Origin of the sequence: Bacillus sp. es.036, from assembly GCF_002563635.1 — a bacterium.
Lineage (GTDB): Bacteria > Bacillota > Bacilli > Bacillales > Guptibacillaceae > Guptibacillus.
The window spans coordinates 631,417-689,087 of sequence record NZ_PDIZ01000001.1; the positions used below are offsets into that span (position 1 = coordinate 631,417).

Here is a 57,671-nt window from a genome sequence, read left to right on the forward strand (position 1 = left end):
CTTCTATTTTTATGTGCGAAAACGCACATGTTTCTTATCATAACAAATATGTCACACTTTTGCAGGTTTATTACAAAATCAGGACAGTGTATGATGAGAGGTGAGGAGGGATGGCGAATGATCACGATCGCTACAACGCTTATTATCATTTTTCTTGTCATTATTTTAATTGGTACATTGATGGTTGCTGGAAAGAGTGATCCGGGGTATGGGAAGAAGGCGAAAAATACGACCGTCACCATTTCAGCCATTTATCTTTTTGTAACCGTTTTAGCGGTAGCTGGAATTGCCGTTTACGTTTATTTTATTTAAATGGTCATCCACAAAATAGGACTGAACCGGTTTTAGGTTCAGTCCTATTTTGAAGCTACAAAGATCATCTCAGCTGCAAGATAGCCAAAGCGTAACCCGAAGAATAATAATACAACACTAGCGGTTACACTAATGGCACGTAGTGTACGAGGTTTTAATAACGATTTTCCGAAATGCACGGTCATACAAAGGTTAATATTCCAGAGTCCAATTCCAATAAACACGAGAGCAGATAGAAAGAAAGCTTGCCATTTATCAGGTTGCTGAAGAGAAACACTAAGAACAGAGCCATAAATGCCTAGCCAGAATAAAAGATTCATTGGATTAAAGGCAGCAATCATAAAACCAGTAGCATAAGCTTGTATGAGTCCAGAACCCTCTTTGTCCTGTTCTTCATCAAGACTTATTCGTGATAAGAACCCTTGTATCCCAGAAACCGTTAAAATAATCGCACCAAGAAGCATAAGTGAGATTTGGACAGCAGTTAACTTAACAAATGTCGCGATACCGAAATACATTAAGTACATAAGAATTAGATCAGCACTCATCCCACCTGCTCCAACAAGAAGTGACGACCAAAATCCTTTGTGAATCCCTCTTTTCATGATTTCAATATTGATCGGTCCAAGTGGCGCAGCAATGGATAAGCCTAGGACGATATGAGTTAGTGCAATCTCTAGCATGGCGGGCATTCTCCTTTATTTATAGCTGGGGAATATGTTACATAACGTGATTTTTAATACTCATTCTTACTTACCTTAATACATGTCCTAATGGTGTATTTTAGAAGTACAATTTTGAATTTGTTCGAAAATATGCTATTATGCTTTTTTGGGTCGTTCAATATTTTGAAGAAGATGTGGAAAATTGTATAATGAAGGTTACTACTACCATTGGAATTGATGTGATGTGGATATGAAGCATTTTTCTATGTTTACAAAAAGTGAAATAAAAGAACGTTTTCCAGTCAGCTTCTATCAAAGGGGGCTAACGTATTTTCAGAATGGGCGCGTTTCTGAGCTTACATATGATCAAGAAGATCAATCCTACCGAGCTTATGTAAACGGCAGTTCAGAATATGGCGTGTTAATTGAGCTACTTGGTGATAATTGGTTTGGATCTTGTGAATGTCAGGCATTTCAAACCTATGGAACATGCAAGCACCTTGCTGCTGTTCTTATCGCTATTAGTGAAGAAGGTCCGCCAGAGAAAGAAAGCGAGAAACCATCGCAGGTAACTCAATCACCACGAAGTTATAACGAAACGAATCAGCTTATCCAAGTGCTAAGTGATTATCAACCGGAACCAGGTCGCTCAAACACGAGAGCAGATGAGCTTAAGGTTGAATTCACCTTGAAAGCAAGCTCATACCCAACTTTACGTAAATCTCAAGGTGATTCCCCCTGGACGTTAGAGCTTAAAGTAGGGGTAAATCGGTTATATGTTGTCAAAGATATTCGCTCATTTCTTGATGCAGTCCTTGAAGATCAGTCCTACTGGTTTACGAAAAAGTTCAGCTATGAACCTGATGAACACACGTTTCATGAATCAGATGAGCCGCTTATGCAAATTCTGCTTTCAATTAGACGGAATGAAAAGGTTTATTTGGATTTGCCTGATAATTGGGGACGTTTCACTGAAAACCGAGAATTAATCCTACCTCCAATAACAGCAAATGAATTTCTTGCAGAATATTTAAAACAAGGTCGTTTCTTACGTTTTGAGTATAATCGTACTCTTATCGAAGAAACTGCGCTTGTGGATCGTAGTCTTCCATTTTCGTTTGAAATTGAGGAGAAGGATAATGATTATGTGATTCAGTTAAATGGTTTTCAAAGCGCAGCATACTTCCCAACTTATGGCTGGCTATTTCATGATGAAAAGCTTTTCAAGCTAACTAAAAAGCAGCAGTCTTTATTACGGGACCTCTCAGCTTTTCGAAACGCCGCTAAAAAAAGTGAACTTTCTATTTCACCCGCACAAATTGAGCCATTTCTATCTCAAGTCGTTCCTGGATTAAGAAAACTTGGTGACGTGATCATTTCTGAGCAAATCAACGATAAAATCATTAATCCGGATTTACAAGCCCGAGTGTACGTGAATGCAGAAGGTGAGCGTTTGCTCGTTACGGTAGAATACGAATACGGTGATGACGTGATCAATCCATTTAAGGATAATTCTCGGATTGTCAATGATCAGGGAGGCATTGTTCTTAGAGATAGTGAGAAAGAACAAACGATTATGTCGTTGATTGAACAAGCTTCATTGAAATTTAACGGAAAAGAACTTTATGTTGAAGATGAAGCGTTAATTTTTGATTTTCTTTATTGGACAATCCCTGAACTAAATGACCTTGCGGATGTTTTTCTGACAGAATCTGCACGAGCCTGGTTATTAGATGAATCATCAGCTCCTGTGACTTCTGTTGACATGGACAACAGTGGCAATTGGCTCGACGTTAGTTTTGACATGAAAGGGCTCGACGACGAAGAAATTTCGAATATCCTAAAAGCGGTCATTGAAAAAGACCGTTATTATCGCCTTTCGAATGGTACCTTTGTTTCAATGGAAAATGAAGATTTTCAACATGTTAGTCAATTATTCGACGACCTAAATATTAAACAAAATGATATTGAGCGAGGAGAGCTTCACCTTCCGCTTTATCGTGGCCTGCAGCTTGATGAAAGAATGAGTGGAGGGAAACACGCCTCTCGTTATAGCAAAGCTTTTCGTGACCTGATCTCGCGACTCAAACATCCTGAAGATCTCCAATTTCATCTACCATCTGGCCTAGAAGCCGATCTCCGTTCTTACCAGATGACGGGTTTTCAATGGTTGAAGGCGCTGGCGCATTATCATCTTGGAGGCATTCTTGCAGATGACATGGGGCTCGGAAAGACGTTGCAGAGCATTGCCTATTTGCTTTCTGAGAAAGAAGATAATCCTGACGCAACTGCTCTTGTTGTTGCGCCTGCTTCACTCATTTATAACTGGAAAAAAGAATTTGAGAAGTTTGCGCCAGAACTTATGATTGAAGTCAACACGGGTACTCCCGCAGAGCGGAAGGAGCTTCTTAGCAAGGGCCTTCAACCAGACGTATGGATTACTTCTTATCCGACGCTCAGACAGGACATTGATCATTATGAAACGATTCAATTTGATTCCGTCATTCTTGATGAAGCGCAGGCGATTAAAAACCCGGCGACCAAAACGTCGCAGGCTGTAAGGATGCTTCAGGCAAAGAAGCGTTTTGCACTAAGCGGTACACCAATTGAAAATTCACTCGATGAACTGTGGGCATTATTCCACTCGATTATGCCAGGCTTCTTTCCTGACCAAGCGACGTTTCGAAATTTGCCTCATGAGCGGATTTCCACAATGGTCAAGCCGTTTATTCTAAGAAGAGTGAAGAAAGATGTTCTTAAAGAGCTTCCTGACAAAATTGAAACCGTTCAAGTATCGGAGTTAACAAAACAGCAGAAAGAGCTGTATATCGGGTACTTGCACCGCATTCAACAGGAAACGAAAGAAAGTCTCGCAGGCGATGGTTTTCAAAAGAATCGCATGAAAATTCTTGCTGGACTTACGCGTCTGCGTCAACTGTGCTGTCATCCGTCTCTTTTTGTAGAAAACTATGAAGGGCAATCAGGAAAACTTGAGCAGCTTTTAGAGATCGTCACAACATCTATTGAGAATCAAAAGCGACTTCTTATTTTTTCCCAGTTTTCTAGTATGTTGAAAATCATTCATCAAAAGCTAGCCGATCTTGGTTATTCGGTTTTCTATTTAGATGGACAAACGCCTTCGAAAGATCGTGTTGAAATGACGGAACGGTTCAATGGGGGAGAAAATCAAATCTTTTTAATCTCATTGAAAGCTGGCGGCACTGGTTTGAACTTAACAGGCGCAGATACAGTTATCTTATATGATCTCTGGTGGAATCCTGCGGTTGAAGAGCAGGCAGCAGGTCGAGCTCACCGAATTGGCCAGAAAAAAGTGGTGCAAGTGATGAGGTTAATTACACAAGGCACCATAGAAGAAAAAATTTATGAGCTTCAACAGAAGAAAAAAGAGCTCATTGAAAAGGTTATTCAACCTGGCGAAACGATGATTTCCAGTTTATCTGAAGATGAAATTAAAGATATTTTAAGTATCTAATCGATCGGCATTCGACATGCCGTATAGTGTACAAGAAACTAACAAACACTAGCTAATGGAGGATATGAGAATGGATGTATGTGAACTATGTGGAAGAAGTGGCGTGACGTGTACAATCCATCACTTGACCCCTAAGGAAGAGGGGGGAGCACATAAACCGACCGCATCTCTTTGTGTCCCATGTCACAAGCAAATCCATGCTTTATATACAAACCAGGAATTAGCGATTAGACTCGATTCGATTGTAAAGCTGAAGCAAGACGAACAAATTCGTCGTTATTTGAAGTGGATCCGAAAACAACCTGCATCAAAGAGTGTGAAAATGAAAAAGTCAAATCATCGAAAGCAAAAAAAATAAATTTTCGGATTTTATTTTTTCAAAAACCCTTATGATATGCAGGTTTTGCCACCTAAATGCAACGCGCGGTTCTTTAGTACTAGAAATTACGCGTTTCGACATTTTTTATAGTGGTATAAGTAGGTAGAGGTAAAATTGTACTAATTTATACGATGAGATTACAGAAATTATTCTAAGTTGAGGTGAAGTGTATGAGGGAAAAAGTATCCTCCGTGTTTTGGAGCACGCTGGTAATTAGTTTAATTATGGTAGCCTGGGGGGCAATTTCTCCAGATACGTTAGCATCCATGTCATCAAGTGCACAGTCCTTTATTTCAAACAAGTTAGGGTGGTACTACCTTATTCTTGTGACGCTGTTGGTGATTTTTTGTGTGTTTATTATTTTCACTCCGTATGGCAAAATTAAATTAGGAAAGCCTGATGAAAAACCAGAATTTACACGTTTAAGCTGGTTTGCCATGCTGTTTAGTGCAGGAATGGGTATTGGGCTTGTATTCTGGGGAACGGCAGAACCGATGTCCCACTATGCAGTCAATGCACCGACTGCAGAAACAGGAACACCCGCTGCAATTAAAGAAGCCCTACAATATTCTTACTTCCACTGGGGAGTTCATGCGTGGGCAATTTATGCAATCGTAGCCCTTGTTCTTGCTTACTTTAAATTTAGACATGACCGCCCTGGTTTGATTAGCGCAACGCTTTACCCTATTTTTGGTGAGCGTGTAAATGGATTGTTAGGTAAGGTGATCGATGTACTTGCCGTTTTTGCAACGATCGTAGGTGTTGCAACGACGCTAGGATTTGGAGCTGTTCAAATCAACGGAGGACTGTCTTACTTAACCGATATACCAAATAGCTTTAGTTCACAACTCATTATTATCGGTGTTGTTACCGTGCTGTTCATGATTTCAGCCTGGACAGGAATTGGGAAAGGGATTAAGTACTTAAGTAATGCAAACCTTGGACTTGCAGGCATCCTTTTCCTTGCTGTGTTTATCCTTGGTCCAACGATTTACATTCTAAATATGTTCACTGATACCATCGGTGCTTACATTACAAACTTTATGGCGATGAGTTTCCGCATCGCGCCATTGAATCCAGAAAATAGAGAGTGGATTAACAACTGGACCATTTTCTACTGGGCATGGTGGATTTCATGGTCACCATTCGTTGGTATTTTCATTGCCCGAGTTTCACGCGGAAGAACAATTCGAGAGTTTCTTGTAGGTGTTCTTCTTGTTCCTTCTATCGTTGGTTTCCTATGGTTCTCAACGTTTGGTATTTCAGGAATTAATATTCAGCAGCAAGGAATTGCTGATATTGCCTCACTTGCAACAGAAGAATCGCTGTTTGGAACTCTACAGAATTACCCACTAGGTACAGTGTTATCGATTGTAGCCATAACCTTAATTGGAACATTCTTTATTACATCTGCGGACTCTGCTACGTTCGTTCTTGGAATGCAAACAACATATGGTTCATTAAATCCAGGTTCACACGTTAAATTAACATGGGGAGTTATCCAATCTTCCATGGCAGCTGTTCTGCTTTACACAGGTGGACTACAAGCGTTACAGAATGTACTAATTCTCGCAGCATTACCGTTCTCGGTCATAATGATTCTTATGACGGTTTCATTCTACAAAGCGCTTAAGAAAGAGAAATACTTGGTCGCAAAAGATCCGAAACCGAAAAAAGAAAAGCGAAAAGAGAAAAAAGCAGGCACTGACAATGTAGACAATTCCGCACCTGCAACAAAATAGCTTCGAAAAGACGATGAGATAACCTCATCGTCTTTTTGTATGGATTCGTTAAATCTTTACAATTGTGTAAAGGCAGGATAAAATAATTGAGATTATTTAATATTGTTGAAGTGGGGATGAACAATGAAGGCTATTGTGAAAATGGCTAGTGAGCAAGTTTTGAATCGTAAAGAATACATTGCAACACAAATTACGAGTGAACAAAATAAAAACTATCCCACCGAGCTCAAAGATAAAACAGATGAGCTTTTTCCATTGCGCGTGGAATTGGTGACGATTTATGCAAGGTCACTCGCACTTCGAGAAGAGGAAGCAGAAAAACGTATTGAAGCGTGGGGTGTTGAAACAGGAAGAATGTGTGCACGCTTAGAAACCACTCTTGATTCGATGCTAGGCGAAGTACCACACTATCGAAAATACATAGGCGAGGTTTTAAAAGAAGTAGCCATTGAACAACAAATAGGAATTGAAGAATTGTATGAGCTCATTTCTAAGCTTGATCATGCTATGAATTTAGTCGTTTATTATTTTAGTGTTCCGTTTGTTGAATACCAGACAAATTTGCTTGAACAGTCAAGAAACGAAATTCTTGAGTTATCAGCACCAGTTGTTCCAATCATGCAAGGCGTAGCGGTATTGCCTTTGATTGGAACAATTGATACGTATAGAGCGAAATTGATTATGGAAGAATCACTTAATCAAAGCGTCCGTCTTCGTTTGAATTACTTTGTTTTAGATCTTTCAGGTGTTCCAATTGTTGATACATTTGTCATTCAGCAGCTTTTTCAAATTATTGAAGCGCTTCGACTCGTCGGAGTGGAAGCAAGAATTAGTGGCATAAAACCAGAAATTGCATTATCAGTCGTTAAACTAGATATTAGTTTCAAAATGGTGAACACCTATTCGACGCTAGAGCAAGCACTTGCCGATTTAGTTATCCAATGCTAATTTTGAAAAAACAATCAAACCTTTCAAAATTGTAAACAAATCAGTTTTCTGATTAACTTTAGGTAACAAATATCAGGACCTGGGGTTTAGAAATGCGCATATATGTGAATGGTTAACTATTGGATAAATGAAAGCTGGTGATTCTATGCTTACGGAATTATTTAATAAGTCCAGACATACTGTCGTTCTTACAGGTGCAGGAATGAGTACAGAAAGCGGTTTGCCTGACTTTCGATCTGCGCTTGATGGCATGTGGAACGAAGTAGATCCACTCCAGCTTGCAAGCAGAGACGCGATGCAATACGAACGGAATATGTTTGTTCGTTTTTATAAACAGCGCATAAAAAAGTTGAAGGAGGCATCTCCACATCCGGGATATTTTCATCTCGCTGAATGGGAGCGAAATGGTAAGGTCGCATCGATTCTTACCCAAAATGTTGATGGCTTCCATCAATTGGCGGGGAGCCAAAATGTTGCAGAAATGCATGGTTCGTTAAGAGAAATGTACTGTGATGATTGTGGAGAAAAATCTTCTAGTGATGGATATTTAGATGATGTTTTAGCATGCAAATGCGGTGGCTTTAATCGCCCTGGAGTTGTACTATTCGGTGAACCATTGCCGCTAAATGCCATCCACCAGGCAAAGGTGGAAGCAAAAAAAGCGGATTTATTCATTGTTCTTGGCTCTTCTCTTCAAGTAGCTCCAGCAAATGTTTTTCCTATGGAAGCGAAGCGAAACGGAGCGAAGCTTGTTATTGTGAATGAGGAAGAAACAGATTATGACAAAATAGCAGATCTCGTGATTCATGACAAAATAGGAAAAGTATTAGCGGACCTAGCTGAAGATAAAGCACGTTTGGATAAAAGAAAATAGAGTGAAAAATACCGACGTTTGTCGGTATTTTTTTGATCGTATTTCCTCTATTTATTAAACTTTAGAAATAGTAAGATAAGATGAGGAAGGAGTTGGGAAATGTTGATTAACCTACTACCAATGAGTGAACTTGATTTCAACCAATTTTTGGACACTTCAATTGATAACTATGCTAAAGAAAAAGCGGCTGCAGGTAACTGGAGAGCGGAGGAAGCCCTTGAGAAATCCAGGCAGGAATTTGATCGTTTACTACCTGAGGGCAGGAATACAGAGGGACATACTCTTTATACAATAGTGGTAGAGGGGAGTGAAGAGATGGTAGGCAGTCTATGGGTTAAAACGGACTGGAATGCAAAAGAAGCGTTCATATATGAATTTAATGTTCATGAAGAAAAACAAGGAAATGGTTTTGGCACGGAAGCGATAAACGTGCTTGAAAGGATTTTAATGGAACGTGGAATTACAGGATTGTCACTTCATGTTTTTGCTCATAATAAACAAGCGATTCGTTTATATGAACGTCTAGGGTTTGCAACAACAAATATTAATATGAAGAAAATATTGGACTGATGGTGTAAAAAGTAGAGAGGAGGATGAAAAAGTGAATGATTTGAAGAGAATAACGGTTTTTTGCGGATCCAGCAATAACGTTGATCAGAAATATTTCAAGGCAGTGGAAGAACTGGGAGCTGTTTTAGCGGAAAAGAATATTGAAGTGATCTACGGAGGCGGGAACGTTGGTCTAATGGGCGCGCTTGCCAGAACGGTGCTGAAACATGGGGGGCGAGTAACGGGGATTATCCCACGAAAAATCTATGATAACGTCAGTCATATCGAATTATCCGACCTTATCATTGTGGAAACAATGCACGAGCGGAAGGCAAAAATGTACGAGTCAGGAGATGCTTTTCTTGCTCTTCCAGGTGGGATCGGCACGCTCGAAGAATTAACAGAAATCTTCACGTGGTACCAGCTAGAGTATCATAATAAGCCAATTGGCCTTTTAAATACAAAAGGGTATTATGATCCTTTTTATCGCATGCTTGAACATATGGTGGAGGAAGGCTTTCTCCATAAACGCTATATGGAACCGTTGCTAACGGAGGAGAGTCCTAAATCGTTAGTTGAAAACATCCGTTCACACTCTGTCCCATTAATGAATAAGTGGAAGCAAGATGAAATCGGCGATCGAATTTAAATACCGGAGAATCCGGTATTTTTTTGTTGAATTCTATCATTAAGTTACACAATGTGCGCGATTAATAGATTAAATATTCAGATAAAAAGAAGGGTTTTTACCTGTGAGAATGGAACTATACATACGCTACTTAAACTCAAGTTAAAAAGAAAATGGAGGGTTTAACATGTATGGTACGATCGGTTCTTTATTTCTTCAAACGGTAAAAAAGTATGGCAAAGAAGAAGCGCTTGTGGATGTCGACCGGGAGATTAGATGGTCTTATGATGAATGGAACGTAGAAGTGAACCGGCTTTCAAACGCCCTAATCGATGCGGGAGTAAAAAAGGGCGATCGCGTATCTACTTTTTTATTTAATACGATAGAATTGGCAACCTTATTTTTCTCATGTGCAAAAATAGGGGCCGTATTAAATCCAATTAATTTTCGCTTGAAGTCAAATGAGATCGCTTACATTATTGAGGATGCCAAACCAAGTATTTTCGTATTTGAGCCTGCTCTTGCACCGGTCGTTGCAGAGGTTCAAGAACGATATCCCGATGTATCGTTCTGGTCAACAGAGGCGGCACCGGGCTTTGCTGATAGCTACAGTGAACACGTTCGTCTTTCACATAGTGGTGAACCTGCGATTGAAGTAGATGAAAATGATACGTATGCGATCATGTACACAAGTGGTACCACGGGGCGGCCAAAAGGAGTGATGCATCGTCATCGAAACATACTTGAACAGAGTATTCTTTGTGGCGCGTCTCTTAACTTGAAACAGGTGGATCGAGGACTTGTCGCTGCACCGATGTTTCATTGTGCAGAGCTTCATTGCAACTTTTTACCGAGGGTACATTTTGGAGCTACGAATGTTATTATTCATCATTTTGAACCAAAAAAAGTGCTTCAGGTTATTGAACGGGAAAAAATATCGGTGTTCTTTGCTGCACCTACAATGTGGAATATGATTTTACAAGAAGATTATGCAGCATTTGATCGAAGTAGCTTACGAGTAGGTCTCTATGGGGCTGCACCTATGGCTCCATCACTCGTTGTTGCAGTCAAAGAAAAGCTGGGTATTAATCTCATTCAGGCATATGGGATGACGGAAATGGGACCTGCAGTGACATTTCTTGATGAGCATGAGCAATTAACTAAAGTGGGATCTGCAGGAAGAGCGGCGCTGAACCATGAGGTCAGAATCGTTAGACCGAATGAAAATGGACCTTCTGAGCCTGATGATGAGCTACCAGCTGGCGAAGTTGGTGAGATTATTGTGAAAGGACCATGTATGATGATCGGCTATTTTAATCGCCCAGAAGCAACAAAGGACGCGATGTATAAAGGTTGGTACCATTCAGGTGATCTTGGTTATATGGATGAAGACCGCTATGTCTATGTTTCTGATCGTGTCGATGATATGATCATATCTGGTGGAGAAAACGTTTATCCAAGAGAAGTAGAAGATGTCCTACATGCACATGCAGGGGTGCTTGACGTCGCGGTACTTGGTGAACCTGATGAAAAGTGGGGAGAAATCGTTACAGCCATCATAGTGAAGAAACAAGATTCACTAACTGAAGCTGACTTAGATCGTTACTGCAAAGAGAGTCCAAACCTTGCTGCCTATAAACGACCGCGAAAGTATTTGTTTGTAGAAGAGCTACCTCGAAATGCCAGTGGTAAAATCCAAAAGTTTCGACTTCGTGAGCAATTTCAGGTTAAGTCAAACTAAAATTAAGTGAGATCTATGAATGAACGATTGGATTCAGTGGACATGAAACGGTTTTGGGCGGTATAATTGAAAATTGCAAGAAAAAAGCGGGCATATGCTCGCTTTTTTTCAGTAGTATGATTTTCATGAATTTTAAATTGACGTACATACTACTAGTGAAAAGGAGGAATGCCGAATGATTAAATTATTTACTGATAGCGATCTTGATGGAACGGCCTGCGCGATCATAGCAGAACTTGCTTTTGACAAAGAGGCGGACGTGACCCATTGTACATACCGAAATTTAGATGACCGCGTGGAAGGGTTTCTACAACAAAATAATGGAGATCCGATCTTCATTACTGATTTATCAGTGAACCAACACGTAGAAAAGCTTTTAGATGAACGCTTTCGTGAAGGGTCTCACGTTCAAATGATTGATCACCACGCAACAGCCATGCACTTTAATGAGTATAAATGGGGATTTGTGGATCCGGGGGAGAATCAAAAAACGTGTGCTGCGACCCTTTTTTATGATTTTCTATTAGAGAAAGAAAAAATTGAACGCTTAGAAAGTCTTGAGACGTTTCTTGAGCTTGTTCGAAAATATGATACGTGGGAATGGGAAGAAGAAAATGAAGTGGATGCGAAAAGATTAAATGATCTATTCTCAATAATGGGAAGAGAAACGTTCAAAGCTGAGATGATCAGGCGTTTAACGCGGGAATCTGATTCTTTTAAGTTTAATGATTCTGAGGAGATGATTCTTGATCTGGAAGAACGAAAGATTGAACGGTACATTCATCAGAAGAATCGTCAGCTTGTGCAAATGTTTGTCGATGAGTATTGTATCGGCCTTGTTCATGCAGAATCGTATCATTCCGAACTTGGAAACGAGTTGAATAAGCGAAATCCTCATCTAGATTTTATTACGATTATTAATGCGGGAAGCAAGCGCTTAGGTTTTCGTACGATTCATGACGAAGCGGATGTTTCAGAGTTTGCCTCCCGTTTTGGTGGGGGAGGGCATCCTAAAGCGGCAGGTTGTGAACTAAACGAAGATACGTTCCGAATTTTTGTGGAACCTTCTTTTGCGCTTAAACCAGTTCGAAAAGATCCGGAACGAAATAAGCTGAATGAGCGTAACAGTGAAAGCGGCTCTTTCTATGAAAATCATGATGAGAAGATCATTTATATTCGTCCTCGTCGAGAAGGTGAGTGGGAAGTGATGTGTCGTGGGAAAGTGGAGAGTAGTGTGTTTCACGAGTTTGAAGATGCGGAACGCCATGTGAAACGAACTTACCATGCGTGGCTTCGTTCGGATAAAGCGGTCGTGGAAGATTTTGTGAGAGTTCTTCCGTTAACAAAAGAGCAGATAATGGATCGGTACCATACGATGATTAAAGCGATGCTTTATCAAGAAGAAGACGTTCTTAGTTGAACGTCTTCTTTTCACATAGAATTCACATCGGTTTTACATTTCTTTGTTTTATTTGTTCGATATGCTTGAAGGGTGACCGTGATCGTGTGTCTAATGGTAAGGTGAATGAAGAAAATAAGAATGGTTTTAATCGTAGCTATATCGAGTTACCTATTTTCAAAAATACGTCTTTACGAACGTATTCTAAAAACAGAAAGTGAAGAAAAATAATGGTGGTTGTTTGCTAAACTGTTTCCTTTTTCAATTACATGGGTATAGTCTTATACATGCCCATGGCATTCAACCATAGCGTTGCGAGCATGCATTATGGGTGTGAAAGGAGAAAACAGTGAAGCGAATCATGTTTAACAACCGCTACTCGCAAGTCCTTTACCAGACACAGAAAGCCAGGGCACGATGCATAAAGTTAGAGAAGAGACCGTACATCAGGACGATCGCGACTGCAACTGGATTCTCGGAGGAAGAGATCTTAGAATCTCTCGAATTTGGTGATGTCGATTACATCATGAAGCTGCGTTTGCACTATAGCTAGACGCGACGTTATGCGTTGTAGCGCCATTAGGGCATGCCACCTCTTTGTTGAACCATGTTCAAAAAGAGAGCAGCTACTCATCTATAAAGTTGGAGGCTGATTATTTATATAATCGGCTTTTTTTGTTGGATTAAAAGTAAATTCTATCAAAATATCAAATAAATTAACTTTTTTTCAAAAACATGGAACCTTTTTTATGGGAGAGTCGTAGATAAAGGTGACATTATTTTGAAAGGTTGTGTACATAATGAATGAAGTGCATGAAGAAACAAGTAAGACAGAGAAGCCATCGTTAGTAGGGGTGATTTGGAGTCCTGGTGAACAGTTTGCCAACATTCGCTCGAACCCGAAAGTATGGTTGCCTCTGATCGTCGTAACTGTGCTTTCGTTAATTGGCGGCTGGTTAATGGTGATTGGACCTGGATTTGAAGAGCAGTTTGCGACAGCGGAGTTAGAAGGCGAAAACATTGACGGCATTATCTTATTCACTAAAATAACAACGGTTGTTTTTTCTGCCATTGGGCCGATTCTGGGTATTCTATTCTCAAGCTTTATTTTTTGGCTTATTAATAAGGCAACAAGTTCAGAAGCTACGTTTAAGCAATTTTTCTCTATGAATTCCTATATTGGGTTTATTAGTGCAATTGGTTTAGTTCTAAATGGCATTCTTCTAGCACTATTAGGCGGGTCACCAGGGAAACTTTATACGAGCCTGGGTGCATTAGTTAATTCAGAAGGCTCCGTTGGTGCTTTTCTAAATGGCATTGAAATATTTGGGGTGTGGACCATTATTTTAACAGCCATAGGACTTAGAGTGACTGCCAGGTGGCCAAAAGGACTTGCGTGGACAATTGCGATTATTTTCCTAGTCTTTACGATAGGGGCAGCAGCAGTTGGTAGTATGATGAATACGATGTCGGGAATGTAAGGCATGAAGAAAAAGATTTGGATTACCATTGCGGTTGTGATCATACTTACTCTCGTTGTAGGGGTAAATATTTACCGAACCTATGCCGATAGTACAGCTAATGTAAAAACGGAAACAGCTAAATTCGAAGAAATTAATTCCACTGTTATGACGCCTGGAACGTTGGCGATGGCTAATGAAAACGCACTTTATCAGGATTCTAGCAAAGGTGAGCTGAAAGAAATTCTTGTTAATGAAGGAGACTCTGTAAAAAAAGGAGATCCAGTTGTTCGCTATGAGAACAAGGATTTAGAAATGGAGAAGGAACAAAACGAGATCAACATTGAGTCGCTTTATCTTCGGATCAATTCACTGGATAAACAAGAGAAGCGTCTGAAAGAGAAGAAAAACGATTTAGCGGATGATGTTGGAGAAGAAGCAGAAGAAACGATGGAAGCTGAAATCGAACAGGTGAAAATGGACAAGCGAATGGCAAATCTTGATTTGCGTCAGGCATTATTACAGCGAGATCGATTAAAGCAGAAGATAAGTGACCTTGAAGAAAAAAGCGAAATTGGCGGTGTTGTATTAGAAGCAAATGATTCAAGTGCCCCACAGTCAACTCAGATGGAGAAACCGATCTTACGGATTGGAAGCATGGAAAATCTCATTATAGAAGGAACACTTTCTGAATACGACACGCTGAATATTGAAGCTGGTCAACAAGTAACGATTACAACAGACGTGCTGCCTGACGAAAAGTGGGAAGCAGAAGTAATGGAAGTAGGTTATTTACCACAAGCCTCTTCACCTGAGGCTAATACGTCGGCCGTGCAATATCCCGTTTCTGTTAAATTTAACAACTCAGAAGACGTTCCATTAAAACCTGGCTTTCAAATGATTATTGAGATTGAAACAGAGTCACATGAAGCTTTAACTGTACCTTTAGCAGCGGTGCAACAGGATGGGGATGAATCCTTTGTATTTGTTGTTGAGGATGGGAAGGCAGTTAAACGTCAAATTGAAACAGGTTCTTCCACTACAAAACGAATTGAAGTAACAAAAGGATTATCTGAGAAAGCTCAAGTTGTGGTGGAAGGTCCTGATCATCTCAAGGATAAAATGGAAGTGACCATGCAATGATCCAACTTGAGGAGATAACAAAAAGCTATACACTAGGCAAGGAAGCAGTGAACGTGCTGAGAGGAATAAGTCTTCAAATTAAAAGCGGCGAATTTGTCGCGATTATGGGTCCGTCAGGGTCGGGGAAATCAACTTTAATGAATATTATTGGTTGTCTTGATCGGCCGACTACAGGTTCTTACTTTTTAAATGAAGAAGATGTTTCTCAACATAAAGATCATGAATTAGCTAAAGTTCGAAATCAATCGATTGGATTTGTGTTTCAACAGTTTCAACTGTTACCAAGGTTAACTGCGCTTAAGAATGTGGAGCTTCCTATGGTTTATGCTGGTGCCTCTAAACAAGAGCGTGAAGAACGCGCGCGAGATGCTTTAGCAAAAGTTGGCTTACAGGATCGAGTGGGACACCTTCCAAATGAGCTTTCAGGTGGTCAAAAGCAACGAGTCGCGATTGCGAGGGCCCTTGTGAATGATCCATCGCTTATTCTTGCTGACGAGCCCACTGGTGCCCTTGATACGGCAACAAGCGTAGCGATTATGGATTTATTTGTTCAACTTAATCAGGAGGGGACTACAATCGTTGTGGTCACGCACGAGCCGGAAGTTGCGGAGTATGCGAGTCGGGTCATTTATGTGCGAGATGGATTATTAGGACAAAACCCTCTTGAGAAAGGGGGCAAACGCGGTGAGTCTTTGGGAAAATATTAAAATGGCTCTTAAGTCAGTGAAAGCCCACAAGATGCGGTCCATCCTAACGATGCTTGGGATTATCATTGGTGTCGCAGCTGTTATTGTCGTCGTGGCGATCGGGCAGGGTGGAGAAGCGATGCTTAAATCCCAAATTGCTGGAGATGGCAATACGATCGAAGTCTTTTACCAACCATCTGAAGAAGAAATGCAGCAAGGGAAATGGGAGGAGAATCCGTTCACCCAAGAAGACATTCGACAGTTAGAAGGAATCGAAAAGGTTTCAAATGTCGTTGCCTCTTCCTCGGAATTTTCAACAGCCAGACTCCGTGAAGAAGAAGCAGAAACGTCCATTACAGGGATTAATGAAGCGTATTTGGATGTGAATCAACTTAAAGTGGAGAAAGGCCGCTCCTTTACGAGCGCTGATTTTCTAGGCGGTCGAAGGGTAGCGGTCGTCAGTGCAGCGATGCAGGAAGAGTTATTTGAAGGGAAGTCACCGATTGGAGAAATTATCCGCATTGGTGTTCAGCCTGTGGAAGTGATCGGTGTTCTAGAGAAGCCAACAGGTCTCTTCGCATTTGGTTCCGTGGAAACATATATTCCGTGGACGGCAATGCGAAACATGCTTGGTACAAGTAACTACAGTCAGGTTACGCTCCAAGTGGAAGATGCAGATGACATTCAGCCAATAGGAGAGCGTGCAACGACTGTCTTAAATCAACTTCATGACACAGACGATTCTTATCAGGTCATTAATATGGAAGAAATCGCTCAAGGAATTGGACAGGTAACGACAATCATGACAACGATTATTGGCAGTATTGCTGGTATTTCACTTCTAGTGGGTGGGATCGGTGTGATGAATATTATGCTCGTCTCCGTTACAGAGCGAACGCGTGAAATTGGGATCCGAAAGTCATTAGGGGCGACGAGACAGCAAATACTTCTTCAGTTCCTCGTAGAAGCGATCATACTTACCTTAATTGGTGGGATCATCGGTATCATACTTGGAGCAGGGACGGCGTATCTTGTGTCGTTCTTTGCAGACTGGCCATCTTTGATTTCATGGCAGGTTGTTCTTGGAGCCGTTTTATTTTCAATGCTTATCGGGATTGCCTTTGGTCTCTTGCCTGCGAATAAAGCATCAAGACTCGATCCGATCGATTCTCTTCGTTATGAATAACAAAAGAAAGAGGATGAGCCCATCCTCTTTCTTTGCTGTTATTTTTTTAAGTGAGACGATTTTTTGTTAAAGCGACTTTTATTTGAAAGTAAGTGAATGATTCAGGAAGAGCTTCTTTTATTGGCTTTAATTTATCAAATCCAACTGATTTAGCTTTTTCTAAAATCGCATTTTTTGTTTCCTCATCAAGCAGTCGAGTTGTGTCTTGAAACAATCCTTCTTCCAAGCTTTTCAGCAAGTGGCTTTCTACTGTAGTAGGGCTTAACGATCGAGCAGCAGCAATGTTTAAAATGTCTTTGCCCTCCTCAAATAACTTAAGTGAAGCTCTATGACTTGCATCTTCAGAGGAAGCTTGCATTGATTTAGCGGAAAGCAAAAGTTCTAAAAAGGCCTCGCCGTATTTATCAAACTTCATCTCTCCCACACCTTTAATTTGAAGCATTTCTTCACGGGAAGACGGCATGTTCGCACTCATTTCTCGCAATGTACTGTCGGCAAAAACAACGTATGGCGGAACGTTGTCTCGATCCGCAATCTGCTTTCGTAAGGTTCTTAGCTGTGTAAAGAGCTGATCATCTTCCTCGATTGAAACAGGCTTACGAGCAACTTTCTTGAAGATCGTTTCTTGTCCTTTTAAAACAGGTAGCGTTTTTTCTTGGAGGATTAATGTTGGGTATTTGCTTTCTGTTAAAAGGAGGTACTGTTCTGCTGTTAGAAAGTCAATCATATCAACAATTTCTTGTTGTGTAAGGTGCTTTAATAAACCAAACGTGGAAACGCTGTTTAGGCTGAGCTCATTTATTCGCTTCGACTTTGATCCTTTTAGGATTTGGGCAATCATTGTTTTCCCAAATCGTTCGTTCACTCGTTTAATGGTAGAAAAAATCATTTGTGCTTCACGTGTAATTTCGACAGCTTCTCGATCATCAATACAATTGCTACATTTGCCACATCTGTAGCCTGGTCGGTCATCACCAAAATAGTGAAGGATCGTTCCTTGAAGGCATTTTTCAGTATGACAATAATCAACCATAGCTTTTAATTTGGAGAGATCAGCTGATTTTCTTTCTGGCTCATGCTGATTTTGCTCAATTAGAAATTTCTGGACATGAATATCGCCAGGTGAGAAGAGAACAAAACAATCACTTTCTTCTCCATCACGACCGGCACGGCCAGCTTCCTGATAGTAAGATTCCATATTCTTTGGAAGATTATGATGAATCACAAATCGAACGTTGGATTTATCAATTCCCATTCCAAATGCATTGGTCGCTACCATAACCGATAGATTATCGAACAAAAAAGCTTCCTGAGCGGCTTTGCGCTCGTTCTCTGTCATCCCCGCATGATACTTACCTACTTTGATCCCTTGTTTTAGAAGCGAATTGTATAGCTGGTCCGCTTCTTTTCGGGTCGCAGTGTAGATAATTCCGGATTCCGCACTGTTTTGACTAAGATATTTGTCGATAAAAGACTTTTTCTTTTCTCCTTTAATAACTGAGAAATGTAAGTTTTCTCGTGCAAAACCAGAAATAAACGTTTGTTCTGGAGCGATCGTTAGAAGTCTCTGAATATCTTGAATGACTTCAGGTGTCGCTGTAGCCGTTAAAGCAATGACAGGCGGCTGATCTTCAAAACGATGGATCATTTGGCTTATTTTCATATAGCTAGGTCTGAAATCATGTCCCCATTGAGAGATACAGTGCGCTTCATCGACTGCAATGAGAGAAATGGTCGTTCGCTGCAATAAACGTTGAAAAGTAGGTGCTTCTAGACGCTCCGGAGCAACATAGAGTAACTTTAATTCTCCATTTTCTGCTTCCATCATTCGTTCTCTTATTTCGGTTTCTGTTAGAGAGCTGTTAATATAAGCGGCTTCGATACCGTAACTTGCAAGTGCATCAACCTGATCTTTCATCAATGAAATAAGCGGAGAGATGACGATCGTTAGTCCCTCTGATATAAGAGCCGGGATCTGATAGCAGATCGATTTACCACCGCCAGTAGGCATAATACCTAGCGTATTATTTTGAGATAGAACACTCGAAATGATCTCTTCCTGCCCACCTCGAAATTCATCGTATCCAAAATGGTGTTTCAGCTGTTCTTTTGCTTTAAGAAGCATCGTATCTTCCTTTCTAATTCACCAGAAGTTCGTTTGCTTTTTTCATCTTACCGTATCTATGGAACTGTGTATAGATAACGAATGTACGAATGAAATTGCAAGCGTAATAAAAAGGATAAACATTTAGAAAACGGGCAAACTACTATAATATGGAAAAAATAAGTGGTTTTACGTCAAGATAAAGGGGAATACGAGTATGGTGGACTGGATAGAAGTTATTCTTAGATCGCTGTTCATATTAATTGGACTTTTTATCATTACAAAACTTCTTGGAAAAAAACAATTATCAAAGCTATCTTATTTTGAATATATTGTAGGCATTATTATCGGTGATATAGCAGGCAGTTTATCAATGGATGTGGAAGTGAGCTTACTTCACGGTGTGACAAGCATTCTCATTTGGACACTTATGTCTGTATTCTTAAGTTATATTTCAATGAAAAATAAAAAAGTGAGAGATTTTGTAGAGGGAAAAGCGAGAGTATTTATAAAAGATGGAAAGATCCTTGAAGAAAATTTGAAGAAAGAGCGCTTTACCACAGATGAATTGCTGGAAATGCTTCGTAAAAAAAGTGTTTTTTCCGCAAATGAAGTCGAGTTTGCGTTGCTTGAAGCAGATGGAGAGCTTAGCGTTTTATTAAAACGTGACTATCGAGCGATTAAGCCTGCTGAACTTTGGCTACATCTCCCTCGTGATAAAGAACCAAAAACGCTTATTATGGATGGCAAGATAATAAAAGAAGTGTTAACAGAAGAAGGCCATAATGAAGCATGGCTTAAAAAGATCTTGTCAGATAAACACGTACAAATAGACGATGTTTTTCTTGGACAGCTTCACTCTGATGGCAAGTTAACGCTTGATTATTACGAAGATGGCATGTCAGAAGTTGAATAGAGTCATGGAGGAAAATCATGAAAAAAGAAATTTCTTATCGATCGAAGGATGAACTGATCGTTCTTCTTTTAGATCGAGGGATATACAAAGTAAAGAGTAAACAGTTATATGAGTGTTCGCAAACGGAATTGTTTTATTATTACCTTTCCATCACAAGGGAATCCTTGCAGCCGGTAAAAACGAAGGTTAGTTCTTAACAGCTTCTTACAAGAAGCTGTTATTTTTTTAGGTGAATGGACTTATAATAAGGGAATGTTCGAATACTGTAAAGAACGCGTTAAGAAAGATAACCAATGATTTTGTCTAGTTTTGCCGAAAGCCTTCACAAGGCACAGAATAGTTTGGATAATAGAGCTTGTACTTATATAAGTTGGGGAGGGGTGGCGAGCCTTGTTATATGTAAAGCAGGATGCAAAAGAAGAATTGCTCCATTGGATTAAGCGTAAGCAAGAGGAAATGATCGAGATTGGCACTGCAAAAGGCATTTCACATAAAGAAACATTACAGTGTAGTCAAGAGTTAGATGATTTACTAACTTCTTATCAACGTTTGACCTCCGTCAACCAGTTGAGAAGTTAGCGTCTGAATCGAATGGAAAAGGGCTTCCTTGACGACTGGTGGATAATCGTTTTGGAATTCAGAAATACAATCACGGATTTGTTGAATTAGTAGGATCTCCTCATGACTCGCATCGTTCATCTCAACATCCTCCTCAAAATTCGATTTATACACCAATCATGACAAATCATACTCGTTTTCGTCAATGCTTTTCCCTAAAAATCGTTCGAATGATGTTTAAAATTTCTTTATTTTCTGTAAAATAAGGACTTATTACCTACTATATGTGCATGTTATACATAATGAGCATTAAATTTCTAAAAAAACTTTCATACAATGTTTGAACAAATGGCGCAAAAATTATATACTAGAAAGGACGGGTTTTGGTGCCCAAAGATTTGCGGGTCCAAACCTCTGTTTATTTCTATACCATTCATTTAACGTAAATGATGATTTGATTGATAAAGGAGGTCTAGCAATGAAGGAAGGAATCCATCCAAAATACCAGCAAGTTGTATTTTTAGACGTTAGTACTGGTTTTAAGTTTCTAACTGGTTCTACAATGGGATCTAACGAAACAATTGAGTGGGAAGACGGTAGCGAATATCCACTAATCAAAGTTGATATTAGTTCTGAATCTCATCCATTCTACACTGGTCAGCAGCGCTTTAACGATGCTGGTGGTCGTGTTGAAAAGTTCAAAAAGAAATACAACCGCTAATAAAAGTAGAAAACACTCTGAGGAGTGTTTTCTTTTTTTAGGTATTAAATTGTTTCCGTAATTTCGTTATGGCACTTTTTCTCCACGATTTAACTGCTTCTACGCTGACACCTTCAGCAGTTGCAACACTTTTAAGTGATTTTCCCTCTATGATAACCTGTTCAACCCATTTTTTTTGTTTCATTGTAAGGCTACTTAAGTCAATGTTAAGCGTTACGCTGTTCTGAGGCGTGAAGAACGTTTCTTCATAGTCATTCCAATCAGCATGCGATGCTTCTTTAGACGCGCGTAATTCTTTTCTTCTTTCATCAAGTAATTTTCCGCGCACTTTTAAATAAGCATATGCAGAGAAGCTTCCTTTTGAATCCTGATAATTCTGAACGCATTCCCATAGCGCAATCATTGCCGCTTGTTCATATATGGGATCGTTTGTAAGGTTTAATTTATAGATTTGACTCTTCACTAGTGGTGAGTAATCTTCAACTATTTTTTCGAATGAGATATCTTGCACAAAACGAGTCTCCCAAGAGAGGGTGCACCCTCCTGTATTCCGTCGGTAAAGATGACGATACGGGAATGGAAGGAAAGTGTCATATACGTGATTTGCAAGTATGGCAATACGGGCAGGTAGGATACGTGTTATTCCATTCAAGGAGATTATAAGTTTAGTAGGGTTAAATGACGCTTAACTGTTGATATGGTTCCAATTATTATCCCGTTCTGAATCAGAACAAAATAAAAAACGATCTAAAGTAAGATCGTTTTTGCGGGAGAAGACTTATGCTTTTCGGTAGCAAAGCTGTGCATTAATTCCTTTTAATTGAAGTTCGCGTACAATGCGTCTTAACTCTTCTTTTGTCAGGAGCGGCTCTTTCACCATCTTCCACCTCCACTAGTTTCTAATTACTGATCAAGGTTCAGTGAGTTAACGAGGGCAGTCTTATATGAATTAAGTTCTGTGAATCCTTCAAATTGGTGTAGCATCCCTTTAAAAATAAAGCGCCGTGGATTTGGCTCATTCACTTCTTTCATGAGAAAATGAACCGTTTCAAGTAGCTCTTTCCTTTTGTTTTCTTCTAACCTCATCGTTTTAATAGTCGAAAGCATGTTCGTTAAGATAGAGGATGGCGACTGTTTTTGGCATGCTTCCGATTGACTGCTTTTTTCAAAAATGACGGAAGCTTGCTTCATGGTTAGAAAAGGCTCAGCATTGCTTTCGATCATGCCATATACCATGTCATTTAACCGCTTTAGAATGAAACGAGGAAGCTCTTCTAAGTCAAAATCCGCATTCTGCAGGACAATTAACTTGATGTAAGAGGAGAACATACCATCAAGAAGCAAGACGCAATCTGGCAAAATAGGGGTAATGCGCTCGCCATATAAGTCCTGGATACTACTTGCAAGCGTCTGAAGGGACTCCATTCTGATCTTCAAAATCAGTTCATCGATTTCTTTGTTCATCGAAATAGCTTGTTCCCTGAATTGCATAATAATAAACTCTTTATGCTGCACGATTTCTCGAGCTTGCACATACAGCAGCTTTTCAAGACGTTCTTCTGGGGTAAATGAATCTAGTTTTGCATCAGATAGTTTCTTTTTTAATATCTCATAATAATAAGAAAAGATGGAGTACAGTACGTCATCTTTTGATTGAAAATGAAGGTAAACGGCTCCTTTAGAAATTCCACTTTCATTGGCGATTTCCTGTATCGATGTTGAATGGAATCCTTTTCGAGCAAAAAGTTGCATGGCCGTTTCAAGGATGTGTTTCTTTTTTTCGTTCATCTTCCACCTCTGTTCGTCAGAAATAAACTGACCGGCTTTTACTGACCAATTGGTCATGAACATTATATCATGTTCAAAGTTTTTTTCCTAATCCTACTTTAATTGAGTAATAATCTCTATATAGTAAACAATATATCTTGAATTATATCGGTTTATTCAGTATAGTGATCATGTAATGACCAGTCAGTCATAAAAGTGGAGAAAAGGAGTGGAAGTTGCTTGAGAAAGCTGATTCAATTTTCGTTAAATAATAAGTTTGCAGTTTGGCTGTTAACGATTATTATCACAGTTGCTGGATTGTACTCAGGTTTTAATATGAAAATGGAGACAATCCCGAATATTAATACCCCATTAGTATCAGTCACAACTGTTTACCCGGGAGCAACACCTGAAGAAGTGTCTGAGAAAGTATCAGAACCGATTGAAAATAAAGTAGAAAGTCTTTCGGGAGTAAATGTCGTAAGTTCTTCTTCATTCGAAAATGCATCGAATGTTCAAATTGAATATAACTTTAGTAAAAACATGGATGAGGCTGAGGATGAAGTACGAGAAACTTTGCAGTCACTTTCATTACCTGATGAAGTACAGGACCCGAATGTTTCTCGATTAAGTTTTAATGCATTTCCGGTCATGTCGCTAAGTGTTTCTGAAGATGATCGTTCACTCACAGAGTTAACCCAGCGTGTCGAAGAAGATGTCCTGCCTGCCATTGAAGGGGTCGAAGGGGTTTCATCTGTTTCGATTGCCGGCCAGGAAGTGGAAGAAATTTCTTTTTCGTTTAAAGAAGATAAGATGAAAGAGTTGGGGCTAGATGAAGAAACCGTTAAGAATCTGATTAAAGGTTCTTCTGTCAATATCCCTCTTGGTTTATATAACTTTGAAGATAACCAAAAAGCTGTTGTCGTGGATGGCAATGTTTCTTCATTAGAAGATTTAAAAGAACTAGAAATACCAGCTATGCCACAGCAAAGTCAAGCAGGAGCAGATCAAGCGCCTTCCGCAGGAGCAGATCAAGCACCTCCGGCAGCCGCAGCACAAGATCCTTCTGCATCTCAAGCAGGAGCTAGTGAAGGGCAACCGAAAATACCAACCGTTCAGCTTCAAGAAATCGCAGATATTGAATTAGTTGGTGAAGCGGAATCGATTTCCCGTACGAACGGGAAAGAATCAATTGGGATTCAAGTAACAAAGAGTGCAGATGCAAACACGGTTGATGTTGTGAACGGTGTGAAAGACGAAATTGCATCACTTGAGGATGAGAACAATGAGATGAGTATTGTCACTATATTCGATCAGGGTGAGCCGATCGAAGAATCAGTTAGCACAATGCTGAACAAGGCGATTATCGGTGCTATTTTTGCCGTTCTCATTATTTTATTATTCTTGCGTAACATACGATCTACGTTAATTTCCGTAATTTCCATACCATTAAGCTTGCTAATTGCTTTATTGGTGTTGAACCAGTTAGACATTACGTTAAATATCATGACGTTAGGTGCGATGACTGTTGCGATTGGTCGTGTGGTTGATGACTCGATTGTCGTTATTGAAAACATTTATCGACGTATGGCGATCAAAGGCGAACAGTTGAAAGGGAAAGAACTCATTACGGAAGCGACAAAAGAAATGTTCCTTCCAATTATGTCTTCGACAATTGTAACAATCGCCGTCTTTTTACCACTAGGTCTCGTTCAAGGCCCGGTTGGCGAACTATTCTTACCTTTTGCCTTAACCATTGTATTTGCGTTATTAGCTTCTTTACTTGTTGCGATTACAATTGTGCCAGCGATGGCTCACTCTCTCTTTAAGAAAGGGCTAGTGAAAAAAGGGAAGGAACCTGAGCACAAAGAAGAGGGCAACGGCCGTCTTGCTCATCAATACAAAAAAATATTAAATTGGACGTTAAATCATAAACTGATCACGTTCGGTGCGAGTATACTTGTTTTAGTGGGAAGTTTATTCCTTGCTCCGATTGTAGGCGTCAGCTTCTTGCCTTCTGATCAAGAGAAGATGATCGTAGCAACATATAATCCAGAGCCTGGTGAAACAACTGAAAATATTAATAACCTTGCTCTTGATGCCGAAGACTACTTCTTAGATAAAGAAGATGTGGATACCATTCAATACTCCGTTGGTGGAGAAAATCCAATGAATCCAGGAGCTAGTAATCAAGTTCTTTTCTTTGTTAGTTATGATGAAGAGACAGAAGGATTCGAAGATGAACGTAAACTGGTTCTCGAAGATTTGAAGCAACTGAGTGAAAAAGGTGAATGGGGTTATCAGGATATCTCAGCTTCTGGTGGAAGCAACCAAATTACACTCGTAGTAAATGAAGAAAATATGAGTGATCTTGGTCCGGTTGTAGAAGATGTGACAGCTGAGCTTGAGAAAGAAGACAACCTTTCGAATATTAGTTCAAGTATTTCAGAGTCCTATGATCAATTTACAATTGTAGCGAACGCTGAAAAGCTAAGTGAATTTGGTTTAACAGCTGGTCAAATCGGAATGGAGCTTCGTAATACTGGGGAAGCGCCTGTTCTTACAACTGTTGAAAAAGATGGAGAAGCATTGAATGTTGTTCTCCAAGTAAATGAAAAGACGTTTGAAGATAAAAGTGATTTAGAAGAAACGACGATTCAGTCACCATTAGGTATAGAAGTACCTCTTAGTGAAGTCACCACAATTGAAGAAGGTCAATCATCAAATACAATCACACGTCGCGATGGCAAAGTGTACGCGAACGTAACAGCTGAAGTACTCGATGATAACATTGGGCAAGTTTCGGCAGATGTACAGGAATCCATTGATGAAATGGATTTACCTGATTCTTCAGAAGTCACTCTTGGTGGTGTCACTCAAGATATCAATGAATCATTCACTCAGCTTGGTTTAGCCATGCTAGCTGCGATTGCCATTGTTTATCTTGTTCTTGTCATTACATTCGGAGGCGGTCTTGCTCCGCTCGCCATTTTGTTCTCACTACCATTTACCGTTATTGGCGGACTCGTTGGATTATTAATTGCTGGTGAAACGATAAGTATTTCATCGCTAATAGGGATGCTAATGCTAATTGGTATTGTTGTAACAAATGCGATTGTATTAATTGACCGCGTCATTCATAAAGAAAAAGAAGGGTTCACGACTAGAGAAGCTTTAATAGAAGCCGCTGGTACGCGTCTTCGTCCGATCTTAATGACAGCTCTTGCAACGATTGGTGCTCTAGCGCCGCTTGCGTTTGGTTTAGAAGGTGGAGCGCTTATTTCTAAAGGACTTGGTGTAACTGTTATTGGAGGACTAACAAGCTCAACTCTCTTAACGCTTATCATCGTCCCTGTTGTTTATGAATTCTTCATGAAATTTAGAAAGAAACCGAAAAGCGAATAGAAACTACAAATGAAGGTCCTTTGAGAAAAGGGCCTTCATTTTTCCTGTATAATGCTTTAAGATGGCAAATTTCTGAACAGTCATCTATTTCAGTAAACCAAATGTTTTTACCAACTCTGGACATGTGTACATTCCCCCATTTTCGGGAAACAATGAATTAACGATGATGATTAGGAGAGACATAACAATGGATAAAGTTGAAGCAATGTATGTCGAGTACTTTCACGAGCGTCTTGAAGAAATTGGAGAGAAATGGACAAAAAGGCTTCAAATTCTTGTCGATGAAAAAGAAGCAACAGATACAGCCGTTCTTAAAGTACCAGAATTAAAAAAGGAAATTATTTTGTTCTGTTCTGATTTTGTTAAGCAGATGATTTTTCAAAAATCAAATACTCGAGATGTACAGGAATGGGCAGGAAGGATTGTTGAGATTTTTTCGAGTCACACGTTTTCTTTGCAGCAATCTGTCGCTAGCCTAACATACCTTAGACAAATACTCTGGGACGTCATGGTGGAATTTAGTTCGGAGCAAGAACATTTAGAAGCGAGCCGACTAGCAGGGTGGGGCAGTTACATGAACAAATCGTTTGATTTGCTACTGCATAAAGTAACTGTCTATACGAATCAACTAAATGAAGAGCAAATTGCGGCACAGCAGACAAAAATTACCGAACTAAGTGTTCCTATCATTCCGATCGCAGAAGATATTGGCGTATTGCCTCTTATCGGAACAATTGATACTTATCGCGCATCACTTATTCAACGAAAAGGTATCGAACGAAGCTCAGAACTTCAATTATCCTATCTTGTGATTGATCTATCCGGCGTCCCGATCATGGACACGATGGTAGCAAATGAAATCTTTCAACTCATTAAAATGCTTGAGCTTTCCGGCGTGGAATCCATTTTAACTGGCATTCGACCTGAAATTGCTCAAACTGCCGTTCAGCTTGGTATTGATTTTACAAACGTAAATACTTACGCTCATCTTCATCAAGCGCTAAGAGCCATTTTACCATCTTCTTAAAACGATTAAAGCCTCAGAGGAATATTTCCTCTGAGGCTTTAATCGAGGCAGGTAAGGTGAGTATGAAGACATTGATAATCTCCGTGTTTAAGAAGAAAGAGAGCTAAAATATACTGGCTATGCTGTTTTAGGATCTCTATGTTGAAGAAAAACTGTTTAGAAAGTTCGCGATAAGGTAGTTTCTTTGATTTGAATATTTTTACAACAAGCGTTTCGGTTGCTGCAATTTTCCAGGCTGCTTCTTTACACAGGGTCCGAACTTTGTCCTCACTAGGCATTTTAGCAGGGAGCTTTAGAAGAGAAATACGAAAGTGACGAAGTTGTTCCTGATAGCGAATGATTTCATTTTGAAGCAAATAATCGACCTTTATCATAATTCAAACACCTGGCTACTTTCCATTAGTATTTAATGAGCATACGCTGTAATGTGTTGATTATACGACTAAGCTGTGCAGTGGTCAATGGGCCTATATTGGTAAAAAAAGTGATCGAAGCTAGGTATATAGTATGGTTCTTCAAAAAGAACGTCATAGACGATACTTCAGTTCAAAAACGTGTTATTCTCAAACAAAACCTGAACGATAGTCCAGGTTTTGTTTGAGAATGTTTTTATATTGTGCTACTTAACCCAATTTGTAAGATGACTTAAGTCCTCATAAATAGAATCAGGAAGAAGATTAAGCTGTTCAACGGGCAAGTTGTTACGATTAATCCACGCAGTATGGAACCCAAAATTCTTGGCACCTGAAATATCCCATCCATTTGAGGACATAAAGAGAATATTTTCTCGACTTAATTCAAGAAAGTTCAGCGCATGGGTATAAGAGGCAGGTGTAGGTTTAAACTGTTTAATATCATCCGCACTGATAACATAATCCAGGTACTCAGCAAGAGGTGACTGCTTAACAAGAGGATCAAGCATATCGTGAGACCCGTTCGAGAAAATGGCAAGCGTGATGCCTTCCGCTTTCAGGTCCTTTAATACTTGTGGCACTTCTTCATACACAGAAAGTTGCTGGTAAGCTTCAAACAGGACTTCTTCGTTATCAGGAGTAAGCTCTGCACTTGCTTCCTCTACAGCGTAACGGAGAGCATCGCGTGTCACTTGTGCAAATGGCTGGTAGTTCCCCATCATTTGACGTAAGTAGCTGTACTCAAGCTGCTTCTTTCGCCACGTTTGACTGATTTGATCACCTTTATTGGGATAAAGTTCTTCGCATTTTTTAGTCACAGAAAAAACATCAAATAACGTTCCGTAGGCATCAAATACAAAAGCTTTTATTTGACTCATATACATCCCCCTTTTGTCCATTTCTGTTAATTCCCTCATTATAGTTTCGTAAAACCTCTTGAATAATGAATTTAAAGACGATTAGACTGATTTCAACATCTCCATCTTTTTTTTAGCTAAAAATAGTTAAATGGACCGTGGCGTTAGGATGGAACATTGTAGGAAAATTATGCTAGACTAAACGTAGAAAGTTCTTTTATGGAGGGGCATATGAAGAGTGATGGAGAACCAAATTGGTTGAAAGATTGGGGAGCACCGCTATTATTCGCTATTATTCTGGCATTTGTCATTAAAATGTTTGTAATGGCGCCGTACATTGTGGAAGGGGCTTCCATGGACCCTACGCTACATGATGGCGATCGCCTCCTTGTTAATAAGTTTATTTCATATGTTCAGGAGAATCCTGAACGAGGAGACATCATTATTATTAAGGATGAAGATGTAAAGAAGCATTATGTTAAGCGCGTAATTGGGTTACCAGGAGACATCGTTGAAATGAAGCAAGATAAGCTTTACGTAAATGAAACCGAGTTAAAAGAGCCCTACCTGGATGCTAACCGAGATGATGCGAATACGATGGGAATGAGGTTAACAGAAGATTTTGGACCTGTTGAAGTTCCTGAAGGTCAGCTATTTGTCATGGGGGATAATCGGTTAAGAAGCATGGATAGTCGGAATGGACTTGGAAAAATAGAACTTGAAGAAGTTGTCGGAAAGGCCGAAGTTGTCTGGTATCCGTTTCAAGATGTAAGACCGACGAAGTAAGAAAAGAGGAAGGGCATTATGCTCTTCCTCTTTTTGTTACGTTTTTGAAATACTTGAAACAAAACGTTAATGGTTCTTCTTTCCCTAAAATGTGGAATGATTACCATTCTGCAAAAACGTGTTTACTTTAAAGTAGTGGCTTCTAAGTCTTGATATGAAAGGTTTTATAAGGCAGGTTCTACCTCTTAACCGAAAAATGTCTCTGGTATGGATTACCGGTAAAGGAAGTTATTACGGTCTTTTAGACTAGCAATCTTGTGATATTCTCATCATGTAAGAAATTTCACCAATCAGGGAGGAATCACATTGAAAAAATCAATTATTCTAGGTGTCACAGCGGCAGCAGCCCTGCTGGCAGCAAATCCATCAGCAAGTTCTGCAAGCGAAGGAAATCAATTCGCAAATGCGGAGGTAAAAGCTCAAACTTTCCAGGTCAACAACATAAATGAACTTCAATCCATTCTTGACCGTTTTGAAAAACAATATAATATCTCAATTAACGACTCTATTAATTTAGATCAGCTTCTTCAAAAGGCAACTGAACAAGCCGAACAATCGCCTAAAGCAGAAGCACCAGTAGAAGAAAAGGCAGAAGCACCTGAAGCGAAAGCACCAGTAGAAGAAAAGACAGAAGCACCTGAAGCGAAAGCACCAGTAGAAGAAAAGGCAGCGCCTGCAGAAACTGAGGCAGTCCCTTCAGAGTCAAAGCAAGCTGAACAAGCCGAACCTACAAAAGAAACAGAAGCTGAGACAGGCCTATCAGAATTTGAACAGCAAGTTGTGAACCTTACAAATGAAGAACGCGCAAAAGCTGGTCTACCTGCACTTGAAGTAGATACTGAGCTTAGTAAAGTAGCACAGGCAAAATCTGAAGATATGAGAGACAATAACTACTTTGCCCACAACAGCCCGACTTACGGATCACCATTTGATATGATGAATCAATTTGGTGTAGATTATCAATCAGCAGGTGAAAACATCGCAAAAGGGCAACAAACACCTGAAGAAGTAGTCAATGCATGGATGAACAGTGAAGGTCACCGTAAAAACATTATGAATGGTAGCTTTACTCACATTGGTGTTGGCTATGTAGAAGAAGGCAACATTTGGACGCAGCAATTCATTGGTAAATAACATGTAAATCGAGCCCATCCTGCTTAAGGATGGGCTTGTTTACTGATGAAAGGTTGAGTTTTTTTATTTGGCTTTTTTCGTAGTTGCTGCTTTTAGGTAAGTGGTTCATTTCCGCTCCAATTCGCGAAGTGTGGTTTTTTATTCAATAATTGATTCAAATGCAACAATCTATTAGAAAAGATTCTTTTATTTTTGACGTTCTTGTTCGTTCTTCTTAATGATTTTACTAGCTTCGCGCTTACTCAGAGGTGCTAGAGAATCTTCTTCGATAAAATTCTCTACAGTACTAGGGGCTGTTTTTGAGTATTCTCTAAGAGCCCAACCGATCGCTTTTTGGATGAAAAACTCTTTTGATTCAGAATGAATAAGAATAGAACGTGTCAAGAGTGGCCAGTCTGTCTTTTCCTTATACGAAATCTGAAAAAGGATAGCGCTTCGATTTAGCCACATGTTTTCGCTTGTCATCCACTTTTCTGAAATAAAGTAGAGTTGATCTGGGTGTTGCTTAAAATATTTCCCCGCACTGTGAACCGCAAGACTATCAACTGTATCCCACCAAGATTTTGTGACAATTAGCTGTTCAATGAGAGCAATGGCGTCTTTCGGAAACTGTTTGACCCTGCTGAGTAAATCAAGTGCGGCGTTTTGGTATTCGCGTTCTGGTAATAACCATAGCTGCTCAACTAAATGCTGAACGACTTGGAAATCCGGCTCCCGCGTTTGGCCTAACGCGTTTATGACTGTTTTTCTTCTCTCTGGCGTTTTAACTCCGAGAAAAGGAAATTGATTTCGCATATACTTTTCCATCTTTACGGCTTGATCCTTATCTTGAAATGATTCGAGTTTTTCTTGTAGCTTTTCAACTGTAAGCATTTGCTCTCTCCTTTCTATAAGAAGTTTGTTCGTTGAAAGACGCTTCATTTCCTGTGTAAAAAGCCAAAAGAAAAAGCAGCGGCATTGCCGCTGCTTTTTCAAACTAAAATAAGGAGGTTTCCCGGGGGAGGGAAGGGATGCATTCATTTACTATACGTTGGATTCCAGGAAAGCTTTCCGGGTTGAGGAGAAAGCTTTTCTGGATTGACTTTAGTATAGCAGGCCTCATTTGAAAAATGAGCATTATGGGATAGTTTTGATAAGAATGACAGAATTGTGAACGAAGTGTAAGCAGATTAAGTTGCTGGATTTGAAAGAACAGCAAGGTCTGTTAATGCATTATGAAGACTCGATTTAATGGTTAGCTTATGAAGATCGATTCCTAACTGAACGGCTGAAATGGAGATCGATGGACTGATGCCTGTTAAGGTAACCTGAACGCCCATAAGACTGAGTGCTTCTGTAATATCAAACAAGTGCTTGGCAACCATCGTATCCATTGTCACAACCCCTGATAAGTCAATGATCATGTGATTAAGCTGTAATTTGCGCGTGTGCTCGAGCGTTTTCTCCATGATGAGCGTTGCCCGGTACGTATCAATATTTCCAACAAGCGGAAGTATAGCCAGGTTTTTTATAATTGGAATAATTGGAGTTGATAGTTCTTCAAGGGTTGAGTCGTACTTGGTTTTAAGCTGTTGATTGCTTGTAATATAAGTACTACCATAACTATAAACAAATTGATCAAGGAGTGGATCGATTTTTCCAGGAAGTTTAATAACGTCCCGTGGCTTCATATTTAGCTCTTCAACAACGGGCTCAATGGCTTCCCAAATTGCCTCGCGAATGAGCGGTACCGTAACGATTAGCGAGATGATCATCTCATTTTCATCTTGAACGAGTTCACCAGATTCTTCTCCAAACTCTTCAATTGCAGTCATCGCATTCGTAGTGTTTTGCTGTAGGCTTTTACCAATCAATTTCACTAAATAAGTCGTATTCGTTAAAGATAATTTGGTTTCATTTGTAAAATCAGCTTCATCCAAATCATGACGCTGTCTTTCGTATGTACTCTGTGCAATCTCAGATGCCTGTTCAAGAATGTAGCTTCCTACTTTTTGAGTGGGTGTCTCAGCAGTCACTTTATTGCCTCCCTTAAGATAGCTCTATAAACCTAACGTGTTAACCTCAATATAACTCGAAATTGAACAGTTAACACGTGTAAGTAAAAGAGTTCTGTCATGTTTAAATCATACCATTTAAGTAGATTGTTTGTTTATTAAACGTTCATTCTGCTTTAGCAAAGTGCATTCTAGTTCAAAACAGGGGTGAATCGCTCGTGAAATGCTTTGTATTTACTAGAAATACTAGATGCAGATGTTCCGTATTTTTTAGCAAGGGCGCTTTGACTAATCGATAAATCAAAGACTTTAGAGGCAAGATACTCAAGAGAAGCTGCAAAAATAGCAGGTTTTCTGACAGATGGCTGTTCTTCTTGAATATATTCCTTCCAGAAGTGAAGGATTTCTTGAACCTGCTCTTTTGAAAATTCATCACTAACGTGCTCAGTAAAAAGAGAAGCCACTTCTGCATCTTCTTTTCTAGACCAAATCATGTCAATCGAATCATCTGTTTCTTCTGAACCGTTACCATGCTTCACGATTTCACTAAGAATTTCTGGGAAGTCGCTTTGCATCATAGAGCGTACGTTGTTAGCGGCATCTTCAGTTGCTAATTTCTGTTCTACCAATTGCATGGCATCAGGGGCAATTTTAAGAAGTTCGATAAATGGCATCGCACCGTTTTTAACCGGAAGAAGAATACCAGCTAGGCTTTCTCCTTTTTCGAGAATCACTTCTTCATGCAATAAAATGCTGATTGGTTGATTTGAGCTAAGTTCTGTCACAACAGCTGTATTGCCCGATACTTCGTCCACTGTGTAAATGGACATATAAGCATCGCGCCAGTCGTTAACCGTTTCTTTCACTTTCTCAGTAGAGAAGGTGTGTGAATAGAGTTGTATGTACTCTTTTACGATGGTTTTATTCCACTGATTGACTGCCTGATGGAAAATCGCCCACGGGAAAACCCCATGCATATAAGCTTCTTCAAGGTTTTTAGGAATATCAAATCTAGTAAATAACTCATTTGCTAGAGAAACCATTTTCTGATCATGTTGGCTCATCGCGTATTCAACGAGCTGAGCTTGAACCGTGTAAAGTTCTTGTGTGTATAGCTGTTCTTCTAATTGATCCTGTGCACTTTCAGATGTCATACAGCATTTTTTATATTTTTTGCCGCTGCCACAAGGACAGGGATCATTTCGTTTCGCTTTTTGCAATGTTGCTTCCTCCTTCAGGTCAAACTTATTCAAGAATAAGAGACGAATGATATTTTAGCATACATAGGGTTATAAGCACAAAAAATAGATAAAAAGACCTACTTTTATTTGAGGTTTTCGAAAGACCATCACTAAGAACCATTACTATTTTTAGGAAAACGTATGGTTACTTTTGTTCCAATTCCAACCTCACTTATAAAATCGATGGTTCCATGATGATTCTCGATAATTTTAAAGCTAGATAAAAGGCCAAGACCGGTGCCTTCTTCTTTGGTCGTATAGAAAGGTTCACCGAGCGTTTTAAGTTTATGTGCAGGTATTCCAACACCTTCATCCGTTAAAGTTACTTCGATCTCGGCATCTTTTACAGCTGTTATTAAGCTGACGCAACCACCTTCAGGCATCGCTTCAATGGCATTTTTAATTAAATTGATGAAAACTTGTTTAAGCTGATTCTCCTCACCGTAAAGCGTGTCGTCTTCATCGGTGAAATCTTTCATAAACGTAATATTGTAAAGGCTTGCCTGCGTACTTAATAACTGCAATACGTAGGAAAGCAACTCGTTCACCTTGAAATAAGTAGAATGAGAAGCTTGTGGTTTTGCTAACACGAGCAGGTCTTTAATGATGGCATCCATTCGATCGATTTCTGACAGCATAATTGAAAGAAACGGCGTTTTCTCTGCGAATGGTTTATCGTCGTTTAGCAACTGAATAAATCCTTTAACGGAAGTTAGCGGATTTCGTATTTCATGCGCTACGCTGGCAGCTAACTGACCAACTGCCGATAATTTTTCTGTTTTGAGAAGAGCTTCTTCCGTTTTCTTTTTATCCGTAATATCCATGAAAGCGGCCATAATCCCATTAATTTGACCGTTCTCATCTTGAATAGGAGCTGTGGATAGAGCAGTGTAAACGATCGAACCGTCTTTTGTCATCCGCTGAACTTCCTTATTCACTATATGGCCATGTTCAATGATTTCAGGTATCGTAATATCTTTTTCCCCTTGAGGGACAATTGGACTTTTCTTTCCAATTACTTCATCACTATGCCAGCCAAATATTTTTTCTGCTGCTGGGTTCCAAAGACGAATGTTAGCGTTCATATCCAGCGCGAGTGTTGCAATTGGCGAGGCACTTATAATAGCCTGAATCAATTGTTTTGCTTCCCATAGTTCTTTTACCGCTTGCTTTCGTTCGGTAATGTCGCGTGTTTGAATAATGGTCATAACTTTTTGATCAAAAGTGATTGGAATAAGGGTTGATTCGACGTCGATTATTTCGTTATTCGAGCGCAATAGCTGATATTCAATCGTTTCAGGGATTTCATTTTCATTGGTATGGATGCTGTGCAAAATTTCTTTAATTTTCTTTTGATCGTGTTGGTTTACGACTAACGATTCGCGATTTTGATAAAGGTCACTGAGTGAATGAACACCTGCCATGTTAAGACCAGTTTGATTTGTATAAGTAATCTCCCCATCTCGAAGTAAACAGATCGCATAGGGGGATGACTCAACAAGACGTCGGTATCGTTCTTCACTTTCTAGAAGTTGGCTTTCCATCTCCTTGTTTTTTTGGAGGAGATGCTTTAAGAGGAAATAGAGAAAAATACACGTTAATAAGATGAAAAACCAACCTTTATATAGTCCCATTTCTTTGTTTGTTATAAAATCAGTAGAAAAGCGATAAAGAATGGTATCTGAAAGCAAGATCCACATTGAGCCAAATAAAAAATAGCTGCCAATGATAATCCATGGAATTGATTTTGTTTTTATATGCAAGAGTTTTTGTCCTTTCTCTCTATCATCTTGTATTTTACAAAGTTAATGGACGAATGCAAAGGAAACCTGAACAATGGAAAAATATTTAGGTAGAAAGTAATAAGAAAGAATGGTACATTTATAGCTAGGGTTAACGCAAAGTGACACGTTTAGCCATTTTTCAGCAATGATTGACCGTCGATCTTTATGATGATGATGCGAATGGTCTATAAATAAAGAATGAAGATTTATATTGAAGGAGATAAAATTTCTATGAATGAAGAACAAATGGAACCTCGAAGTCGATATAAACCTAAGAAAAAACGCCGTGGATTGCGCATTACACTCTTGCTTTTATTATTTATTATAGTTGGTATTGGTGGCTATGGAGGATATCTTTATTATAAAGTATCTAGCGTATCTGACCAATCCCTGATGGAACCAAATCGCGGAAATCAGTCCGACCTAAGAAACAGTGCAGTCGATATAGGTAAAGATCATTTTTCTGTATTATTGTTAGGTGTAGACGATGAAGAAAATACATCGAATGGTCGAAGTGACTCGATGATGGTTGCTACATTTAATCAAGATGACAAATCAATGAAGCTTCTTAGTATACCGCGTGATTCGTACGTTGAAATTCCAGGTAGAGGTATGGACAAAATTACTCACGCTCATGCCTATGGGGGGATTGATTTAACGATTGATACAGTCGAAGGCTTACTTGGAATACCGATTGATGAGGTTGTCCGAGTGAATTTTGATGCTTTTAAAACCGTCATTGATGAGCTCGGCGGTATTGATGTGACAATTGATTCACAGCTTGTCGCTGACCAACTGTACAAAGAGTCGAAAGGAAAAATCGATTTAGAAGTAGGGGAGCAGACCCTTAATGGTAAAGAGGCGCTTGCGTTTGCTAGAACACGTAAAGCCGACTCTGACTTAAAGCGCGGACAGCGTCAAATGGAAGTCATTACTGCTGCAATGGACAAGGTTAGCTCACTTTCTTCTATACCGAAGTACGGTGATGTTGTCGATCGTATCGGAGAAAACCTTACAATGAGCTTTACTTTTAATGAAGCTATTGGCCTGTATCCGTTTATCTCAAAGATCGATACAGTTGAAAAACTTCAGCTAACAGGAACGGATTTCCAACCAGCTGGAACCTACTATTTTAAGCTTGATGATCAGTCTTTAGCAACTGCTAAAACAGAGCTTAAATCTCACTTAAACCTTGAGGATCAAAATAATGATCCAAATGGAAATATGAACGCATTAGACGGTGAACAGGGTGAGACGACGCCTTAACATTAGATGGAATGATAAGAAAAGGAGCAGACACAATGTCTGCTCCTTTTCATTATGAAGGACGATTACAGCGGAAGATTATAGGGAAAGGGTCTAAAGAATGTAAGAAAGGGGTTAACAAAATGGGTGGATTATCATTTGTTAAAAAACTTGGAAAAGAAATCGGAGAGGATCGGGTTACGAGTCTTGCAGCTGAATTGGCCTATTACTTTATGTTATCGATCTTTCCATTACTTATTCTCATTCTCTCGATTCTTCCTTACTTGTCAATTGACAAACAGGAAGCGGTGGATTTCCTTACAAAATATGCTCCTGGAGAGACAGGGAGCATCCTACAGGATAATGTTCTCTCCATCATTAGTGAGCCTCAGGGCGGCTTATTAACCTTAGGTATACTTGGGACGATCTGGTCAGCTTCAAACGGTATGATGGCGATGATGAGAGCGTTGAATCTTGCTTACGATGTGGAAGAAACAAGATCCTTTATTAAAGCAAGGCTTCTTTCTATTTTGTTGACAATTGGACTTGTTCTTGTGTTTATTGTCACGCTTGTATTACCGGTTTTTGGAGACGTAATCATTGACGCAGTAACCTCATCACTAAATTTGCCGAGCTCGACCGAATTTTTGTTTCGTATTCTTCGTTGGGTAGTAGCTGTGGCAATCATGGCATGCATCCTTGCAGCTTTATATCGGTTTGCACCAAATAAACATTTCCCATTTAAAGAGGTGATCATTGGAGCACTTGTAGCAACATTAGGCTGGCAGGTAATTTCGCTTGCATTTGCATTTTACGTTAGTAATTTCGGTAACTATTCTGCTACTTATGGAAGTCTTGGCGGTGTGATTATTTTAATGCTTTGGTTTTATTTAACCGGCATTATTCTTCTTGTAGGTGGAGAGGTTAATGCACTACTTCATAAAAACAAGCGAAAAACACAGGTTTCAAGTGAGAAAGAGCAAATTGGTTTTTAAACCGGATGGAGCAAGGGCAATTTAATAGAAAGTGTTGTACCAAACGAAGGAGAACTTTTTACTTTTATCGTGCCTTTGTGGTTTTGAATAATTTGTTTACTAAGGAACAGGCCGAGGCCCGTTCCTTTTTCTTTTGTTGTGTAAAAGGGTTTGAAAATACGGCTCTGAGTCGATGCATCCATTCCAACGCCATTGTCACGTATAGAGATTGTCACCCTATTAAAATGCTGTCCTACTGTTAATGAAATCGTCCCATTGCTACGGTTCGTCATGCGAATAGCTTCGATACTGTTTTTCATCACATTTAGAAAAACTTGCTTGAACTGTCCGGGGTTAATCATCACTTCAATAGGAAGTTTGAACTGTTGTAGATTTGTGGTCAGGTCACACTTGCTTAACTTTGCCTGGCTATCAAAAAGTAGGAGGATATTTTTTAGGAAGGGGATAAGATCAATACGTTCAGATGTAACCTCTACAGGGCGTGCAAGTTGAAGAAACTCTTCAACTAGATCGGTCGTTCGTTGGATTTCTGTTAACAGTAGCTCAGCAATGTCGCTTTTTTGTAGTTTATCAAGGTCAGGTTTTATTAGCTGAAGGAAGCCTTTCATAATCGTAAGAGGATTTTTAATTTCATGAGCAACGCCCGCAACAAGCGTGTTAACGTTGCTTAGTGCTTGATTTTCATAAGTTAACGCTTCTAATTGTTCAAGCAAGTGAGAATAGTCCTCTACTGATGGCAATACATTCTGTTTAGGCATTTCCTTAGCATTTAAATTAGACTGTTCCAAGTCCGTTACCCCTTTCGTTAACTTATCCTTAACGCATAGTTATAGAGTAACACCCATGAATTGCGAAGATTGAATGTTTGTAGGAAAGAATTAGAGTGTTTTTGAAGAATATTGTTTCATTTTGGTGTAAAAAAGAATCTGCGCTAGGCAGATTCTTTTGGAATTAGGCAGGTTGATAGCCCGCTTCTTCAATTGTTTGCATGATTGTTGCTTCGTCTAAGGCTTCTTCATCAAACATAATCGTGACCGTTTCTTCTTTCAGATCAGCTAAAGCCCGTTCAATGCCGTTTAAAGAAAGGAGGGCAGCTTCGATTTTCTGGATACATTCTTCGCCCTTCATTCCTGTTACGGATACAGTCATTTCATTCATATCGCTAAACTCCTTTCATCATCTAAAACCCTTTACCCGAATTAGGAGGAGTTTAATCTGTCTTAATAGGCTAAGGTTTATTCGGAGTTTCGTTCGAAAGCTGCTCCAATGATTTAATTTTACCATGTGGATTTTGTGCTTCTTTTCTTTTGCGGAATTGTCTTTCTCGTTGTCCTTTAGACTGACTCATCAGTTTTTCACCCCTTATCATAGTGTTCATTAATAAGGTGGCCTCCAGAACAAAATGTACTCACTGCAAATTTTGGGAGTGAAGTTGAACAAATGTATACCCCTTTTTCTGTAAAACGGGTATCGCTTTTTCAACTCCTTCTGCTGTGCCGCTAGTCGGTTGATTCATATGAAGAAGAGCAATATCGCCCGATTGTGCCTGCAGCAGAGCATCGTTCACCTGTTGGGCGTTATAAGTTGCACCGGCGTCTCCAAGTATAGTGTAATTCACAATTTGAACACCAAGGTCTTGAGCAATTTGGACGGCTACGTCATCATAGTAAGCTGTTCCTGAACGGAAAAGTGTCGGTTTCTTACCAGTTAGTTCTTCAATTTTGTTTTGGTTTTCTTTCATTTCTTCAATCACTTCTTTTACCGATGCTGTCCCTGAGATACCCCAGGCTGACTGCCCGTTCACAGAAAGAGGTTTGTGGTGCGTGCCGTGATTTTCAATTTGAAAGAGCGGGTCACGAGCAAGTTCTTGGAACAAAGCAGTGTTTTGATCAATCCATCTACTGTTAATAAATAGGGTGGAAGGCAGCTTGTTTTCTTTTAAAAATGCGATCAATGCCTCATCAACATCATTCCCATGTGACCCACCACAAGCATCAAATGTTAAGGCGATTTCCTTTTTGGATGAACTAAAATGAGTGTAGACTCCTAACACATTTTCACCAAATTCAGTTGGGGTTTTGTTTTCGTATTTTGCAATTAGCTGTTCCTTTCTATTATCAACTAAAAAAGAAGGAACAGGTCTTTTCACATTCGATTCATCAAGAAGAGAGAGGCTACCAGCTTGATGGGCCTGACAACCCATTAGGACGAAGAAAATAAGGATTAGACTAGTTTGTTTTACGGTTATCATGTTTATCACCAGAATTTAGCATATCATAAAAAAGATAGGATGAAATGGAAAAAACCTCCTTGAATGAAGCTCAAGGAGGTTTGGAAGGCTTTCTTACCCTTTAGATGGTGTGTAAGAAAAAGTTTATAAAGAAGAGGCTTGCGATAATGTACATCGGTACAGGAACTTCTTTTCCTTTCCCTAAAGCGATTTTTAGAAATGGGTATGCAATAAAGCCAAATGCAATACCGTCAACAATGCTGTAGGTGAGCGGAATCATGACGATAATTAAAAAGGCAGGAAACCCTTCAGAAAAATCTTGTAGGGAAATGTTTTGAATGGATGTAATCATCAGACCACCAATAATGATCAGAACTGGCGCAATCGCCGAGTCTGGTATGATTTTGAAAATAGGGATAAAGAATAGTGATGTTAAGAACAATAACCCTGTTGTAATGGCAGTAAGTCCTGTTCGACCACCAGCTGAAATCCCTGAAGCACTTTCAACTGTCGAAACGGTTGGACTCGTACCGAAAAGGCCAGATGATATGGCTGAGATCGCATTTGCTTGATATGACTTAGTAAACTTCCGCTGATCTGGCAGTAAACCGGTTAACAAACCCATATTCTCAAAGACAAGAATCATCGCCATGGAGAACGTTGCGATCCAGAAAGGCAGCATCAGAATGTCATCGAAAGACATAGCAGCAAATACCGATCCGTATGATGAGAATGAAAAGCTACTTTGTTGACCTGTCTCAATTAGACCGAGTGACCAGGCGAGTGCAGTCCCAGCTAACATACTGATAAGAAAGTGGCCTTTCACATTTCGAATGAGGAGAAAGGCAGCTAATGCTAGCGTGGCGAGAGTAGCAATCACATGAGCGGACCCAAGGTTTCCAAGTGCCACAAATGTGGAATCGCTGGAAACGACAATCCCGCCTTTTTGTAAACCGATGAATGTAAGAAATAAACCAATTCCGACGGTAATCGCTTCTTTTAATGAACGCGGGATTGCTTTTGAAAGAACACCAGAGAGCGGTGTAAATGCTGTTATCGCAAATAATATTCCTGCAACAAAGACAGAAGCGAGTGCCACCTCCCAGCTTAATCCCATTGATTCAACCATTGTATACGTAAAGAACGCATTTACACCCATCCCCGGAACGAGGATAATTGGTGCATTTGCATAAAAACCAATTAACAGGCAGCCGACCACTGACGTCAGGACTGTTGCAATCATTCCTGCTTCGAAAGGAATTCCTGCATCAGCAAGGATTGACGCGTTAACCGCTGCAATATAAACAATCGTAAAAAATGATGTAATGCCGGCAAGAATTTCTTTCTTCAGTGAAGTATCGTGAGCCTGAAAATCAAAATTAATTTTCGTTTTCACTTTATTCCCTTCTTACTTGTGTTTCCCTCTCCCACCCGTGTATTTGAAAAATCAAATCACCAATAAAATAGTATATCAGAGCTACGCTTGATTTTATAGTGGAAAAATACGTAATGACCTCCGTGGATCGCTTTGATAAGATGAAGGTGTGTACATAATTCGTTTTGATGAAAGAAGGCTTTTACATGCGTAATACGTTATCCGCCCTTCAGTGGGCCATCTTTATGATAGCAGGTTCCATCGTGGCACCTGTTGCCATTGCGAGCTTGTTCCATTTAGACCCTGCAATGGCAGCAGGATTTGTTCAGAGAACGATGTTTGTTCTAGGTGTTGCTGGAATCTTGCAGGCGACGCTCGGTCACCGACTACCGATTAATGAAGGGCCTGCAGGATTATGGTGGGGAGTATTTGTTCTTTATGCAGGGTTAAGTTCTACGTTGTTTGGATCTGAAATAGAGACACTTCAAGCGCTCGAACTCGCAATGATCGCAAGCGGGATCATTTTTATTCTACTGAGCGCATTTGGTTTAGTGGAGAAGCTATCTCGTCTTTTTACGCCAGTTGTAACAGGGATTTATCTTCTGCTTCTTGTCGCTCAGTTAAGTGGATCCTTTCTTAACGGCATGATGGGAGTCGGCTACCTAAAAGAGGGCATTGACCTTCGTATTGCAGGGCTATCTCTTCTTCTTGTATTTGTTTCCATATGGTTTTCGAGATCGATGCCTGCGATGATTCAGCAATATAGTATCCTTATTATTTTAATATTCGGTTGGGTTTTATTTGCAGTTCTTGGGTTAGCGAAGCCAGTCGTTCTTCCAGAAGGAGGATTCATTCAATTGCCAGAGGTATTCGCGTTTGGGTATCCAGCCTGGGATTCTGGCATGATTATAACAGCGTTTCTTGTCACGCTTCTACTTCTTACGAATATGATCGCAAGCATTCGTGTTGTAGAAGAAGTGTTAAACAAGCTATCAAACACAAAGCCTATGGGGCGATACAGACAGGCAGGATTCATTTCCGGGATCAATCAATTACTAGGAGGCGTATTTTCAGCGGTAGGGAGTGTTCCAATCTCAGGGGCCGCAGGTTTTATTTTAACTACAGGGCTTAAACGAAAGCTTCCTTTTATTTTAGGTAGTGGACTGATCATCATTATTAGCTTATTCCCAGCTTTGATGGCATTCTTTGCAGCATTACCTGAACCGGTTGGCTATGCTGTTATTTTTATCGTGTTCGTAAACATGGTAGGAATTGCGTTTAACGAGTTTAAAAAGGATGATTCAGAGGGAAAACCATTTATAATAGGCATTTCCTTTATGGTTGGAATTGGTACGATGTTTATTCCACCAGAAGCTTTTCAACAAGCCCCACCAATTGCGGCTTCGATTTTGAATAACGGTCTTATACTTGGTTCGATTACCGCGATTTTGACAGAGCAAATTCTTTATAAGAAGCATTAAAAGGAAAAGCCTATTCGTGATGAATGTCACAGGACTTGTTCGGTTTTCGTGGTAGTATGAAAGTAGATCAGGGGAGGAGAATGTTGAGATGAAAAAATATAATAAAATCCTTGTTGCGTTTGATGGATCTGATTTAAGTGTTAAGGCATTAAATGAAGCGATTGCTATGGCAAAAGAAAATGAAGCTATGGAAATTGATGTAGTTACTGCACTAAATCCTACTGCGCAAATTAGCTCAGCTGTTGTGTATGCAAGTATCCTTAATGAGCTTAGAAAAGAAGCAGTTGATCTGTTAAAAGGCATTAGTGAAAAACTCGATGTTCAGCTACCGAATCATAAAGTGAAAACAATGGTACTAGAAGGTAACCCTGGAAACGAAATTGTAAAATATGCAGATGATCATGACCGCGATCTTATAATTATGGGAAGCAGAGGGTTGAATGGCTTAAGAGAGTGGTTTCTTGGAAGCGTCAGTCATGCCGTGCTTCAGAGGTCTCATTGTCCTGTCCTTATTATTAAATAATGAAAGCGCCCGGCATAACTAGCCGGGCGCTTTTTTAATTTTCAACATATGTAATGGTATTGTCTTGGCCGATGATCGCTTTCGCTGCATAACCAATAAATATCCCATTTTCAACGACTCCTGGAAGTTGATTAAGGTGATCATGTAAAGTAGTAGGGAAGCTAATTTCATCAAATAAACAATCCACAATAAAGTTCCCGTTGTCTGTTATAAAAAGGGAACCATTCTCTTTACGAAGGTTTGCTTCACAACCCAAATTTTGAATGGCGTTTACCGTTTTTAAATAACCAAACTGCGTGATCTCAACAGGAAGAGGGAATGTCCCCAGTTTTTTTACATACTTACTGGAATCAGCAACGACAATCATGTGCGTGGAATGATAAGCGATGATTTTTTCTCGAAGCAGTGCGCCACCTCCCCCTTTTATAAGGGTTAAATCTTCCGTTAGTTCATCTGCCCCATCAATCGTTAAATCAATGGTAGAAACGTCCTCTAGTGATGAAAGTGGAATGCCTTGTTCTTGTGCAAGCTTTTCTGTACTTTTAGATGTGGCAACTCCTGTAATGTTCAAGCCTTCTTTCACCATTCTACCAATTTCAAGAATCGTCCAATAAACGGTACTTCCTGTTCCAAGTCCAACAATCATACCGTCTTGAATATAAGATGCTGCTTTTGTACCGGCAAGTTGTTTTTCATTCACAATCCATTCACTCCTCCATTATTTCAATTGTCTCATTAAGTATAATCGTTATAAGGAGTGTTTCCCAATGATGGATTTTGAAAACGCCTTCTTTGCTGTAAACAAAGGGTAAGGATAAATAAAGGATGAAAAGAAGGAGTACGAAATCGTTTCTTTTCATCCTTTTTTCTAGTTGCTAATCTTTGCACGGTTACACGGAAAGACGTATAATGCATACTGTCAGGCTGTACGCGTGACTAGCTTAATGACAGGTGCACATACTAAAAAGTGTTACTCCTGTAATCAAATGAGTTCGCGTCAGTGGGTTCATGAAAACAAGAAATGAGCTGGAGGGAATAAGATGTCAAAACAACAAATTGGTGTAATTGGGTTAGCCGTTATGGGGAAAAACCTTGCGATGAATATCGAAAGCCGCGGCTATTCCGTTTCAGTGTACAATCGCTCGGAAGAAAAAACGAAAGAAATGATGTCTGAAGTTGAAGGACGAAACTTTCAGGATACATACAGCATTGAAGAGTTCGTTCAATCACTTGAAACACCTAGAAAAATCTTGCTAATGGTTAAAGCAGGTATGCCAACAGATGCAACGATTGATCAGCTTCTTCCACATCTTGATAAAGATGATATTATCATTGACGGCGGGAATGCGTTCTTTAAAGACACCCAGAAGCGTAGCGAAGATTTGAAAGAAAAAGGTATTCGCTTTATTGGTACTGGTGTTTCAGGTGGAGAAGAAGGCGCATTAAACGGTCCTTCAATTATGCCTGGTGGACAACCGGATGCATTTAGTGAAGTTGAAGATATCTTTAAAGCAATCGCTGCAAACGTTGATGGTGATCCTTGTACAACTTACATTGGTCCAGACGGCGCTGGTCACTATGTAAAAATGGTGCATAACGGCATTGAATATGGTGACATGCAGTTAATCGGCGAAGCTTATTACATGATGAAGAACGTGCTTGGTCTTTCGACTGATGAGCTTCACGAAGTATTTAAAGAATGGAATAAAGGTGAACTTGATAGCTACCTAATTGAAATCACAGCAGATATCTTTACGAAGAAAGATCCTGAAACAGGCAAAGCACTTGTTGATGTGATTCTTGATACAGCTGGGCAGAAAGGTACTGGTAAATGGACAAGCCAGAGTGCCCTAGACCTTGGTGTACCACTTTCAATCATTACGGAATCTGTTTTCTCTCGCTTTATTTCAGCAATGAAGGAAGAGCGTGTAAAAGCAAGCAAAATTCTTGCAGGTCCTAATGTACCAGCATTTGATGGTAATAAAGAAGAGCTAATCGAGAAAATCCGCAAAGCACTATATTTAAGTAAAATCTGTTCATACGCTCAAGGCTTCGCTCAAATGCGCTCGGCTTCAGATGAGTATGATTGGAATCTTGATTACGGTTCGATCGCAATGATTTTCCGTGGTGGCTGCATTATTCGTGCAGGTTTCCTTCAAAACATTAAAGAAGCATATGACCGTGAGCCTAGCTTAACAAACCTTCTTTTAGATCCTTACTTCAAAGAGATCGTTGAATCTTACCAAAGCGCAGCTCGTGATATCGTATCACTTGCTGTACAGCGCGGAATTCCGGTTCCTGGTCTTGCAAGTGCAATTGCTTATTATGATAGCTATCGTAGCGAAACATTGCCAGCAAACCTTCTACAAGCACAGCGCGACTACTTTGGCGCTCATACGTATCAACGTATTGACCGCGAAGGTGTATTCCACACAGAATGGCTTGATTAAAAGAAAAGCGAAAGTGGGCGTTTAGACACGGCAGGCACTTGAACTCTATAACTTGAACACGTTTTTTGTGTTCGAGTTATAGAGTGAAGTGACCGAGTGTCTGCCCACTGCAGCTAGATCAAGAAAAGCGGAGACGAGCGTTTAGACACGTCAGACACTGGAGCCTTTTGATTTGAATACGTTCTTTGTGTGAGAGCGAGAAGTGACCATGTCTGAGCTCTTCCGCTAAACAGCATTAAAAAACGCTACTCACTCCCCGTTCAAAGGGGAGCGAAGTAGCGTTTTTTTTAGCTAAGCCTTGTGATTAAGGTCATTGCGAAGCTTTTTCCCGAACTGAATGGCCTGAAGGACACAACCAATGATGATAACAAGGAAGCTTACGTAAATCAGTGACCATTTAATCGATGTGAAAAATGGTGCACACCAGGCGATGAATGATAAGCTACGCGGATAAAAGAACATGACAAGTGAAGTTGCGATGTTTTCTAAGTAGTCGAACCCTACACCAAATGAGGGAAGTAAGCTTAAAAATAACCATTTACCATTGGTGACAGCTCGATATAAGATCGTAATCGTAGCGATTAAAAAGAACCAATACACTAGTGGCCAGATAAGGTCAAAACTAAAGCGCTCTTTAATATAATAGCTTCTCCCGGCTTCTCCATACGCTTCTGCAACGTCATAGAGCTTCTCAGGAGTGTAAAAGAATGAGCCATCAGGGGATTCAGTCGTTTGGGTGACCTCATAAGATTTGTTTGAGACTTGAGGGAGGACGAAGGTAAGGAAGAGTGCAAAAATGACGACAGAAATGAACCAGATCGTTAGCGTTAGACGAGAACGAAGCTTTAGAAATAGGAATTTCATCATTACCTCCACTCGTTTTTTGAATTATCATCTCGAGGTAGAATGAAAGCCAGGGGAGACCCTGGCTTATGAAATCTTATGCTTCTTTTAATCCTTCAAACAATAAAACGCGAGCAGGTGATGCATCTGTTCCCTGAAGTTTTAAAGGTGCAGCAACCATGAAGTATTCTCCAGCTGCCACGTCTTTTAGGCGTAAGCCCTCCATGATGATAACATCCTTCTCGAATAAAGAGCGGTGTGTAGGGTGCTCAGGCTGGCTACGTTCGATACCAAGGCCGTCTACGCCAACTCCGCGAATGTTTCGTTCTGCAAGATAGCGTGCAGCGTCTTCACCTACGAAAACAAAGTCAAAATTAAATTCTTCTTCAAAAGAGTTTTGAGATTTGAAAAGAATGAAGTCGCCTTCTTGAATGTCTTCCGCTTCAATATCTTTATCAGAGATCGCGCCTTTGACATCTGTAACGTCAATTACTTTCGCTTTTCCAACAAGATCTTCTTGATTAATCGATTCAAACGTTGCTCCATCATTCATCATATGAAGCGGTGCATCTACGTGAGTGCCCGTATGTACGTCGAGAGAAAGACGAGACTCTGTTACATGTCCATTTGTCTTCGTGTTGATTTCAGGTTGTTTTTCTTCTTTGTTCTTATAAACAGCCATTCCATTAAAAATTGGTGCACTTACATCATACATTTTCATAAAAAAACACTTCCTTTCAAATAGTAGTGTATATGATAAAGAAAGATACGTGAAGCACGTATCTTTCTTTTGTCATTTTTAATTGCAATAAACTGCTCGTCTTCGCTTTACATGAGATCCAGCTACGACTCGCAGAAACTGCGATATTTCACTCTTTCATAGGAACACAAAGACCGTGTTCCCATTCAAGAGTTCCAATATCTCCGTTTCTAAACGCTCGTCTTCGCTTTACGTTCTAGCTGCAGTGAGCAGACACTCGGTCACTTTCGCTTTACTCTTTAGGTAATGGCCACCAGTGCAGGTTGTCTTTTTCTAGAAGCTCATCTGCAGCTTTAGGTCCCATTGAACCTGCTGGATAGTTCGGGAATTCTTTTTCCTTCTCATTTGCCCATGTAACTGAAATCGGGTCAATGAACTGCCATGAGAGAGCGACTTCATCCCAACGTGCAAAGTTCGTAGCATCACCGCGCATCACGTCGTGTAGGAGGCGTTCATACGCTTCTGGTGAGTTCATATTGTTTTCTTGATGGTTATTGAAGGTTAACTGTATTGGCGTTGTTTTACGCATATCTCCTGTATCCTTCGCATTTAAGTGAAGGGTAATGCCTTCTTCAGGTTGAATGTGAATCACGAGAATATTCGGTCCAAGTTTACCACTTTCATTTTTATAAAGATTCATTGGCAAGTCTTTAAACTCAACCAGTATTTTAGTTGACTTATTTGTCATACGTTTACCGGTGCGAATATAGAACGGCACACCTGCCCAGCGGAAATTATCAATCATCAGTTTCGCCGCAACAAATGTTTCCGTATTTGATTCTTCATCGACATTATCTTCTTCGCGATAGCCTGGTAATATTTCTCCATCTACTTCGCCTTGCTTGTATTGTCCGCGAACGAAATAGTCGTTTACTTCTTCCGGTTTAACAGCACGAAGCGCGCGAAGTACTTTCACCTTCTCACCGCGAATCTCTTCTGTTGAAAGGCTAACAGGCGGTTCCATTGCTAGAAGGGAAACCATTTGAAGAACATGGTTTTGGACCATGTCACGGAGGGCACCAGACTTTTCATAATATCCTCCACGTGTTTCAACACCGACCGTTTCGCTAGAGGTAATTTGGATATTTGATATGTGTCGACTGTTCCATAGTGGTTCAAACATCGAATTGGCGAAACGAATCGCTTCGATATTTTGCACCATTTCTTTTCCTAAGTAGTGATCGATACGATAAACTTCGTCTTCAGAAAAGACTTGACGAATTTCATCATTCAGCTTTTGAGCTGATGGGAAATTATGTCCAAAAGGTTTTTCAATAACAAGACGATTAAAGCCGTCTCCATTTGTTAATCCTTCAGAATCTAGATTGAGTGCAATTGTTCCAAAGAATTCCGGAGCCATCGCCATATAAAAAATACGATTTCCTGGAATATTAAACTTCTCATCGAGTGATTGTGTTAATTCATTTAATTCCTGGTAAGATTCTTTCTTTGTAACATCAAATGGTTGGTAGAAGAAATGACTGCTAAATTCCTCGTGTTTGTCATCTTTATCCATGCATGCTGTATGTATAACAGAATCATGAACGTTTGAACGGAATTCTTCATTAGTAAGCTGTCTTCTTGCTACTCCCACTACAGCGAAATCCTCAGCAAGTACACCTTTACAATAGAGGTTATACAGTGATGGGAATAGCTTGCGTTTGGCAAGATCTCCTGTTGCACCGAATATAACGATAACAGAAGCCTGTTTTGATGGTTGATTCATCTTTGTGACCTCACTTTTTCATTATTGCTGTTCCAGAGGGAACGTATGGACGGAACAGTGAATTCCCTACTTCATTAGTAAAGATAAGACTAATCAAATGCTGATCAGATGATATCGATCCCGTAACAGAACAAGTTACTGGGTTCCCAAGTAAAAATTTTATAGCTTTTTCGCGTTAAAATCAAATCGTGTGATTGGGTATTAAGCTGAATTTTTAATATTAAATCGACTAATTGAAATCTGTAAGCGATACCATGATTAGTACCTTGGGAAAAGGTTCTTAGTGACATTCAAAAGGAAAATGATAAACTTTTTCCTGAGAGATAGAATGGTTGCATTCAATTGTGGCGAATATAATAAATATGAGCGTTAATAGGGAGGATGAATAAGATGATTCGAGTACTGACAATCTTCTTCCTGTTTTTTGGCATTATTCTAGGGTGTGCAATTGAGAAGCCGCAAAATTTAGGCGAAGTAGAAGCCGATCGTCCAGCATCTGTACAAAGCATTGTTATGAAAAAAGCGTATCTCGTTTTAAATGCATTAAGTAAACAAGAGATGGACAAAGTATCTCGTTATGTTCATCCACAAAAAGGGGTACTGCTTTCTCCATTCGGAACGATTGATAAAAATCGTGCACAGGTATTGATGCCTTCTCAGGTGAAAGAGTTATTCCAGGTAGCCAATCAAAAGCAGCTTGAATGGGGGACGGATGACGGTAAAGGAGATCCAATTCGACTGACACCTCAAGCTTATTTTGAGAAATATGTTTATGATGTCGAATTTAGTGAGACTGAGTTAGTTACGTACGATGGGATATATAAAGAGACAAATCGTATTCATAATATAGATGAAGCTTTTCCAAATAGCCATTATGTCGAGTTCTTTGTACCTGGATCAGAAGAATATGAAGGAATGGATTGGAAGAGTCTTAAATTGGTGTTTTCTGAACATAATAATGATCACTATTTAATAGGGATTGTTCATGATCAGTGGTCGCCTTAATGTGAACAAAACGTGTCACGAAATGGAATTTTACGTGTGAGATGTGTCACATAGGTTGCTCATTTAGAGAAACTTTCTTATCCTTAAAAGGTAGATTAATGTGATAAGGAGAAGAATTCGTATGAGTGATGTAAAACAACGTAATTATACACCATGGATCGTCGGGCTTTCCATTGCAGTTAACGTGCTCGTTGTTATCCTGTTTTTCTTACCCGAATATAGCGGTGAGGTAGGCTTCGATATTACACTTTTGCCTTTACTTAACGCAGTTTTTAATAGCTTTACTTTTGTTTTCTTAGTAGCTGCGCTGATCTTTATTAAGCAAAAGAATATTAAGTTGCACAAACGCTTTATTTTTGCCGCTTTTACGACGACAGCATTATTTTTAGTTTCTTACGTAACGTATCACGGGTTGTCTGAATCAACTTCTTTTGGAGGAGAAGGACTGATTCGATCCGTCTATTTCTTTATTTTGATTTCACATATTATCCTTGCGGCTGCGATTGTTCCTCTTGCTTTAATCACAGTTACACGAGGTCTTAATATGCAAGTTGCAAAACATAGGAAAATTGCAAGATGGACGATGCCGATCTGGTTGTATGTGAGCATGACAGGTGTTGTCGTTTATTTGATGATTTCTCCGTACTATTGATAGGTTGAAAAACAGGCGAATGCCTGTTTTTTTATTTGCACTAGTAGCTGCATTGCATGGAGAAGTTGTGGAGAGACTACCGATATGTGAATGGATGTGGCATATCCTCTCATCTTATGCTACTTTTGATAGTGAACGTATTTATTCAAGGAGGTACGATTATGAGTGTTCATATTGGTGCGAAACAAGGAGATATTGCGGAAACGATTTTATTACCCGGAGATCCGCTTCGTGCGAAGTACATTGCAGAAACGTTCTTAGAAGACGTTGTCTGCTATAACGAAGTAAGAGGAATGCTTGGATACACTGGTACATATAAAGGGGAACGAATTTCTGTTCAGGGAACCGGCATGGGCGTGCCGTCAATTTCAATCTACGTGAATGAGCTTATTCAAAGCTATGGCGTAAAGAATTTGATTCGAGTTGGCACATGTGGCGCGTTGAAGAAAGAAGTGAAAGTAAGAGACGTTATTCTTGCGATGAGTGCTACTTCTGATTCTGGTGTAAACCGTCTTCAATTTAATGGCATGGACTTTGCCCCAACCGCTGATTTTAACCTTCTAAAAAATGCTTATGATGCTGCAGCCGAAAAGGAAATGAGTGTTCATGTAGGGAATGTGTTTACAAGTGATTCCTTCTATCGTGACAACCCGGAAATTTTCCAACAGCTTGCTGACTATCAAGTGCTAGGTGTTGAAATGGAAACTTCCGCTCTTTATACGATCGCAGCAAAATACGGCGTGAATGCACTGACCGTACTGACTGTTAGTGATCATATTGTAACGGGTGAAGAAACGACTTCTGAAGAGCGTCAAACAACGTTTAAAGAAATGATGATTATTGCTCTAGAAGCGGCTTTAAAACAAAAGTAAAACATGGAGAAGACGAGCGTAAAGCTGGTCTTCTTTTTTTGCTATACGTGATTTTTGGTGAGGCGAGTTCCACTCTGCTAAACGTTTCAGCTCCTTGGGAGTATGGGCATATTTCTCTTTTAATGAATCCATTGTTTACTGACTTGGACGGTCAAAAATACAGGCATGTTTTATTAGTTAATAAGCGATCCCAACCCGTTTTGCGATATGATTCCTTTCAATGAGTTCTTGATACACATAATTAGCCGTGTCTCCAGTTGAAATTTCTTTTCCTTCTTCAGGAAGATAATCTTCTTCAATCCGGTAATGACCACGAGCCTCTCCTTCTGGTAAGTAGGTTGGGCATATAATGGTCCACTCCATACTGCTTTTATTCAGCATCTCGTAGACAGCGAGGTGCTCTTTTGCTGCTCGGGTTGTTTTACGTTTTGATTCGGATGACTCAAAACGATAAACGCCAGGATCGGTACGACTGTTTAGTATACCTGCTGTACCAACTGTAACGATGCGCTTTATTCCCTGCTTCTTCATGACGCTTAGCAGAATCGGTGTGCTCTCGGATAGCGTTGTTGTTTTATCTGTTCCAAGTGCACTGATCATCACGTCGGCGCCTTCGCTTGCTTTCATCACGTCATCTTCATTTAACACATCACCTTCAACTATTGTTACGCCATCTTTAATTGAAAGCTTTTCTGGTGATCGTACAAGAACAGATACGTTATGGTGATCTCTAAGAGCTTGTGTTAATACTTTGCTACCAACCCGGCCAGTAGCCCCTAAAATGAATACATTCATCTTTATATCCTCCTCATTAGCGTCTTCACTTTATTTTAGAAAACGTTGTGATCCATTGCAAATCAGAGGGTACTTTTTTTATTCCGAATGAACTGCTCTTAGTAGTAGGTGGATGTCTTTCATAATATTTCACAATAGATTTGCAAGTTTCCCTTATAAAGTTCAGAATTTTTGTTAAAATACTCATAACGTATGATACGTGTTTGCTTTAGATAGAGGAGAGGGGAAGATCTTACAATGAGAACTGCACTGTTTAAGAGATTAGAAGAGCTTTATCCACAAATGGTTGAACTAAGAAGAGAGCTTCATCAGCATCCCGAGCTTTCTTTCCATGAAGTTCACACACCAAAACGAATCGCTGAATTTTATGAAAAGCTTGAAATGCCTATTCGTACTGAAGTTGGTGGAAGAGGTGTTGTAGCTGTTCTGGAAGGAGCATTACCTGGTAAAACAGTAGCCTTACGAGCGGATTTCGATGCTCTTCCAATAAATGATGAAAAAGACGTTCCATATAAATCGACAGTTCCCGGCGTGATGCATGCTTGCGGACACGACGGTCATACGTCTACGCTTTTACATCTTGCAAAAGCGTTAAACGAACAACGTGATCAATTAGCTGGACGAGTTGTTTTTATTCATCAATTTGCAGAAGAAATCACGCCTGGTGGTGCAAAGCCGATGATCGAAGATGGGTGTCTTGATGGGGTTGACGTGCTCTTTGGAACGCATCTCTGGTCAGGGTTTCCTACAGGCACCGTCGCATACAAAACAGGACGCATTATGGCAGCTGCCGACTCGTTTGAAATTGTCGTAAAAGGAAGAGGTGGGCATGGAGGTATTCCGCACGAAGCCGTTGATTCCATTGTCATTGCTAGTCAGCTTGTTAGTCAGTTGCAGCAAATCGTTAGTCGATTTATTGATCCAGGTCATACAGCCGTCTTGTCAATTGGCTCCTTTCATGCAGGATCGGCGTTTAACGTTATTTCAGAAACGGCTACGCTGAAAGGAACCGTTCGTACTTTTGATCGAGAAGTTCGTGAGAAGATCATTGCGTTAATGGAACGAATGATTAAAGGGATGTGTGAAAGTAGCGGGGCTGACTATAGGTTTACCTATGATCGAGGATACCCTCCTGTTGTGAACCACGAGAAGGAAACGATGATGCTGAAGGAGGCGGCCAAAAGAGTAGGAAATGTAAAAAATGTGGTCGAAACAGAAGCATTAATGGTTGGAGAAGATGTTGCTTATTATCTTGAAAAAGTACCGGGAACGTTCTTTTTAACTGGTTCAGGAAATAAGGAGCTGTCATCGACTTATCCTCATCATCATCCGATGTTTGATATTGATGAGAATGCGATGTTGATCGCTGCTCAAACGCTAGGAGAGGCCACTTTATCTTATTTAGAACAACATCGTTATGAAGCAGAAGAGATAAAGAGTTAAGAGAATAGGAGGAGGAAATGAATGGCGAGAGGGTTACTTGAAAATGAAGCAGAATTAAGTAAAAGACAACTACATTTATTGATGCAAGTATCAACCATCTTTAACTCATCACTTGATTTCTATGCGGTGATTCAGTCCGTCATTGAAGAGACCGTCTCTGTCATTGATGCTGCAGATGGTGGCGTGCTCTTTTTATACGATGATGAGCGGAAGAGATTGAAAGTTGCGGGATCGACTGGGTTCCGAAAGAAAACGGTAAATGAGGTATTACTTCAATCTGGAGAATCGATGACAGGCCTGGCATTTGAAAAAAAAGAAACGCTCCACTTTAAAACAAACCTTGAAGTAGAAGAAGCGATGAAAACGATGACGCCTCAGAATGCAACGCTCTACCATCAGTCCGCAGACGATTTACCTATGAGTACCATTTGTATTCCAATTATTAAAGAAGAAGATTGTACAGGGGTTATTGTATTAGATCAATTTAATCTAGAAAAAGAGTTTACGAAGGACGATATTCGATTAGTTGAAGCCATCTCGTCTCAGGCGGCGATTGCTCTCATGAATGCGAATTTGTATCGGAACAAGGAAGCTTCTCTTCAAAAATTAAAGCAATTTAACAAGACAATGATAAATCAAAATGAAAGTTTATCAAAATCTGTTGAAACCCACCATGCCCTATCTGATATCGGTATGAATGAAGGGTCTTTTCAAGAAATTTGTTCTTATCTTACAAATTCTATCGGTAAAACCGTCATGATTTTTGATCCATTTGGTGAAGTGAAGGCGTCGAGCCACGCTGAATGGCCATCAACTGAAAACTTGCAAAAGATGATTTTGAAGCACCTCAATACGATTAAGCAAAAAAAACATGAGGTTGAAGTTTTTCACGCTAAAGAAGATTTCTTGTTATTCCCACTTGGTAGACTTTCCTTCCCACTAGGCTATCTGGCGATTATTTCCGAATCGCTCCCGCTTACAAGGTTTGAACATTCTGCTGTTTTTCATGCATGCACAGTAGCGGGTCTACAATTAATGAAACAAGAAGCGGAGCATAAAGAACGGCAGCGGCTTACCGGTGAACTAATCATCAATCTTTTATCTGCTCAGGAAGAGGAAGCGGATCTAAGCTACCTTGCCGATCGACTTCAAGCTGATTGGAATGATTTTTTTACCGTGGCGGTTCTCGATGTTCCGCAAGAAGTAGAGCAGGGGCAAGAAGAGTGGTTGAGAAGTTGCATTCATGCATCAATTAGTCATTTGCTTCAAAAAGGTGATACGAAATTGCTTGTGACAGAGTGGGGGAGACAGATTGTTATCCTCTTCCACGATGCTGATGGGGTAGAATCGTCAATCGTATCAGTTAATCGCTTTATCCGTGATTTCAAAGCACTCACTTCATCTATTACGTCAGAAAAAATGTGTAGAATCGGAATAGGAAAATCAGTTAAAGGAATACGCGCATTAGACCAGTCCTTCAATGAAGCCAAGAAAACAATTAAATTTTTAGAACGCTTTACATTTGCTGGGTATTCGTCATGGTATGGAGAAATTGGAGCGCTTCGTTTGTTGTTAAACAACAACGAGGAGGAGCTTGCTAATTATGCGCTTGAGTATCTCTCTCCCCTACTTGCTTATGAGAAGCGACGCAAAGGAGAGCTTTTTCAAACATTGTTTGTGTACTTATCGACAGGACAGGATATCAAAAACGCTTCAGAACAACTGCACGTTCATGTGAACACAATGAACTACCGCATTCAACGTATCCAAGAGATAGTAACGATTAATTTTAACGATCCATCTGACCTTTTGAACATTCAAGTTGCTTGTAGTATTTACCGCTATTTATTTGAAGCGTAAATTAGTCATCATCTGGCTGAAGATAAGGACGAAGCTTTCGAACATATCGTCGAATATCAAATAAAAGTTTCGCTTGTAACTTCTTGTTTTCTTCAAACGTTTGAATGTGGGAGATGGAAGGGAAGGATCCATGCTCATTAAATTGAACTGGAATTAGCCCTGTTTTTAATAGTTCGCCATTTTCACGATTAATGATTTCGACTTCGACGGATGCTTCAAATGTATCCGGAATTTGATGGTCGACGAGTCGCTTCACATTTTGTACTTTGAATAATATTTGAGCCATTGTAAATCCTCCTTCATCTACCATTACCCATTCTTACTAAAAAATAGCCTTCAAAACATGTAAAAGCAGCCTGTTCATAGAGGCTGTTTTTATTTGTTTTGAAGGTCGTGAAAGAAAGTAATCGTTAATTTTTAAAATGTGGAAGGTTTTTGAAGAAATTTGTCAAATTGATACATAGAAAAACAGTACGTCGATATCAAAAATGGAGTGGAGTACGCAATGGAAGGACTCACTTACGAGTTTCATTTTTTTCTTATTGTTATTTCGATATTAATGATTGTAAGCTACGCTTATGTAGCATTTGATTTTCATGAAAAAGCTCACATCATGACGCTTCCATATCGGAAATTTTGGGTGTTTGGAAGTTCACTAGCAATGGGAGCGGGAATATGGATTCTGCAATACCTTGTTTTATTAGGTCTATCAACAGCAGATGCTTCTTTTTATGCGCCATGGTTTGTATGCTTATCTCTAGCTGTTCCAGTTATTGGATCTCTCTTAGCGTTTATGACTCTTTCATCGAGAGGAGAGTTTAAGCAAATCGTTAAAGCAAGTCTTTGGATTGCGCTATCGTTATTGTTATTACAAATGATTAGTTCTCATTATTTATTGGGGTTAACTTATTCGATAGATGACTGGTGGAGAGTCGTTCTTCCTTTGTTGATGGTTTTTTTCTCTACAGTTAGTAGTTTGTGGCTTGTTTATGGAATTTCTAATGAAAGAAGTAGCTACTTTAGAAGAGTGTCAGGAGCACTTGTTTTTGGTCTTGGAACACTGGCGGTCCATTACTTTACAATGATCACATCTTCTGTTGCAACCAAATTTGAAGTTGAGAGCTATAGTGAAAACCACCTCGTGCAATACATGGCTTTAACAGGCATCTTTATTATTTCTGTTTTAATGTTAATTCGTATGATGCGGAATCGAGAGCTTGAAAGTCAGGAATCGATGCTCCGAGAAAGCGAAAGAAAATACCATTCTCTTGTAGAAAATTGTCCCGATGGCATTATGGTGTTAGACATTCAAGGTCATATTCTAAATATTAATCCTGCCTTAGAACGTATGAGTGGGTATACGCTAGAACATGTTAGTCATAAATTAAGCTTTCATTTTGTTGAGGAGCGATACATCGAGCAAACAACGTACTGTTTTGAAAGAACAAAAGAAGGTGTTCCACAAAAATGTGAATCAGCGATTAGCCATCGCAATGGTCATTCC

Annotated in this window: 55 protein-coding genes (1 of these 55 running past the window's edge); 33 read left to right on the forward strand and 22 right to left on the reverse strand. The window is 39.8% G+C overall.

From position 1 onward, the window contains the following. Positions 1-117: 117 nt before the first annotated feature. A complete protein-coding gene (locus ATG70_RS03385; protein WP_098442964.1) occupies positions 118-312 on the forward strand; it encodes a hypothetical protein in 195 nt (64 codons plus the stop codon). Positions 313-356: 44 nt separating this feature from the next. Here ATG70_RS03385 and ATG70_RS03390 read toward each other — a convergent pair whose 3' ends face one another. After that, entirely contained in the window at positions 357-995 is a 639-nt protein-coding gene (locus ATG70_RS03390; RefSeq protein ID WP_098442965.1) for a LysE family translocator, read from the reverse strand. Between the two features lie 232 nt (positions 996-1,227). Here ATG70_RS03390 and ATG70_RS03395 point away from each other — a divergent pair, with 232 nt between their 5' ends. The 13 genes from ATG70_RS03395 to ATG70_RS03460 all read left to right on the forward strand — a co-directional run bounded on the left by ATG70_RS03395 (position 1,228) and on the right by ATG70_RS03460 (position 17,205). Then, positions 1,228-4,470 carry a DEAD/DEAH box helicase gene (locus tag ATG70_RS03395; RefSeq protein ID WP_257147603.1) on the forward strand — a complete coding sequence of 1,081 codons (3,243 nt, stop codon included), beginning with the start codon at positions 1,228-1,230 and terminating at the stop codon, positions 4,468-4,470. A 64-nt stretch (positions 4,471-4,534) separates the two neighbouring features. Further along, complete coding sequence (locus ATG70_RS03400; protein WP_373560753.1) at positions 4,535-4,828, forward strand: HNH endonuclease; 294 nt, start codon at positions 4,535-4,537, stop codon at positions 4,826-4,828. Between the two features lie 191 nt (positions 4,829-5,019). Beyond that, on the forward strand, positions 5,020-6,591 hold the full coding sequence (locus ATG70_RS03405) for a glycine betaine uptake BCCT transporter (RefSeq protein WP_098442968.1): 1,572 nt from the start codon (positions 5,020-5,022) through the stop codon (positions 6,589-6,591). Between the two features lie 123 nt (positions 6,592-6,714). Continuing rightward, positions 6,715-7,539, forward strand: a complete 825-nt coding sequence (locus ATG70_RS03410) for an STAS domain-containing protein (protein WP_098442969.1) — start codon at positions 6,715-6,717, stop codon at positions 7,537-7,539. A gap of 145 nt (positions 7,540-7,684) precedes the next feature. Then, on the forward strand, positions 7,685-8,413 hold the full coding sequence (locus ATG70_RS03415; protein ID WP_098445701.1) for an NAD-dependent deacylase: 729 nt from the start codon (positions 7,685-7,687) through the stop codon (positions 8,411-8,413). 99 nt (positions 8,414-8,512) lie between these two features. Then, on the forward strand, positions 8,513-8,983 hold the full coding sequence (locus ATG70_RS03420) for a GNAT family N-acetyltransferase (protein ID WP_098442970.1): 471 nt from the start codon (positions 8,513-8,515) through the stop codon (positions 8,981-8,983). 31 nt (positions 8,984-9,014) lie between these two features. Further along, positions 9,015-9,611 (forward strand): TIGR00730 family Rossman fold protein, encoded by a 597-nt coding sequence (locus ATG70_RS03425; protein WP_257147604.1) that lies wholly within the window; start codon positions 9,015-9,017, stop codon positions 9,609-9,611. A 166-nt stretch (positions 9,612-9,777) separates the two neighbouring features. Continuing rightward, on the forward strand, positions 9,778-11,331 hold the full coding sequence (locus tag ATG70_RS03430) for a fatty acid--CoA ligase (RefSeq protein ID WP_098442971.1): 1,554 nt from the start codon (positions 9,778-9,780) through the stop codon (positions 11,329-11,331). Positions 11,332-11,506: 175 nt separating this feature from the next. Beyond that, positions 11,507-12,751, forward strand: coding sequence for a DHH family phosphoesterase (locus tag ATG70_RS03435; protein ID WP_098442972.1), 1,245 nt, complete (start codon positions 11,507-11,509; stop codon positions 12,749-12,751). A gap of 779 nt (positions 12,752-13,530) precedes the next feature. Beyond that, on the forward strand, positions 13,531-14,211 hold the full coding sequence (locus tag ATG70_RS03445) for a Yip1 family protein (RefSeq protein WP_098442974.1): 681 nt from the start codon (positions 13,531-13,533) through the stop codon (positions 14,209-14,211). A gap of 3 nt (positions 14,212-14,214) precedes the next feature. Next, positions 14,215-15,333 carry an efflux RND transporter periplasmic adaptor subunit gene (locus tag ATG70_RS03450; RefSeq protein ID WP_098442975.1) on the forward strand — a complete coding sequence of 373 codons (1,119 nt, stop codon included), beginning with the start codon at positions 14,215-14,217 and terminating at the stop codon, positions 15,331-15,333. Continuing rightward, the gene (locus ATG70_RS03455; RefSeq protein ID WP_098442976.1) at positions 15,330-16,040 is read left to right on the forward strand and encodes an ABC transporter ATP-binding protein; all 711 of its coding nucleotides are present in this window, start codon (positions 15,330-15,332) and stop codon (positions 16,038-16,040) included. The genes ATG70_RS03450 and ATG70_RS03455 overlap by 4 nt, the downstream gene beginning before the upstream one ends. Next, positions 16,018-17,205, forward strand: a complete 1,188-nt coding sequence (locus ATG70_RS03460) for an ABC transporter permease (RefSeq protein WP_098442977.1) — start codon at positions 16,018-16,020, stop codon at positions 17,203-17,205. The genes ATG70_RS03455 and ATG70_RS03460 overlap by 23 nt, the downstream gene beginning before the upstream one ends. Positions 17,206-17,251: 46 nt before the next feature. Here ATG70_RS03460 and recQ read toward each other — a convergent pair whose 3' ends face one another. Beyond that, the gene (gene recQ, locus ATG70_RS03465; protein ID WP_098442978.1) at positions 17,252-19,330 is read right to left on the reverse strand and encodes a DNA helicase RecQ; all 2,079 of its coding nucleotides are present in this window, start codon (positions 19,328-19,330) and stop codon (positions 17,252-17,254) included. A 196-nt stretch (positions 19,331-19,526) separates the two neighbouring features. Between recQ and ATG70_RS03470 the strand changes: the two genes are divergently transcribed. The 3 genes from ATG70_RS03470 (at position 19,527) to ATG70_RS03480 (ending at position 20,804) form a co-directional block, all read left to right on the forward strand. Beyond that, complete coding sequence (locus ATG70_RS03470) at positions 19,527-20,225, forward strand: DUF421 domain-containing protein (protein ID WP_098442979.1); 699 nt, start codon at positions 19,527-19,529, stop codon at positions 20,223-20,225. A gap of 17 nt (positions 20,226-20,242) precedes the next feature. Next, complete coding sequence (gene fbpA / locus ATG70_RS03475) at positions 20,243-20,422, forward strand: Fur-regulated basic protein FbpA (protein WP_098442980.1); 180 nt, start codon at positions 20,243-20,245, stop codon at positions 20,420-20,422. 259 nt (positions 20,423-20,681) lie between these two features. Further along, positions 20,682-20,804 (forward strand): aspartyl-phosphate phosphatase Spo0E family protein, encoded by a 123-nt coding sequence (locus ATG70_RS03480; RefSeq protein WP_098445703.1) that lies wholly within the window; start codon positions 20,682-20,684, stop codon positions 20,802-20,804. Here the strand turns inward: ATG70_RS03480 and ATG70_RS22320 are convergent. Beyond that, positions 20,757-20,924, reverse strand: coding sequence for a hypothetical protein (locus tag ATG70_RS22320; protein ID WP_165994974.1), 168 nt, complete (start codon positions 20,922-20,924; stop codon positions 20,757-20,759). The two genes, ATG70_RS03480 and ATG70_RS22320, sit on opposite strands and share 48 nt — an antisense overlap. Positions 20,925-21,261: 337 nt before the next feature. On the opposite strand from ATG70_RS22320, the gene ATG70_RS03485 reads away from it, so the two are divergent. Next, positions 21,262-21,504, forward strand: a complete 243-nt coding sequence (locus ATG70_RS03485; protein WP_048310190.1) for a type B 50S ribosomal protein L31 — start codon at positions 21,262-21,264, stop codon at positions 21,502-21,504. A gap of 37 nt (positions 21,505-21,541) precedes the next feature. Here ATG70_RS03485 and ATG70_RS03490 read toward each other — a convergent pair whose 3' ends face one another. Next, a complete protein-coding gene (locus tag ATG70_RS03490; RefSeq protein WP_179886170.1) occupies positions 21,542-22,015 on the reverse strand; it encodes a sigma-70 family RNA polymerase sigma factor in 474 nt (157 codons plus the stop codon). Positions 22,016-22,407: 392 nt separating this feature from the next. After that, positions 22,408-23,349, reverse strand: a complete 942-nt coding sequence (locus ATG70_RS03495) for a TetR/AcrR family transcriptional regulator (RefSeq protein ID WP_179886171.1) — start codon at positions 23,347-23,349, stop codon at positions 22,408-22,410. Positions 23,350-23,511: 162 nt separating this feature from the next. Between ATG70_RS03495 and ATG70_RS03500 the strand changes: the two genes are divergently transcribed. Further along, a complete protein-coding gene (locus ATG70_RS03500; RefSeq protein WP_098442983.1) occupies positions 23,512-26,676 on the forward strand; it encodes an efflux RND transporter permease subunit in 3,165 nt (1,054 codons plus the stop codon). Positions 26,677-26,863: 187 nt separating this feature from the next. Further along, positions 26,864-27,703 carry an STAS domain-containing protein gene (locus ATG70_RS03505; protein WP_179886172.1) on the forward strand — a complete coding sequence of 280 codons (840 nt, stop codon included), beginning with the start codon at positions 26,864-26,866 and terminating at the stop codon, positions 27,701-27,703. 38 nt (positions 27,704-27,741) lie between these two features. On the opposite strand, the gene ATG70_RS03510 is transcribed toward ATG70_RS03505, so the two are convergent. Both ATG70_RS03510 and ATG70_RS03515 read right to left on the reverse strand, forming a co-directional pair. Beyond that, positions 27,742-28,077 (reverse strand): hypothetical protein, encoded by a 336-nt coding sequence (locus ATG70_RS03510; protein WP_098442985.1) that lies wholly within the window; start codon positions 28,075-28,077, stop codon positions 27,742-27,744. A gap of 245 nt (positions 28,078-28,322) precedes the next feature. After that, a complete protein-coding gene (locus ATG70_RS03515; RefSeq protein WP_098442986.1) occupies positions 28,323-28,994 on the reverse strand; it encodes a haloacid dehalogenase type II in 672 nt (223 codons plus the stop codon). Between the two features lie 210 nt (positions 28,995-29,204). Between ATG70_RS03515 and lepB the strand changes: the two genes are divergently transcribed. Both lepB and ATG70_RS03525 read left to right on the forward strand, forming a co-directional pair. Then, positions 29,205-29,759 carry a signal peptidase I gene (lepB, locus tag ATG70_RS03520; protein ID WP_098442987.1) on the forward strand — a complete coding sequence of 185 codons (555 nt, stop codon included), beginning with the start codon at positions 29,205-29,207 and terminating at the stop codon, positions 29,757-29,759. Between the two features lie 306 nt (positions 29,760-30,065). Beyond that, entirely contained in the window at positions 30,066-30,893 is an 828-nt protein-coding gene (locus tag ATG70_RS03525) for a CAP domain-containing protein (protein ID WP_098442988.1), read from the forward strand. 186 nt (positions 30,894-31,079) lie between these two features. Here the strand turns inward: ATG70_RS03525 and ATG70_RS03530 are convergent, their stop codons facing one another. From ATG70_RS03530 to ATG70_RS03545, 4 genes are all read right to left on the reverse strand, one after another. Next, entirely contained in the window at positions 31,080-31,766 is a 687-nt protein-coding gene (locus tag ATG70_RS03530; RefSeq protein ID WP_098442989.1) for a DNA alkylation repair protein, read from the reverse strand. 296 nt (positions 31,767-32,062) lie between these two features. Further along, entirely contained in the window at positions 32,063-32,908 is an 846-nt protein-coding gene (locus ATG70_RS03535) for an STAS domain-containing protein (protein WP_098442990.1), read from the reverse strand. Positions 32,909-33,078: 170 nt separating this feature from the next. Beyond that, positions 33,079-34,107, reverse strand: coding sequence for an SEC-C metal-binding domain-containing protein (locus ATG70_RS03540; RefSeq protein WP_179886173.1), 1,029 nt, complete (start codon positions 34,105-34,107; stop codon positions 33,079-33,081). A 131-nt stretch (positions 34,108-34,238) separates the two neighbouring features. After that, entirely contained in the window at positions 34,239-35,891 is a 1,653-nt protein-coding gene (locus ATG70_RS03545) for a PAS domain S-box protein (protein ID WP_098442992.1), read from the reverse strand. A gap of 252 nt (positions 35,892-36,143) precedes the next feature. Here ATG70_RS03545 and ATG70_RS03550 point away from each other — a divergent pair, with 252 nt between their 5' ends. Further along, complete coding sequence (locus tag ATG70_RS03550) at positions 36,144-37,178, forward strand: LCP family protein (RefSeq protein ID WP_306472681.1); 1,035 nt, start codon at positions 36,144-36,146, stop codon at positions 37,176-37,178. A gap of 122 nt (positions 37,179-37,300) precedes the next feature. Beyond that, a complete protein-coding gene (locus tag ATG70_RS03555; RefSeq protein WP_179886325.1) occupies positions 37,301-38,152 on the forward strand; it encodes a YihY/virulence factor BrkB family protein in 852 nt (283 codons plus the stop codon). Here the strand turns inward: ATG70_RS03555 and ATG70_RS03560 are convergent. The 5 genes from ATG70_RS03560 to ATG70_RS03575 form a co-directional block, all read right to left on the reverse strand. Continuing rightward, entirely contained in the window at positions 38,149-38,940 is a 792-nt protein-coding gene (locus ATG70_RS03560) for a sensor histidine kinase (RefSeq protein WP_098442994.1), read from the reverse strand. The two genes, ATG70_RS03555 and ATG70_RS03560, sit on opposite strands and share 4 nt — an antisense overlap. A 163-nt stretch (positions 38,941-39,103) precedes the next feature. Further along, positions 39,104-39,310: a heavy-metal-associated domain-containing protein gene (locus ATG70_RS03565; RefSeq protein ID WP_098442995.1), complete on the reverse strand. Its 207-nt coding sequence runs from the start codon at positions 39,308-39,310 to the stop codon at positions 39,104-39,106. Between the two features lie 70 nt (positions 39,311-39,380). Then, complete coding sequence (locus ATG70_RS22720) at positions 39,381-39,500, reverse strand: DUF6254 family protein (protein WP_224879153.1); 120 nt, start codon at positions 39,498-39,500, stop codon at positions 39,381-39,383. Positions 39,501-39,560: 60 nt separating this feature from the next. Then, positions 39,561-40,403: a polysaccharide deacetylase family protein gene (locus ATG70_RS03570; protein ID WP_098442996.1), complete on the reverse strand. Its 843-nt coding sequence runs from the start codon at positions 40,401-40,403 to the stop codon at positions 39,561-39,563. 100 nt (positions 40,404-40,503) lie between these two features. Beyond that, positions 40,504-41,778 (reverse strand): NCS2 family permease, encoded by a 1,275-nt coding sequence (locus ATG70_RS03575; RefSeq protein ID WP_098442997.1) that lies wholly within the window; start codon positions 41,776-41,778, stop codon positions 40,504-40,506. A 185-nt stretch (positions 41,779-41,963) separates the two neighbouring features. On the opposite strand from ATG70_RS03575, the gene ATG70_RS03580 reads away from it, so the two are divergent. Beyond that, entirely contained in the window at positions 41,964-43,238 is a 1,275-nt protein-coding gene (locus tag ATG70_RS03580) for a purine/pyrimidine permease (protein WP_098442998.1), read from the forward strand. Between the two features lie 88 nt (positions 43,239-43,326). Further along, positions 43,327-43,761, forward strand: a complete 435-nt coding sequence (locus tag ATG70_RS03585; protein ID WP_098442999.1) for a universal stress protein — start codon at positions 43,327-43,329, stop codon at positions 43,759-43,761. Positions 43,762-43,795: 34 nt separating this feature from the next. Here the strand turns inward: ATG70_RS03585 and rpiA are convergent, their stop codons facing one another. Continuing rightward, on the reverse strand, positions 43,796-44,461 hold the full coding sequence (rpiA, locus tag ATG70_RS03590; RefSeq protein ID WP_098443000.1) for a ribose-5-phosphate isomerase RpiA: 666 nt from the start codon (positions 44,459-44,461) through the stop codon (positions 43,796-43,798). Positions 44,462-44,801: 340 nt separating this feature from the next. On the opposite strand from rpiA, the gene gndA reads away from it, so the two are divergent. Continuing rightward, a complete protein-coding gene (gene gndA / locus ATG70_RS03595) occupies positions 44,802-46,211 on the forward strand; it encodes an NADP-dependent phosphogluconate dehydrogenase (RefSeq protein ID WP_098443001.1) in 1,410 nt (469 codons plus the stop codon). A gap of 291 nt (positions 46,212-46,502) precedes the next feature. Here gndA and ATG70_RS03600 read toward each other — a convergent pair whose 3' ends face one another. The 3 genes from ATG70_RS03600 to zwf form a co-directional block, all read right to left on the reverse strand. Further along, positions 46,503-47,075: a hypothetical protein gene (locus ATG70_RS03600; protein ID WP_098443002.1), complete on the reverse strand. Its 573-nt coding sequence runs from the start codon at positions 47,073-47,075 to the stop codon at positions 46,503-46,505. A gap of 76 nt (positions 47,076-47,151) precedes the next feature. Then, on the reverse strand, positions 47,152-47,775 hold the full coding sequence (locus ATG70_RS03605; protein WP_098443003.1) for a cyclase family protein: 624 nt from the start codon (positions 47,773-47,775) through the stop codon (positions 47,152-47,154). 271 nt (positions 47,776-48,046) lie between these two features. Further along, positions 48,047-49,540: a glucose-6-phosphate dehydrogenase gene (gene zwf, locus ATG70_RS03610; RefSeq protein WP_098443004.1), complete on the reverse strand. Its 1,494-nt coding sequence runs from the start codon at positions 49,538-49,540 to the stop codon at positions 48,047-48,049. A 390-nt stretch (positions 49,541-49,930) separates the two neighbouring features. Between zwf and ATG70_RS03615 the strand changes: the two genes are divergently transcribed. The 3 genes from ATG70_RS03615 to deoD all read left to right on the forward strand — a co-directional run bounded on the left by ATG70_RS03615 (position 49,931) and on the right by deoD (position 52,069). After that, positions 49,931-50,545, forward strand: a complete 615-nt coding sequence (locus ATG70_RS03615; protein ID WP_098443005.1) for a hypothetical protein — start codon at positions 49,931-49,933, stop codon at positions 50,543-50,545. A 121-nt stretch (positions 50,546-50,666) separates the two neighbouring features. After that, on the forward strand, positions 50,667-51,197 hold the full coding sequence (locus ATG70_RS03620) for a DUF420 domain-containing protein (RefSeq protein ID WP_098443006.1): 531 nt from the start codon (positions 50,667-50,669) through the stop codon (positions 51,195-51,197). Between the two features lie 161 nt (positions 51,198-51,358). Continuing rightward, positions 51,359-52,069: a purine-nucleoside phosphorylase gene (deoD, locus tag ATG70_RS03625; RefSeq protein WP_098443007.1), complete on the forward strand. Its 711-nt coding sequence runs from the start codon at positions 51,359-51,361 to the stop codon at positions 52,067-52,069. Positions 52,070-52,246: 177 nt separating this feature from the next. On the opposite strand, the gene ATG70_RS03630 is transcribed toward deoD, so the two are convergent. After that, on the reverse strand, positions 52,247-52,864 hold the full coding sequence (locus tag ATG70_RS03630; protein WP_098443008.1) for an NAD(P)-dependent oxidoreductase: 618 nt from the start codon (positions 52,862-52,864) through the stop codon (positions 52,247-52,249). Positions 52,865-53,101: 237 nt separating this feature from the next. On the opposite strand from ATG70_RS03630, the gene ATG70_RS03635 reads away from it, so the two are divergent. Both ATG70_RS03635 and ATG70_RS03640 read left to right on the forward strand, forming a co-directional pair. Continuing rightward, a complete protein-coding gene (locus ATG70_RS03635) occupies positions 53,102-54,307 on the forward strand; it encodes a M20 family metallopeptidase (RefSeq protein WP_098443009.1) in 1,206 nt (401 codons plus the stop codon). 21 nt (positions 54,308-54,328) lie between these two features. Next, a complete protein-coding gene (locus ATG70_RS03640; RefSeq protein ID WP_098443010.1) occupies positions 54,329-56,167 on the forward strand; it encodes a helix-turn-helix domain-containing protein in 1,839 nt (612 codons plus the stop codon). Between the two features lies 1 nt (position 56,168). On the opposite strand, the gene ATG70_RS03645 is transcribed toward ATG70_RS03640, so the two are convergent. Then, positions 56,169-56,453, reverse strand: a complete 285-nt coding sequence (locus tag ATG70_RS03645) for a hypothetical protein (protein WP_098443011.1) — start codon at positions 56,451-56,453, stop codon at positions 56,169-56,171. A gap of 219 nt (positions 56,454-56,672) precedes the next feature. Here ATG70_RS03645 and ATG70_RS03650 point away from each other — a divergent pair, with 219 nt between their 5' ends. Further along, positions 56,673-57,671, forward strand: partial view of an ATP-binding protein gene (locus tag ATG70_RS03650; protein WP_098443012.1) — the 5' portion only. 792 nt of this gene lie beyond the right edge of the window; the window shows 999 of its 1,791 coding nt (coding positions 1-999); its start codon is at positions 56,673-56,675; the stop codon falls past the right edge of the window.

Coding starts and splice junctions, on each gene's coding strand:
- ATG70_RS03385 (WP_098442964.1), top strand. CDS start 118: ATGATCACGATCGCTACAACGCTTATTATCATTTTTCTTGTCATTATT.
- ATG70_RS03390 (WP_098442965.1), bottom strand. CDS start 995: ATGCTAGAGATTGCACTAACTCATATCGTCCTAGGCTTATCCATTGCT.
- ATG70_RS03395 (WP_257147603.1), top strand. CDS start 1,228: ATGAAGCATTTTTCTATGTTTACAAAAAGTGAAATAAAAGAACGTTTT.
- ATG70_RS03400 (WP_373560753.1), top strand. CDS start 4,535: ATGAGAATGGATGTATGTGAACTATGTGGAAGAAGTGGCGTGACGTGT.
- ATG70_RS03405 (WP_098442968.1), top strand. CDS start 5,020: ATGAGGGAAAAAGTATCCTCCGTGTTTTGGAGCACGCTGGTAATTAGT.
- ATG70_RS03410 (WP_098442969.1), top strand. CDS start 6,715: ATGAAGGCTATTGTGAAAATGGCTAGTGAGCAAGTTTTGAATCGTAAA.
- ATG70_RS03415 (WP_098445701.1), top strand. CDS start 7,685: ATGCTTACGGAATTATTTAATAAGTCCAGACATACTGTCGTTCTTACA.
- ATG70_RS03420 (WP_098442970.1), top strand. CDS start 8,513: ATGTTGATTAACCTACTACCAATGAGTGAACTTGATTTCAACCAATTT.
- ATG70_RS03430 (WP_098442971.1), top strand. CDS start 9,778: ATGTATGGTACGATCGGTTCTTTATTTCTTCAAACGGTAAAAAAGTAT.
- ATG70_RS03435 (WP_098442972.1), top strand. CDS start 11,507: ATGATTAAATTATTTACTGATAGCGATCTTGATGGAACGGCCTGCGCG.
- ATG70_RS03445 (WP_098442974.1), top strand. CDS start 13,531: ATGAATGAAGTGCATGAAGAAACAAGTAAGACAGAGAAGCCATCGTTA.
- ATG70_RS03450 (WP_098442975.1), top strand. CDS start 14,215: ATGAAGAAAAAGATTTGGATTACCATTGCGGTTGTGATCATACTTACT.
- ATG70_RS03455 (WP_098442976.1), top strand. CDS start 15,330: ATGATCCAACTTGAGGAGATAACAAAAAGCTATACACTAGGCAAGGAA.
- recQ (WP_098442978.1), bottom strand. CDS start 19,330: ATGCTTCTTAAAGCAAAAGAACAGCTGAAACACCATTTTGGATACGAT.
- ATG70_RS03470 (WP_098442979.1), top strand. CDS start 19,527: ATGGTGGACTGGATAGAAGTTATTCTTAGATCGCTGTTCATATTAATT.
- fbpA (WP_098442980.1), top strand. CDS start 20,243: ATGAAAAAAGAAATTTCTTATCGATCGAAGGATGAACTGATCGTTCTT.
- ATG70_RS03480 (WP_098445703.1), top strand. CDS start 20,682: ATGATCGAGATTGGCACTGCAAAAGGCATTTCACATAAAGAAACATTA.
- ATG70_RS22320 (WP_165994974.1), bottom strand. CDS start 20,924: ATGAACGATGCGAGTCATGAGGAGATCCTACTAATTCAACAAATCCGT.
- ATG70_RS03485 (WP_048310190.1), top strand. CDS start 21,262: ATGAAGGAAGGAATCCATCCAAAATACCAGCAAGTTGTATTTTTAGAC.
- ATG70_RS03495 (WP_179886171.1), bottom strand. CDS start 23,349: ATGACCAATTGGTCAGTAAAAGCCGGTCAGTTTATTTCTGACGAACAG.
- ATG70_RS03505 (WP_179886172.1), top strand. CDS start 26,864: ATGGATAAAGTTGAAGCAATGTATGTCGAGTACTTTCACGAGCGTCTT.
- ATG70_RS03510 (WP_098442985.1), bottom strand. CDS start 28,077: ATGATAAAGGTCGATTATTTGCTTCAAAATGAAATCATTCGCTATCAG.
- ATG70_RS03515 (WP_098442986.1), bottom strand. CDS start 28,994: ATGAGTCAAATAAAAGCTTTTGTATTTGATGCCTACGGAACGTTATTT.
- lepB (WP_098442987.1), top strand. CDS start 29,205: ATGAAGAGTGATGGAGAACCAAATTGGTTGAAAGATTGGGGAGCACCG.
- ATG70_RS03530 (WP_098442989.1), bottom strand. CDS start 31,766: ATGCTTACAGTTGAAAAGCTACAAGAAAAACTCGAATCATTTCAAGAT.
- ATG70_RS03550 (WP_306472681.1), top strand. CDS start 36,144: ATGAATGAAGAACAAATGGAACCTCGAAGTCGATATAAACCTAAGAAA.
- ATG70_RS03555 (WP_179886325.1), top strand. CDS start 37,301: ATGGGTGGATTATCATTTGTTAAAAAACTTGGAAAAGAAATCGGAGAG.
- ATG70_RS03565 (WP_098442995.1), bottom strand. CDS start 39,310: ATGAATGAAATGACTGTATCCGTAACAGGAATGAAGGGCGAAGAATGT.
- ATG70_RS22720 (WP_224879153.1), bottom strand. CDS start 39,500: ATGAGTCAGTCTAAAGGACAACGAGAAAGACAATTCCGCAAAAGAAAA.
- ATG70_RS03570 (WP_098442996.1), bottom strand. CDS start 40,403: ATGATAACCGTAAAACAAACTAGTCTAATCCTTATTTTCTTCGTCCTA.
- ATG70_RS03580 (WP_098442998.1), top strand. CDS start 41,964: ATGCGTAATACGTTATCCGCCCTTCAGTGGGCCATCTTTATGATAGCA.
- ATG70_RS03585 (WP_098442999.1), top strand. CDS start 43,327: ATGAAAAAATATAATAAAATCCTTGTTGCGTTTGATGGATCTGATTTA.
- gndA (WP_098443001.1), top strand. CDS start 44,802: ATGTCAAAACAACAAATTGGTGTAATTGGGTTAGCCGTTATGGGGAAA.
- ATG70_RS03600 (WP_098443002.1), bottom strand. CDS start 47,075: ATGAAATTCCTATTTCTAAAGCTTCGTTCTCGTCTAACGCTAACGATC.
- ATG70_RS03605 (WP_098443003.1), bottom strand. CDS start 47,775: ATGAAAATGTATGATGTAAGTGCACCAATTTTTAATGGAATGGCTGTT.
- zwf (WP_098443004.1), bottom strand. CDS start 49,540: ATGAATCAACCATCAAAACAGGCTTCTGTTATCGTTATATTCGGTGCA.
- ATG70_RS03615 (WP_098443005.1), top strand. CDS start 49,931: ATGATTCGAGTACTGACAATCTTCTTCCTGTTTTTTGGCATTATTCTA.
- ATG70_RS03620 (WP_098443006.1), top strand. CDS start 50,667: ATGAGTGATGTAAAACAACGTAATTATACACCATGGATCGTCGGGCTT.
- deoD (WP_098443007.1), top strand. CDS start 51,359: ATGAGTGTTCATATTGGTGCGAAACAAGGAGATATTGCGGAAACGATT.
- ATG70_RS03630 (WP_098443008.1), bottom strand. CDS start 52,864: ATGAATGTATTCATTTTAGGGGCTACTGGCCGGGTTGGTAGCAAAGTA.
- ATG70_RS03635 (WP_098443009.1), top strand. CDS start 53,102: ATGAGAACTGCACTGTTTAAGAGATTAGAAGAGCTTTATCCACAAATG.
- ATG70_RS03640 (WP_098443010.1), top strand. CDS start 54,329: ATGGCGAGAGGGTTACTTGAAAATGAAGCAGAATTAAGTAAAAGACAA.
- ATG70_RS03645 (WP_098443011.1), bottom strand. CDS start 56,453: ATGGCTCAAATATTATTCAAAGTACAAAATGTGAAGCGACTCGTCGAC.